This is a genomic window from Clostridium sp. (assembly GCF_036569345.1).
Lineage (GTDB): Bacteria > Bacillota > Clostridia > Clostridiales > Clostridiaceae > Clostridium_AD.
Genome location: NZ_DATCQT010000172.1, coordinates 1 through 57,671, shown reverse-complemented (window position 1 = coordinate 57,671; position 57,671 = coordinate 1). Strand labels below are relative to the sequence as shown.

Sequence of the window (57,671 nt, the reverse complement as noted above, 5' to 3'; positions counted from 1 at the left end):
CCCTTAGTACGAAATGGTGAAATAGTAACGGAAAAATTCATTACTGATGAAGATGAACTTAAAGAATTTATTCTTAAAAAAGTTGAAGATTTTAAAAGCAAGACTTTTGAGAATATTGCTATTATCTGCAAAGATATAAAAGAAACAGAAAAAATCTTTGAGTTAATTAATGAAATTACGGGTGTTAAAATTATAGACAAAGAAAATGCGATATATCATAGCGGAATTGTGGTGCTTCCTTCATATTTTGCCAAAGGCTTAGAGTTTGATGCAGTTATCATGGTATTAAATCAGCCGAGTGATATAGCTGAAGCTAAAGCTAATAGTCTGTTTAGTGAATATAAACAAGAAGATAAACTTAGATATGTTATGGCAACTAGAGCATTACATGAACTTCATGTGGTTCAAAAAAAACTAATGTAGATTTTAAAAACAAAAACAAAAGAAAGATATTATTTCGTTTATAATTAATTTAGAAAATCCATAAAATACTATTGAAATTTATTTTAATTCTGATATAATAAAATTATAAACAGAAATTAAACGTATTCAAAAATTTATAAACTAATGTTTCTGAGATATTCGTGAAGCTCTTATTTTCAACCTACAGTATTAATACGGGAGTTCAAGATCTAGGTGTGGATTTGACCTATAAGACCAATTTCTAATTGGCAAGGACTGTTAAACATCTCTGAGGACACCCACCTATCGAAAAGATAGGTGTAAAAATTGGGGCAACGGTATTTTGGATTATAAATTTAAAGTTTTGATTAATTCATGAAAGAGATAGAGATATCTCTTTTTTTATTTTGATATAAATTATGAATTACATTTCTTATGGTATAATTACTCTATATTAATAAGGCATTTTAGAAACAAAAAGTATGTGGTGCCAAATATAGAGGTGTTATTAGATGAGAGAAGATAAAATACTTAAAATGATAGAGAGTAACCCAATTGTTATAAAAAACATTGAAAACCCCAGTGATGAAATGAAAATCATGGCTATAAAGAAAGATGGAATAATGATACGCTATTTAAGAAAGCCTACAAAAGAAATGCAGGAAATGGCGATAAAAAGCAATTCAAGGGCAATTGAATTTATAGAAAATCCAACTTATGATATGAGCAAATATGTTGTGTCAAATATTTGGAATAATTTGCAATATATTGAAAATCCTAATGAAGAGTTGATAAAAGCAGGTATAGCGCAAAAGGGTTATGCAATAAAATATGCCATAAAGCCAAGTGTGTTACTTCAAAAATTAGCTATAGAAAAAGATTATGACGCTATAAAATACATAGAAGACCCAATTGAAGAAGTACAGCTTTTAGCTATAAAAATAAATTATAATGCTTTAAGATATATAGAAAATGCGACTTTAAGTGCAGAAATATTGGCAATTACTGAAAATGAAGCTGCAATAAAATTCATAGTAAATATAGATGAAAATAAAAAAATATTGTTTTTAAAACATAATGTTTTGGTAATGAAATATTTTATTAACGACTTACCAAGGGATGTTGTTGAACAGGCTTTTAAAGAGGTTTTATCTAAAGAAGAAGTATCAGAAAAATATGTAAGAAATTTTATAAATTGTGAAAGTATAAATGAAAAATATGAAAATATATCTATGGATAAAATTATCTTTATTTATAAATATGGCAGTGAAACTTGTAAAAGAATAGCAGTTGATGAAAAACTTAATACGATATAGAACTGAATATGATTAGAAGGGATAAATTATGAATTTTAAGGATACAATGCAAAGTGTAGATCTTGTTATACAAACGAATGAAGTACCTTTAATTGTAGGTGAAAGTGGTATAGGAAAAACTGCATTAGCGAAAACACTTGCAAATATAAAAGGCTGGAGCCTTGTTACTATAGATGGAAATCTTTTAAAAGAAGGAGAAATAGGTGGCCTACCAACAGTTGAGAATTATAGTTTTAAAGATGCTTACGGTAAGGAAGTACGCTCTAAAAATACTGTTTACGCAGTTCACACAAAGTTACAAGAAATAGATAGTTTAATAAGGGAAGGCAAAGAGGTATTTCTATTTATTGATGAAATAAATCGTTGTGAGCATACGGTTCAACAGGAACTTATGAATCTTATTCTTAATAGAGAGATAAACGGATATAAGCTTAATGAAAAAGTAAAAATTTTAGCTGCGATGAATCCTTCTAGTAAATATGGGGAGGATTTCGATTATCAAGTAGTTGATATGGATGCTGCGCAAGAAAATAGATTTGTTTTATTAAATATGGAATGTGATTCATTAGTATGGCTGACCTGGGCTACAACAAATGACCTAGAACCAAAGGTTATTGAATTTATATCTACTTTCCCAGAATATTTACTTAGTAATCAAAAGGATGAGCAAATAACAGCAACCCCGAGAAGTTATGAACGGGTTTCTAAAATTTATAAAATTTATAAAGAAAATAAAGATACAATTCATAAAAGGATATTTTTGAATATACTAAAAGGAAATTTAGGTAATAATATAGCACATGAATTTATGGCATTTGCACAGGAAGATAATAAACCTCTAATTACCTATGACGATGTATTTGCCGATGAGAAATTATCTTTAGATATAGTATCAAGATTAAAAAAAGAAAGCCATACTAGATTATATCTAATTGCAAAGAATATTTTGAACATTCTAGATAAGAAAGAAATTTTAAATAATCATATAAATAGATTTGTAGAATTCCTGGGGTTTTATCCTGTAGACTTAGGTATAGGGATTATGCAGGATATGAAAGAAAACACTAATAATGTCTATAAGTTATGTCTTAAAAATGATGCTTTTATTGAAATGTATTTTAAGGCTTATAATGAGATAAAAGGCTAGGTGGAATTATGGGGAGAAAATTTGAAAGTCTTAAAAGTAAACTTTATGACGAAATTTCTAATGTAAAAAGTATAAAAGATATGCCAAAGGATTTTACAGAAGATTTCTTAAGACTTGTTACTATAGTTAATTTTATGCTCATAGAAGATAATGAAAACTTTTATGGGTATTTTCTGCTTCAAATGTCTAGAGAGGTAAAATATGATATAACTACGCCTACAGCTGTAAATTTTAAATTATCCAGGTATGTTATTTATTTTAATCCATATATATTTTTAAATCTCTCAGCGGATCAGATGAAGAGCACTATTAAACATGAGATTTATCACGTATTGTCCTTTCATTTAAATCGCGTTAAGGGTCTTAAAACAAAATATAGTTCGCTTGCTATTAATATGGCGATGGATATAGTAGTAAATCAATTTATAGATTATCTGCCACCATTTGCTACAACAATAGACGGGATAAATTTTAAGTATAAATTGAATTTACAACCTTATATGACTATGGAGTCTTATGCAAAGACCATTCAAGGAGCACTAGACCTATTAGAAGAAGAGGATGAGAGTGAAGAGGATGAATCTAAGGAGGAGAGTATAGAAAAAGAATATGATGTCTCTAAAACTCATGATCTATGGGAAGAGTCCATAGAGGGAGATGAGGAGAACCTTGAGAATTTCACTCAAAAATTTGCAGCATTTGCAGAGAAGGGAAAAGTTCCTCTTTATTTAGAGGGTATTCTCAAGGGACTTAAGAGTGAAAAAGGAGAAATTCCTTGGAATTTATTTATAAAAAAAATAATGGGAACATTGGAAAGTGATAAAAAAAAGACTGTATCAAGGAGAAGTAGACGTCAACCTAATAGATTAGATTTAAGAGGAGAACTTAGTGGACATACAGCTAAAATCACACTGGCAATTGACATAAGTGGTAGCATAAGTGACGAGGAATTTCATGGAGCAATAAAGGAGGTTTTTAATATTGTAAAAACCTATAAGCATGAAATAACATTAATAGAATGTGACTCGCAAATAAGGCAAGTATATAAGGTTAAATCCTTTAATAGTATAAGAAAACGCTGTAGTAGTCGCGGTGGTACAAAATTTACACCGGTGTTTAAGTATGTAAACAATACTGATACCAACATATTAATATATTTTACGGATGGAAAAGGGGAAGAAACTCTAGGTGTAATGCCAAAAGGTTACAAGGTATTATGGGTTATATCAGGACGTGGAGATAAACTTTCATTAAGGGAACCAATTGGGACGTTAAAAAGACTAAAACCTGTAGAGATAATAGAGGATAATGAAGAAAGATTAGATATAATGGTTGATGGATTTTCTATGAATAGCCATGAGCCAATATATTAGGTAGATAAAGTATGAAACCAACACGAATTATGTAATAGCTTTATCTCAATAGCAAAGATATAATTAAAGTGTTCATGGAATAAAATTAAATAATAAAATAAGTTAAAGGCGGATATATATGAAAAATTTAAAGATGATATTAGAATATGATGGAAGTAGATATAAAGGATGGCAAAAACAAGGAGATAACGATTTAACAGTTCAAGGTAAAATAGAAAAAACATTATCTGAAATGGCGGGTGAGATTATACAAGTTTCAGGTTGTGAAAGAAGTGATGTAGGGGTACATGCTGAGAATTATATGGCTAACTTTCATACTAATTGTGACTTAAGTATAGAAGCTATGCTGGATTATCTACATGAGTTTTTACCAACGGATATAGAAGTAAAATCAATAGTAGAAGCAAGTGAAAAATTCCATGCGGGGTATAACATAAAATCAATAACTTATGTGTACAAAATAAATAATAATGAATTAAGAGATGTGTTTAATAGAAAATATGTGTATCATTCTGAGGTAAAACTTAATTTAGAACAAATGAGAATTACAGCAGAGTCTTTAGTTGGGACTCATGACTTTCAGTATTTAGCCACAGCAGCTACGAGTAATAAATCTACAATTAAAACTATTAATTATATAAATATATCAGAAAAAAACGGCATTGTTGAAATAGAAATTAATGCAGATGAGTTCTTATGGAATATGGTAAGAATTACTATAGGAAGCCTTCTAGAAGTAGGTAAAGGAAAAATTAAGGCATTGGATATAGAAAAATTGTTAAATGAAGAAACTGCGTCAGAATATATTCCAATGGCTAAGGCAAAAGGATTATCTTTAAGAAATGTTGAATATTAATATTAAATGTCAATAGGTTTATTGTTATAGCATTGGTAGGAAGGTTATGTAAATATTTCATAATATATTGAATTAAATAGAGGATTTTCAAAGTATATGTAGAATTACAATAATTTGTGTAGATATTAAAATTATGTATTTAATTAGAATTTTATAAGTATTATAAAATGAACTGGTGGGCTAATAGTAATTTATAAATGGGGGGATGAAATGTTTAATTCTCAGAAGAAAAAAATACTTGCAACTATTATATTCCTTACATCTTTGTGTACGATAACTTTTGTAATAATATCATACTTTACAGTTCAATCAGCGGTAACAAGTCAAATGAAATACGATGGGACAACCTTAATAGGGACTGTTAGTAGTAAAATAAAGGGATATAGCTTAACCGAAAAAGATAAGATAGCAGCTATAATTTCAGAGGTGAAGAAAGAGGGAAATGGTAACATTAATTATGTGTCTCTAGTTGATACAAATATGAAGATGATTGTTAGCAGTGATGATGTGGCCGCCACTGCTAATAATAATGTAACAAAGAGTAGCTCAAGCACAGATACAGTATCAGCGGCTACCAAGCAGGGAAACGTTTCCACAGTAGTAACAGAAGCAAAGACTGAAGGTTTCATATTTAATGCTCCAGACGGAACTAAGGTTTACAACGTATCAACACCTTTTTATGATAATTCTAAAATAGTGGGAACACTTAATATTGGAATATCTCTTGCGAATATGTACAGTGTAATACGGGCGTCTATTATTTCGACATTAGCTATATCTCTAGGAATTCAGGTATTAGCGTTAGTGATTGGAATTATAATTTCTAAAAGTATATCCATGCCACTAATTAGAATTGTAGATAAACTTGAATATTTCGCGCGCGGTGATTTAACAGTGAGTTTTGAGAGCAAAAATAAAGATGAGATAAAAAAACTTACGGATGGGCTTAATAAAAGCGTGCATATTTTAAAAAACACTATATCACGTATAAAAGATACTGTTTCAGGTCTTAATAATATATCCTTCGATTTAACAGCTTCGGGGCAAGAAGCAGCAGCCTCTAGTGAGGAGGTATCTCAAGCTATAAATGGTGTGTTTAAAGGTATGGCAGAACAAACCACAAATATTAGTGAGATTGCAGTAGTAATAGATAGATTTGGCCAAAGATTAGATGATATTCAGGTTAAAGTAAAATTACTATCTGAAAGTACAGTAGAAATTAAAGGGAGCGCTGATAATGGGGCAATTAAGCTTCATGAATTAGTTGAATCCATACATGATGTACAGAATTCTTTTGGGCTTACAGAAAAAGGAATTAAGTATCTTGGCACTAATGTGGGTAAAATAAGTGAAATAACAAATGTAATAAATAACGTGGCTGAGCAGACTAATCTTCTTGCATTAAATGCTGCAATTGAGGCTGCTAGAGCAGGAGAAGCTGGAAAAGGTTTTGCTGTTGTTGCAGAAGAAATAAGAAAACTTTCAAAGCAGGTACTAGAATCATCAATGAATATAAATGAGCTTATCCAATTAGTAGATAATGGAACGTCCGAGGTCTCAGAATTAACAATAGTTTTATCAGGGAAACTTGGTAATCAAATGAAAATTATTGAAGGTACTGTAGACTCTTTCAAAAGCATTCAAAATGAAGTTAATAGTACGATCCCTCAGATGAATGAGGCATATAAAGCTTTGACCAGTTCAGTAGAAGAACAGGGCATTATTAAAAGTAGAGCTCAAGAATTGGCAGTGGTATCAAGAGAAGTATCAACTTCTACAGAAGAAATTTCTTCTGCTGCTACAAAGCAATCAGAGAATATTACAAAACTTTCGACTACAGCCCAAGATCTAAATACTATGGCGGAAGGTTTAAATAGCGAGGTTGAAAAATTTAAAGTATAAATAAATGTCTCAAAATGATTGAATAAATCATTTTTGATAATTTTTATTCATAAAAAGGAAAACACCAAAGTTTTATAAACTTTGGTGTTTTCCTTTTTCACGATACAGTTTTATTGAACTGTTACTATTTCATACTCATCAGTACCAAAGCCAATAGATTTTGCATGATCTATTCCAACTTTCCAATTTGTATCAGGATGGATGTTTGAAAATTTATCATCACCTTCATGATAATGGTTATCTGAAAGCTCAGTTGCATATAATGCTGTTGCTTTGTTTACCATATCAACGCAGGCTTGATCTAGGGCTACAGGGTCAAAGGATGCTGCTATACCTATATCTGGAACAATTGCCACATCGTTTTCGGGCGAACAGTCACAGTTAGGTGAAACATTCATTATAAAGCTAATATGAAAATTTGGTTTATCTTTAATAACTGCATAAGTATATTCTGCAATTTTTTCATTAGCACTATCAGCAGATTCATTCCACTTTATTGTTGCGGATCCATAGCGACATACGGCAACACATTGGCCACAACCTACGCATTTGTCATAATCTATAATTGCTTTTTTATTTTCATCAAAGGAAATTGCTCCATGTAAACAATTTTGAATACACTTTCCACAGGCTACACATTTATTATGTTTCATAAATGGCTTTGAAGCAGAATGCATTTCAAGTTTTCCTCCAACTGAACCTGATCCCATACCTAAATTCTTTAATGTTCCACCAAAACCGGTCATTTCATGACCTTTAAAATGTGTCATGGAAATAATTACATCAGAATCTGCAATGGCAGAACCTATTTTAGCAGTTTTGCAATGTTTTTGGTGGATTGGAATTTCTCTATAATCTCCACCCTTTAACCCATCGGCTATAATTAAGTTACAGCCAACTGAAATTGGATTAAACCCATTTTCCATAGCAGATTCAATATGGTCTATAGCGTTATGTCTTCTTCCTGAGTATAAAGTATTTGAATCAGTAAGAAAAGGTTTGCCACCAAGCTCTTTAACAAGTTTAACAATTCTCGCAGCGTAGTTTGGTCTAATGTAGGAAAGATTTCCAGGTTCTCCAAAATGAATTTTTATAGCTACAAATTTATCTTTAAAATCAATATTTTTAATACCCGCCACATCTACAAGTTTTTGAAGTTTATCTAATAAATTATATCCTGGTTTTGTTCTTAAGTTTGTAAAGTATACTTTTGATTTTTCCATTAATTTACCTCCTTGATCTTTTAATAATCTTATAAAATTTTAATCACATATTCTATTATTATAACATATTGTAACTTGTTATTTCTTTTTTATTGTATAGCTTATAGTTTAATAATATTTTAGTTTATGAGATTAAATTTTATTTGTTTTCATTATTTCTAAAATAATTTTTGGTTTTAATGACTTGAAATATAAGATATAAAATGCTGTAATAGTTTACATTTTATATCTATAAACCCTTTGAGTAGAATACTTTAACATGTGCCCATTTATTTTTAAAATATGCATTGACATATAATATTTATGGGATTATAATATGATTCGTAAGCTAAATAAACGTACACGAAACATTTGTACGCGAAATACATTTCAAGGTGGTGATAAAGTGGAAACATTAAATGAAAGCATAGAAGTTGCGAAACTTTTTCAAGAGGTTATGCAGTTATTTAAACATAGCATGCACAAAGTGCTTAATGATACAGGTATGTCTGCGCCCCAAGGTATGGTTTTGGGACTTTTAAGTAAAAAAAAGAAGATGAAGATAACTGAACTTAGCAATGCACTTTGCTTATCAAATAGTACAGTATCTGGAATTATAGACAGGCTTGAGAAGCAGGGGATGGTAATAAGGGAAAGAAGCGATGAGGATAAGAGAGTAGTTTATGTAACTGTAGCACCAGAGTTTAAAGATATGCATAAAATTTTCCATGGACAGTTTGAAAAAAACCTTGCTAATGTAATGAGTAAGGGAAATGCAGAGGAAATTCATAAAATATTTGAAGGTTTAGATACACTTAAGAAGCTTTTAAGTTATCAAGAAAAATAAAGCCATAATAAAGCAACAGATATAAGACAATAAAGATTAGTAATAACAATGAATGGGGATGATATTTTTGATTAAATTATTTAGGTTTCTAAAACAGTACACATTACAGATAGTAGCAATAGTTATATTAATTTTTACTCAAGTACTAGCTAACCTTTATTTGCCAACATTAATGGCAGATATAGTTGATAAAGGTATAGTGCAAAAGAATGTAGTTCAAACTATTTCATTTTTGGGATATAGTGGATCTTATAAGGGGACAGATTATATTATTAGAATAGGAATAATTATGCTGATAATTTCAGCAGGTGGTGTTATATGCTCTGTTATATCCGCATTCTTATCGTCAAAAACTTCTGTAGGACTTGGTAGGATTATTCGTAATAAATTGTTTACTAAAGTTGAAGGCTTTTCACTACATGAGTTCGATAAGGTTGGTACTGCCACACTTATAACAAGGACTACAAATGACGTTACTCAGGTTCAAACAGCAACAGTAATGATATTTTCTATTATGCTTTTTGCACCTCTAACTGCTATAGGTGGTATTGTTATGGCTTTAAGAGAAGATACACAACTAACTTGGATTTTCGCAGTTGTAATTCCACTGCTTGGAATTATTATTGGAATAACTCTTAAGTTTGCAATGCCGTTATTTAAATTAATGCAAGTAAAAATAGATAAATTGAATCTTGTGTTACGTGAGTCACTTACTGGTATTAGAGTTGTACGTGCATTTAATCGTATAGATACTGAAAAAGCTAGATTTGATGATGCTAACACTGATCTTATGAATAATGCTGTAAAAGTTAATAAAATTATGGCGTTTTTATTGCCAATAATGATGTTAATTATGAATGTAACAACAGTTGGTATTATATGGTTCGGTGGTAAAAGAATAGATGCCGGAAGTATGGAAGTTGGTTCATTAATAGCATTTATGCAATACGGAATGCAAATTTTATTCGGATTCTTAATGCTTGCTATGGTATTTATAATGATACCAAGAGCACAAGCATCTGCAATAAGAATAAATGAAGTATTAGAAATGGAACCTGAAATCATTGATCCAAAGAAATTTATATCGGCTGATAAACAAAGTGGATTTGTTGAATTTAAGGATGTAACATTTAGCTACCCAGGTGCAGATCAACCAGCTATTAGCAACATATCATTTAGTACAAGACCTGGTGAGACAACAGCTATTATTGGTGGTACAGGTTCTGGTAAATCAACTCTTATAAACTTAATACCTCGTTTTTATGATGCAACTAGTGGACAGGTATTGGTTGATGGGGTGGATGTACGCGAAATGAGCCAGGAAAGTTTACGTTCTAAAATAGGTTTTGTTCCTCAAAATACTGTACTCTTTACAGGAACTATTGCAGAAAACATTAAATATGGTAGGAGTAATGCTACTACTGAGGAAATTCAGCATGCAGCAACGGTAGCACAAGCTACAGACTTTATTAATGAAACGAAAGAAGGATATGACCATCTTATTGCCCAAGGAGGAACGAATGTTTCTGGTGGACAAAAACAGCGTCTATCTATAGCACGTGCATTAGTTAGAAAACCTGAAATATATATTTTTGATGATAGTTTTTCAGCACTTGATTTTAAAACTGATGCAAAACTACGTGCAGCACTTAAAAAAGAAACTGCGGATTCTACAGTAATAATCATTGCCCAAAGAGTTGCAACAGTTATGGACGCAGATAGAATTATAGTAATAGACGATGGTGCTATTTGCGGCATGGGAACTCACAAGGAACTTTTATCTAGTTGTAAGATATATCATGAGATTGTATCTTCGCAGCTTTCAGAGGAGGAATTATCATGAGCGAAAACAATAAGAACAAACAACAACCGCGTAGAGGAGGCATGGGGGGAGGCCCAATGGGATCCTTCGCAGGGCCCAAAGTTAAAGCAAAAGATTTCAAAGGTACATTAAAAAGGCTTTTAAGTTATTTAAAACCTCAAAGAACTAATTTTATTTTAGTTTTTATATTTGCAATAGTTAGTACTGTTTTTACAATAGTTGGACCTAAGGTTTCAGCAAAAGCCATAGATAAATTATTTGAAGGTATAATGAGTAAATTTGGGCTAATTCAACTACATGTGCAGCAAGATAAGATAGCAGCTTTATTAAAAGCTAATCCAGCAGCTGCAAAAAGTCCAAAAGTAATTGATGGCCTCGCCCAAATTAAAGCAGGAATTTCAAAAATTATGGATATTAATGGTGGAATGATAGATTTCACATATATCCGAAATATTATTCTTTTATTACTTGGATTATATGTAGTAAGTACTATTTTTGGTTTCCTCCAACAATATATAATGGCTGGAGTTGCTCAGAAAACTGTTTACAACCTACGTAAAGAAGTTGAAGATAAGCTTTCAAGGCTACCACTTAAATTCTTTGACTCAAAAACTCATGGTGAGATATTAAGTCGTGTTACAAATGATGTTGATAATATATCAACAACGCTTCAACAAAGTCTTACTCAGCTTATTACAGCTATTGTTACAATCGTTGGTATTGTCATTATGATGCTCACAATAAGCCCAATTATGACACTGGTTGTTATTTTAACTTTACCACTATACATCCTTGTGACAGCTTTTGTTGCAAAACGGTCTCAAAAGTTCTTTGCTGCTCAGCAAAAGGAAATTGGAGCACTTAATGGTCATGTTGAGGAAATGTATACTGGTCACAAGATTGTTAAATCCTTTGGACATGAGAAGGATTCTATAGAAGAGTTTAGGAGCATTAATGACAGGTTATATAACGCAGGTTGGAAAGCTCAGTTTATATCAGGAATAATAATGCCTATGATGAGATTTGTTAGTAATATAGGTTATGTAGTAGTTTGCGTTGTTGGTGGATATTTAGCAACACAAGGAAAAATTTCTATAGGTAATATTCAAGCCTTTATCCAATATTCTAGTCAGTTTACTCAACCAATAGTTCAAACTGCAAACATTGCAAATATTATTCAATCAACAGTAGCTTCAGCTGAACGTATTTTTGAATTATTAGATGAAGTCGAAGAGGTTGTTGAAACTAATAATGCTAAAGTTATTGAATTACCTAAGGGTGAAGTTAAGTTTGAACATGTTAACTTTAGTTATAAAGCAGATGAACCACTTATTACAGATATGAACCTTGATGTAAGACGCGGTCATACAATTGCAATTGTTGGACCAACAGGTGCTGGTAAAACTACTCTTGTTAACTTGCTTATGCGGTTCTATGAAATAGATGCAGGTAAAATTACAGTTGATGGAGTGGACATAAGAGACATAAAACGTGGGGAATTACGTAGTATGTTTGGGATGGTACTTCAGGACACGTGGCTCTTTAATGGAACTATAATGGAAAATATCGCTTATGGCAGAGAGGGAGCAACTGAGGATGAAGTTATTAAAGCGGCAAGAGCAGCACATGCTCATCACTTTATTAAGACCCTTCCTGATGGATATAAGACAATACTAAATGAAGAAGCTTCAAATATATCTCAAGGTCAAAAACAGCTTCTTACTATAGCTAGGGCAATACTTGCAAATCCAACTATTATGATACTTGATGAAGCTACAAGCAGCGTTGACTCAAGAACAGAAGTTTATATACAAACTGCCATGACAGAGCTAATGCAAAACAGAACAAGTTTTGTAATTGCACATAGACTTTCTACGATTAGAGACGCCGAGTTAATTCTTGTTATGAATAAGGGAACCATCATTGAGATGGGTAACCATAATGAACTTCTTGCCAAGAATGGCTTCTATGCAGATCTTTATAATAGTCAGTTTAGTGGGGCAAACCTAGATAATGAAGTAATATAAATAAAAAACACTGTAGAAAAAATATCTACAGTGTTTTTTTGTGAAGTTTTCAGTTTTCCCTCTTATGCAATAAAAATTACAGGTTGAGTAAAATCAAACTGTAATTTTTTTGTTAAATAATATGAAAGATTTTAAGTATTATAAGTATAACAACAATTCCACCTATTAATGACAACATATATTATAGACTCCTTTTTACTTTTAAATTAAAATTTATTTTTATATATAAAATAAATTTTCACAATATGTATTTTATAACTATTGTGTGCAATTCAATATAAATAATACATATGATTATAATAAAAATTTAAGTTTTTTGATATAATGTTTATAATACAACTATCTATCTAAACTGGTAAATATAAAAAAGAGGTTGAATTTTATGAGCGTTTGGCTGAAGAACATTAATTAATTCGATCATATCTATAGTTTGAAAATTGATTTCCAAACTTACCTTATCATAATGCACTTTTATTATACATATTAATAATATAAAGAATAAATGAGGTGATACTTTGGAAATTTACAATGTTAGAAGTGGTGATAGTATATTTTCTATAGCTCAAAAATATGTCGTATCTAGTCAATCTATCGTAAATATAAATGGCTTAACAGAGCCCCAAAAATTAGTAATAGGAATGAATTTAGTTATTCCTACACAATCTCTTTATGACATGCAACAGTCAAAAACAACTATAGAAACTTTAGGATATTATACTCCGCCTTCTTATAAAGATGCAATTTCTCTGATAGATAATCTAGGACAATCATTCACTTACTTAGGGATTTATTACTTCCACGTTATTGCAACAGGCGATATAGTAGAAGATATAGATATAGATATATTAACAATTTCTTACGAGAAGAAAATATCTTTTCTTCCTGTGGTAACAAACATGAGTGAAAACAATTTTAGTAGCGAATTGGCTAGGACTATTATATCAAATCCAGTTGTTACAAATAATTTTGTAAATGGTATCCTTGAATTGCTTAAAAAATATGATTTACAAGGCATAAATATAGACTTTGAAAACTTATATCCTGTAGATAGAAATTTATTTACTGAATTTATTCGCATACTTTCGCAGGCACTTCATAAAAACAATAAAATACTTGTTTTAAATATTGCACCTAAATGGCAAGACTGGCCAGAAAAAGAGTGGGCTGGTTTTTTTGATTATAATGCTCTCGGACCATATATTGATATTGCTGCCATCATGACTTACGAGTGGGGTTGGCGTGAAGGGTCACCTAGACCAACTGCACCAATTAATTATATAAAACAGTCTTTGGATTATGCAATAGCTAATAACATACCTGCTAATAAAATTCTTATGGGGATGACTCTTTATGGCTATGATTGGAATACATCTAATGGTATAAAAAATATAGCAACTACTGTTACCCTTTCACAAGTATGGGATTTAGCAAGATTGCATAATGGAAGCATATATTTTGATGTAGAAACAAAACAACCTTATATGAATTATATTGATTTCAATAGAGAATATCATGTAGTATGGTTTGAGGATGCACTAAGTCATTACTGGAAATACCAGCTATTAAAAGACTTTAATTTAAGAGGTGCTTTCTATTGGACAATTAATCTACCTTTTCCATCAACTTGGTATATATTATCTAATATGTTTAACATAACAAAGTAAACAAAAGAGACACTGTAGAAAAAAATTCTATAGTGTCTCTTTTGAAACTTCTTCTTTTAATTTTGTATTTACTGTCCTATTCTAAAATAACCTTATATTCCCTAAGCCAAATATCTACTTGGACTAGATAAGCAAGAAGTTGTGGCCCCGTCATAAGTTGACCATACCAAGGTTTACCATATGATTTGCCACCTGAATCAACTATTTCCTGAACATATTTTTTGTCTATGAGTTGTAGAATAGGTGAGGATTTATCATTTATTATGCCATTCATTAGCTTTTGAACTGCTATAGTATAGCCTGGGTTATGGGTTTTTGGATACGGACTCTTTTTCCGCCAAAGCACATCATCTGGAAGCAGTCCTGTAAGAGCTTGACGTAGAACTCCTTTTTCACGATCTTTATAATATTTCATATCCATAGGAATATTATAGGCATATTCTACAAGTCTTTGGTCTGCAAAAGGAACTCTTACCTCAAGGCCGCTAGCCATACTCATTCTATCTTTTCTTGTAAGCAAGGTTATCATGAACCATTTTATATTTAAATAGAATAATTCTCTCATTCTATGCTCTCTGGGACTTTCACCAGGAAGTCCTGGAACATTACGAAGACTTTCATCATATTTTTCTTGAACATATTCCTCTAACGGAAGATTTTGAAGGTCTGGAGATAATATACTTTTTCTATCACTTACAAATTTAGACCAAGGAAAGGTGGTTGCATTTATATCTTCTTCACGTCTAAACCATGGGTAGCCACCGAAGAGCTCATCTGCGCACTCACCAGATAATGCAACTGTAGACTTTTTTCTTACCTCTTTGCAAAATAGATATAATGAGGAATCTACGTCAGCCATACCTGGCAAATCGGTAGCAACAACTGCATCTTTAAGATATGATGTTAGCTCAGGTGTATCAATTAGTATATCGTGATGATCTGATCCAATATAGTCTACCATTTTATAAATCCAGTCTGCATCTGTGTTTGGTTGAAATTCCGTAGGTTTAAAAAACTTTCTATTATCAACATAATCTATAGAATAAGTGTTTAAGTTTGGTAAATTATTCTTTTTAAAGTATGAAGAAGCTACGGCTGAAATTATACTAGAGTCAAGGCCACCGGATAAAAAGGTACACACTGGAACATCAGCAACAAGCTGCCTTTCTATTGAATCTACTAGCAAGGAACGCAAGTGTTCCGCAGTTGTAGCTAAATTCTCATCATGAGCTTTAGCGGTAAGTTTCCAATATTCCTTAGTTTTAAGGCCATCTTTACTATAAATCAAGCTAAATGAAGGTGGTAATTCTTTTATATTTTTAAAGATTCCACTACCAAGAGGTCTTGCAGGCCCAAAGCCAAAGAGTTCAGTAAGCCCTTGTTTATCAAGAATTGGATCTACCAATGGATGAGCTAAAAGAGTTTTTATTTCAGATCCAAAGATTAAGGAATTATCTTTTATTGTATAAAATAGAGGTTTAACTCCTAGGGGGTCTCTTGCTAGAAATAATGTTTGATGTTGCTCATTCCAAACCCCAAAGGCATAAATGCCATTTATATGTTTAACGCATTCGACCCCCCAAAAGATATAGGCTATTAAAAGCACTTCAGTATCGGAATAGGAGGAAAAACTAAATCCATTTTCTTTTAATATTTTCCTTACTTCTTCGGTATTATATAACTCACCATTATAAACAATGGTATAGGTATTATTTCCTATTTTTTTTGTCATTGGTTGTGCTCCACCTTCAGGGTCAACAACCACAAGACGTCTATGGCCTAAAATAGCATGTTTTGAAAAATGAAAACCACTAGCATCAGGTCCTCTTTTTTTTAAGGTATCAGTCATTTTAAAAAGTATTCTATCATCTTTTTCAATACTTGCATATAAATTTACCCATCCTGCAATGCCACACATTTTATCATCTCCTAAAATTAAATAACAGTGTCATATATATGTTATGTAAATCAAATTAAATGGTGTATAAAAAAATGTATTAACACTGTTCTTTATGTATATAGTGTAGTAAGAATATGCTAGGTTAGTCCTAGGCAGAGGAATTAGTAGCGAAATATATAAATAGTATATATATATTTTAAAAAAGCTCTATAATTAATACTTGTGATTATAAACATACTGTGATAAACTAATAAACAATTAAATAAATAAACTACCTAGGGTAGAGGTGCTGTATCTATTAGTACTTATTCGGAGCAGGCATGCTAAGATGGATAAGAAAAGGAGCTATGGCCGAAGAAAATATATTTGGTAAAGTTATTTTCTGGTTTTATACATAATATGTGTAAAGTTGTCACTGATTTGTCAGTGGAGAGCTACAAGGTACACGAAGTTTGTATGAAAAAATATTTTATGCAGCAAGGGTGTTCCTTTGCTGCATAATTTTTTTTTGGAGTTATGTATTAACAGTGCAAAAGAAAATCTTAAAATATTATTACATAATAAGGGATACGAAAAGTTGTAAATTTATTAGCTGTTAATAGGCAGCGACCCAGGAGATGATTTGATTATGGCAGTAGTTGTTCAAAAATATGGAGGTTCATCTGTAGGTACTACAGAGAAAATTAAAGGAATTGCACAAAGCATAATAAAGAGAAAAAACAAGGATACAGAATTAGTTATAGTAGTATCTGCTATGGGAGATACTACAGATGAATTATTGGCTCTATCTAAAGGGATAGGAGAAGAACCGGATAAAAGAGAATTAGATGCATTACTCTCAACAGGAGAAATAATTTCAAGCGCATTATTAGCTATGGCAATTAAAGACCTTGGGTATGATGCCATAAGTTATACTGCATATCAAATTGGAATTAAGACTAGTGGACAATATGGTAAAGCATTAATTGAAGATATACACGGTAACAAGGTTAAAAAAAGCTTAAAAGAGGGTAAAATTGTAATAGTTGCAGGCTTCCAAGGAATAAATGGAGAAGGTGACATTACAACTTTAGGTAGGGGCGGATCAGATACTACAGCCGTTGCACTGGCTGTAAAGCTTAATGGCAGGTGTGAAATATATACTGATGTTTCTGGAATTTATAGTGTAGATCCTAGGGCATACAGTGAAGCTAAAAAATTAGATGAAATAGAATATGAAGAGATGCTTGAACTAGCAAGTCTAGGAGCTCAAATAATGCACTCAAGGTCAATAGAGCTTGCTCAAAAATACAGTATACCTATATATGTAGGTCTAAGTGATAGTGATATTAAAGGAACTGTAATTAAGGAGGTAAAAAACATGAATATGGAAAGTAAACCAGTAACAGGTATAGCAACTAATGATGATGATGTGGAAGTAACTCTTAAGAATATACCCAAAGGTGTGAATATATTGTCCACAATATTTGAAGCTATAGGAAGTAAAAGAGTTAATATAGATATGATAAGTCAATCATCACCAGTAGATGGAATGGTAAGTGTATCATTTACAATTCCTAAAGAAAGTTTAAAGGAAAGTCTTGAAATTATAGATAAATTAACACCAGTAGATAATAAAGTAATAGTTGATGAGGACATAACCAAATTTTCCATGGTGGGTCTTGGCATGAAAACAACCTCTGGAGTAGCAGCTAGAATGTTTAGGGTTTTTAATAAAAATGATATTGAAATTAAAATGATAACCACATCAGAAATAAGAATTACCTGTGCTATTAAAACTTCAGACAAACTAAAGGCTATCAAGGTTGTTGCAAAGGAATTTGATTTATAAACAAGGTTTTATGGAAGGAGGGATTTATGTGAGATTTTTTGGTAATATAAAGAATGAAAATAATATATTAAGTATTGCAGGTGTTAGTGCTCAGGTTCTTGCTAAGGAATACGGTACCCCTCTTTATATAATGGATGAACAACTAATACGAGATAATTGTAGAAGGTTCTATAAATCTTTTAAAGCAGAAGGGGAACATAACAAAGTAGCTTATGCTGGAAAAGCATTTTTAACTATTGCTATGTGTGAAATTATAAAAAATGAAGGTTTATATTTAGATGTAGTTTCAGGAGGAGAATTGTATACTGCGTGTAAGGCCGATTTTCCACTTGAAAAGGTATATTTTCATGGTAATAATAAAACAATAGATGAAATTGAAATGGCAATAAGGCTTGGAGTAGGTACTTTTGTGGTAGATAATCTTCACGAAATGGAAATAATAGATGAAAAAGCAAAGAAAAAAGGCATTATACAACGGGTTATTCTTAGGGTAACTCCAGGAATAGAGGCTCATACTCATGATTATATAAAAACTGGACAAATTGATTCAAAGTTTGGATTTACAATATTAAATAATGAGTTAGAACAAGTTATAAGGACTGCTTTGAGTCTAACAAATATAAAACTTTCAGGACTTCATTGCCATATAGGGTCTCAAATTTTTGAATTAGAACCTTATAGAGAGGCTGTGCACATAATGACATCTTTAATTAAAAATATCAAAGAAAAATTTAATTATGATATAGAAGAATTAGATTTAGGTGGGGGTTTTGGTGTTTATTATGACATAGGTGATGAGCCTAAGGAAATAGAGGATTTTTGCTCTGCAATAATTGAGGAAGCTAAAATTAAGTGCAAAGAATTTGGAATAAACTATCCTATTCTTGTTATAGAGCCAGGCAGGTCTATTGTAGCTAATGCAGGAATAACATTATACACTGTAGGAGCTATAAAGGATATACCAGAGGTTAGAAAATATGTGGCAGTGGATGGCGGAATGACAGATAATATAAGACCGGCCTTATATAATGCACAATATCAATGCGTACTGGCAAATAAAATAAGTGGTCCATGTACAGAAGTAGTCACAATAGCAGGTAAGTGTTGCGAAAGTGGAGATATATTACTCGAAGGTGTAAAACTACCAATGGTTAATAGTGGAGACCTTATGGCTGTACTTTCAACTGGGGCTTATGGATACTCAATGAGCAGTAATTATAATAAGATACCTAAGGCACCGGTGGTTTTGGTAAATGAAGGTAGCCATAAACTTATATGTAAAAGACAAACTTATCAAGACATGATTAGCAATGAAGTATGTCTATAGGTAATGAAAGTATCTAAATTCCGGCGTGCCTTGCAATATGAGCTCAAAACGTGAAATTTCATTAAGAAATTCTAATCTTTTGCTACAATAAAATTCTCTACCTCTGGGTGGTTCGCTGGGGGACATAACAATTATTAATTGTTATGTGCTCACACTCGACGTCCTGTCTCGGGTTCGCTAGCCTGACTTCCTGTCAGGCTTACGAGAATTTTATTTGCGCAAAAGAAGAATTGCTAAATGAAATTTCAATGTTTCTTCGCTTCTTATTGCAAGCCACTTCGGTAAATATTATACTTTATATTATTTGAGAGGGATGGCAAACAAAAACATGAGAAATCTTAATAACTCTTACCCAAAAGTCTTTATTTGGAGCTACTATCGAGAAATTTATGCTTGTTATTAATCTATCATTATAAACAGTGGAAAGGGAGTATTATATGAGACCATCATCAAAAAATAGACTGATTGTAGTGTCTATAATACTTGTTTTGTTATTGATATTATCGGCAATGGCGTCTATTCATTTTTGGTAATCCTATAACAATATGAGCTGATATATGAAATCACATAAGAGGTTTATTTATATTTTAATTATTTATACTGATTTAAGATTATATTTAGTTTTTCTTTTACGCATGTTATTAACTCTAAAGGTTTTTGGATAATTGCATAAGCGATGATATCTCAATAACTAAACAGTTTTACGAGAAATTGAAGGAAAATGGTAAAATAATTGTTGAACTTAGTGAAATTTACTTTAGCCCCTCATATGGCATAGTGACCGATAAGTTTGGGGTTACTTTTCAAATTTTTACTATTAGAAAATAAATAATGTAGGACTAAAAGAAACACATAGTGGAAAATTTTCTATGAGTTTTCTTATATGTTGTACGCACAAAAAAAGTATATATTACGTATAATGCATTGAATCAAGCATTACGAGTAATATATACTTTTTTAATTTTACTGGACACCTAAATAATCTCTATCTAGTGTCATCACGACATTGTAACTAGGGCAACATTTTTTAAGCTCTATACTGATTTCGGTTTCTAGTTTAATTTCATCATCTTTTGTAAAAGTTGAATTAAAATCAATTACAGCATCAAAAATTAAATTTTTATATTCGCCTTCTCCTACAATTCTAAAGTCATGAATTGATTTTATTATAGAAAAATATTTTAGTACATTTAAAAGTTCTGCGTGAGAGGCATTAACCTCCTCATCATCTGTATTTATAGGGTCCATGTGAATAACTAGATATATGCTAAATTCCTCGGAAATTTCTTTTTCAGCCTTGTCGATAATTTCATGAATTTTAACTACAGAAATATCACAGGGGACTTCTGCGTGAATAGAAGCCATGCATCTACCGGGACCATAGTTATGAATAACTAAATCATGTGCTCCGGTAATATAATTATAAGATAGTAATTTTGTTTCAAGCCCCTCAACGAGGCCTTTATCTGGAGCTTCACCAAGTAAGGGATTTATGGTTTTTTTAATAAGTGTATAACCTGCATATATTATTATAAGAGATACAAGTATTCCAATGTACCCATCTAGGGGAAAATCAATCCAAATAGATAGGAGTAATGATAATGCAACGCAGCTTGAACTAAATACATCACTTAATGCATCAGTGGAAGAAGCTTCTAATGCAGAAGATTTTATAGCTTTACCTATTGTCTTATTAAATCCACTAATCCAAATTTTAAATATTATAGAAATTAATATTAATATGAAGGGTATAAGGCTGAAAATCACTTTTGAGGGATGAATTATTCTGCCGAAAGAGGTTTTAATGAACTCAATACCTACAAGCATTACTAAAAAGGAAACTATAAGTCCAGAAATATATTCAAGCCTCCCGTGACCAAAAGGATGTTCTTTATCTGGGGGTTTACTAGCTAGTTTAAAACCTAGAATTGTAATAACAGACGAAGCTACATCTGAAAGATTATTAAAAGCATCTGCAGTAACTGCTATACTATTTGATATTATTCCTATAATTAGTTTTACAGTAAAAAGAATTAAATTTACTACAATACCAACTAATCCTCCTAGGTAACCATAGGAATCTCTTACCTTTTTATCGTGAACGTCTTTATAATTTTTTACGAATTTTGAAATTAAGAATTTTGATAACATATTTACACCTCTGAATATATAGTATAATTTAAACAATTAATTCTAAACATATATTTTAGGTTCAATTATATCATTAATTAAGATTATATAGAAATATTATGAAAATTTTTGATATAATGGTGAAAGGAATAAGAAAAGTATTTATTTAAAGCACATTCATTGGAGGAATATATATGAACAAAGAATTAGAATTTGCCCAAAATCTTATTGATTTTATTTATGATAGTCCAACCGCTTTTCATGTTGTAGAAAAGGTAAAAGAAGACTTATGTAAAGCAAAATTCATAGAAATTAAAGAAGATGAAAAGTGGGACCTTAAAAAAGGCGGGAAATACTTTGTGACTAAAAATAACTCTGCACTAATAGCGTTTGTAGTTGGAGAGGGAAAAATTCAGGAAAATGGATTCAAGATTATTGCAGCACATACGGATTCTCCTAGTTTTAGAATTAAGCCAAATCCGGAAATGGTAGTAGATAATATATATGTAAGATTAAACACAGAAGTTTATGGCGGACCTATATTAAATACTTGGATGGATAGACCTCTAGCTGTAGCTGGTAGGGTAACTTTGCGAGGCGAAAATACTTTATATCCAGAAACTAAGTTAGTGAATATTAATAAGCCTATAATGATAATTCCTAATTTAGCTATTCATATGAATAGAGAAATAAACACTGGATTTGAACTAAATAAACAAAAGGATACATTGCCACTTTTATCAATGGTAAATGAAGAATTAGAAAAAAATAATTATCTTATGAATGCCATTGCAAAAGAATTATCTGTAGAACTTAAACAAATCATAGACTTTGATTTATTCCTTTATGAATACGAAAAGGGATCAATTATCGGTTTAAACAATGAATTTATTTCAAGCTCAAGATTAGATGATTTAGCTATGGTACATGCAGGAATAAGGGCGTTATCTAAAACATCTGCCGTAGAGGCAACAAATGTAATGGTTTGTTTTGATAACGAAGAGGTTGGAAGTGCAACTAAGCAAGGCGCGGACTCAAATATGCTACTTAATATATTAGAGCGAATTACAATATCTTTAGACAAAAATAGAGAGGATTTTTTAAGAGCTATTTCTAAATCCTTTATAATATCTGCTGATAATGCACATGCGCTTCATCCTAATAGTCCAGAAAAAAATGATCCAACAAATAAGCCTTACATGAATAAGGGCCCAGTTATAAAAATAAGTGCCAATCAAAGTTACACCACTGACAGTAACTCTGATGCGGTTTATGAATTAGTTTGCGAAAAAGCAGGAGTTCCTGTGCAAAAATTTGTTAATCGCTCTGATGCACGTGGTGGATCAACTATAGGACCAATATCTTCAACTCATCTAAACATACGCTCAGTAGATATGGGAAGCCCAACTCTAGCTATGCATTCTATTAGGGAATTAGGGGGAGTAATGGACCATTTTTATGTTATAAAATCCTTTGAAGAATTTTATAAAATTTAATACTAATAGAACTAAGCCATAAATAAACAAAAACCTCACAATATTTAGTTGTGAGGTTTTTGTTATTTTTACTAATAATTAAGCAGTTAGTTGGAGATAATAATTTCATCTAGTCCTAAAAACTTACAAATATTATTAACAAAAAGTGTTAAAGGGGTGTTTATAATGTCATATGTTACATTAGGGGCAATAGTCGTGATAGGTATTTTAATTTACATAGTAGTGAGAAAAAATCTAAATCATTACGAAGAAGAAAATTTATTAAAAGATGTGCCATCCATAAATGTGAATAAAGAAGATTTAGAAAAACATGCCTTTGAAATAGCACGCCATTACTCTGATGTCAAAAATACTAATTGCAAGAAAAAGCTTATTAGTAATTTGGATAGAAGTTATGAAATAATTTTAAACGGTTACGAGAATATAGATAAAGAGGGTAAAGATAAAAAAGAGGTATTACCTGCTGCAGAATGGCTTATTGATAATCTCTACTTGATAGAGAAAGAGTATAAGAGCATAAAATATAATATGCCACAAACATATTATAAAGACTTACCTGTAATATGCAAAGGAGTAATGAAGGGATATCCAAGAGTTTATCATATTGTAATTGAAATAGTCTCTCACACCGATGGGAGAATGGATGAAGCAATTATATCAAACTTTATTAGTGCGTACCAAAAGAACACCATACTGACGTCTGGTGAACTTTGGGCAATTCCTATAATGCTGAAAATAGCATTAATTCAAAATATTAGTAAGATAACAGAAAAAGTTATTAAAGCGGAGCTGGATAAAAAAGAAGCAGAATTAGTTGCTGAACGGTTAATTAATGCTTATTCTGAAGGCAGGATTAGTACAGAGATATCATTATTAAATAGTCAAAAGTATACTTTTAATTTTCATTTTACAGAAAAATTATTAAAATTATTAAGAGATAATGGTATTGATTCTAAAGAAATATATGATTTTATAGATGAAAAGCTTGTAGCACAGGAAACAAGTTCTGAAAAAATTATAGCTCTAGAACATCAAATAGAAGCTAATTTTGAAATATCTATGGCAAATTCTATTAATAGTATAAGAGTCATCGAAGGTTTAAATTGGAAAAGATATTATGAGAAATTGAGTCCTGTAGAGAATATTTTGAGAGATGATCCATCATGTATTTATGGAGAAATGGATTTTAAATCTAGAGATAAATATAGACATATAATAGAAAAAATATCTAAACATACAAGACTTCCAGAGTCCTATATAGCAAAAAAAGCTATTGAATGTTGTAGTGAAAGTAAGGACTTAGAAAATAAGACCTATAAAAAGCATGTTGGATATTATTTGATAGATGATGGTCAACAGGAACTAAAAGAAAAAATAGGTTATAAAAACACTGGTATACAAGACATTAAAAGTAACTTGAAGAAAAATATAGAAAATTATTATATAGGTACTATTATTACGTTTACCATGTTAATAGTATATCTAATTATTTCTAGTAGTCTATTAAATGATAATGATAAAGATCTATGGAGATATGTTCTAGCCGTAATTGTTATATTAGTGCCTTGTAGCGAAATAGTAATATCAATTTTCAACTGGAGTGTAAGTGTTCTGACTGCGAACTCGTTTATACCTAAAATGGAGTTTAAAGAAGTAATACCAGAAGAATATAGTACGGTTGTAGTAATTCCAACTTTATTAAATAATACTAGTAGGGTAGTGGAATTAATAAATGACTTAGAAGTATATTATTTAGCTAATGCTCAAAAAAATTTGTATTTTGCATTACTCGGAGATTTTAAGGATAGTGATACGCAGGAGGAGCAAGAAGATAGAGTTATAGTTGATGTTGGGCTTTTAGAAATAGAAAAATTAAATAAAAAGTATTGTAGTTCTGAAAAAAAGATATTTTTCTTTTTAAATAGAGTAAGGCTGTACAATAAAAAAGAAAACAAGTGGATTGGTTTCGAGAGAAAACGTGGAAAACTTATGGAGTTTAATGATTTTTTAAGAGGTAACGATAATACTAGTTACAATACAATAAGCAGCAATGCTAAGCAACTAAGAAAGGTCAAATATGTTATTACGTTAGATGCAGACACAAAACTTCCGAGGGACTCTGCCAAAAAATTAATTGGTTCTATGGCACATCCATTAAATAATGCTGTTATAAATAATAGTAAAAAGAAAGTGGATAGAGGTTATGGGTTAATGCAACCTAGAATAGGAGTGTCTATTCTTAGCGCAAACAAAACACTATTTTCAAAAATATTTTCTGGTGAAACAGGTATAGACATTTATACTACTGCAGTGTCTGATGTATATCAGGATTTATTTGGAGAAGGAATTTTTACTGGAAAAGGGATTTATAATGTAGATGTTTTTAATTATATGTTAAAAGGAGAAATACCTGAAAATACTGTGTTAAGTCATGATTTGTTAGAGGGGTCATATGTTAGGACCGCATTAGTTACGGATGTGGAATTTATAGATGGATACCCAGCTTATTACAATTCTAGTTCAATGAGATTACACAGGTGGACTAGGGGAGATTGGCAATTGTTGCCTTGGATTATGAAGGCTTCACCAATAAATAAAATATCTAGATGGAAAATATTTGATAATTTAAGAAGGAGCCTATTATCACCTTCAATTACAATATTGATAATACTTGCCTTAGGTGGAATATTGCCTGACGGTACAGATAAATGGGTTATTGCAGCCTTTGTTGCAATTTTAGCACCTATACTATTTGATGTATCAGAAGCTGTAGTTTCTCCGTCTATTGGAATAAGTTTATCAGGTAAGATTCAAAATGGTAAAATGGCTATAGAACAAGTATTTTTGATTATTTGCTTTATACCTTACCAAGCATATATGATGCTTGATGCTATAATTAGAACCCTATATAGGGTAATAGTAAGTAAAAAAAATTTACTAGAGTGGCAGACAGCAGCAGATGTTGAGGTAAAGCTAGGGAAAAGACTTAAAGATTTTATAGCTTCTATGTGGATTGGTAGTGCAGTTTCACTATTAATTTTGTTTCTAGCATTTAATTCAAGTATGAGTATTGGATTTCTTAGTATTCCTTCTTGTATACTTTGGTTTTTAAGTCCCTTAATTGCATATGGTATAAGTCGAGATAGAAGCTTAGAAACATTTGAAATAAAGGAAGAAGAAAAGATTTTTTTAAGGAAGTTAAGCAGGAAAACCTGGGCCTATTTTGAGGATTTTGTAAATGATGAAAATAATTGGCTTGGTCCAGATAATTACCAAGAAGACCCGCCTAATGGATTAGCTCACAGAACTTCACCAACCAATATGGGCATGGAATTGACCTCCAATATTGTTGCTTACGATTTGGGATATATAGGGATCATAGAGGTGACACGCAGAATACAGAAGATTATAACATCAATGGAAGATATGGATACATACAATGGTCATTTTTATAATTGGTATGATACTAAAACTAAGACTCCACTTTATCCTAGATATGTATCTACTGTAGATAGTGGAAATTTAGTTGGTTACCTTTGGGTAGTCTCCCAAGCATTAGATGAGTATTTAAGTTATCCAATATTTAGCCTTTCTAAAGCCAAGGGTTTGCAAGATGTATTAAGGCTGGCTAGTGAAGAAACGGAAAATTATAAAGAAGTAAAAGAATTATATTCTGGAGTTATGCGTGGCATTGACAATATAACAGATTTTAACTCTTGGAAAACTATGATAATAGGTTTATCATCAATAGTTACTAAAGTGGAGAAAATCGGATTAGATAAGGAACTTTATTGGAATAAAAAACTCAAAGGTGATGTGAGTAGATTCTTAGAGGAAATAAATGAATTTTTTCCTTGGTCTGATAAAGCCTATGAAAAAAACTTTAATTTGGAAATTAATAATTCATTACGAAGCCTACAGGAAACTACAGCAATAAGTCGTATTCCAGAGAAAATAAATGAAATATTAAATATGGTGAAAAATGATTTAAAAAGTGATGAAGCTTTAGCAAAATTGAAAATTTTATTGAAACATACAAAAGAAAAATCTCAAATGATCATTAAGACCATAGAGTGTTTAAAAGAAAGAATAAACGTTATGGCAGAAGCTACTGATTTTAAAATGTTATATGATGAAGACAGAGAACTTCTTAAAATTGGATATGACGTTGAGAGTGATAGTCTAGGTAGGAGTTATTATGATTTATTAGCCTCTGAGTCAAGGCAGGCTAGCTTTGTGGCCATAGCAAAAGGAGATGTTCCTAAAAAACATTGGTTTAAGCTTGGTAGGTCTATGACTCTTATGGGAAAAAGTAAGGGACTAGTATCTTGGAGTGGAACCATGTTTGAATATATGATGCCCTTACTCATAATGAGAAATTATCCGGGGACAATGTTTGATGAAACTTACAAAGCAGTAATTGGTGCTCAAAAAAAATATTGTTATGAGCGAGGGGTACCTTTTGGAATCTCTGAATCTGCATTTTATAATTTTGATTTAAATTCAAATTACCAATACAAGGCATTTGGAGTAGCTGGAGTAGGGTTAAAGTCAGGACTTGAAAATGAATTGGTTATTGCACCATATTCTACTGTTATGGCACTTCAAACTGATTTTAGAGGAGCTTATGATAATCTACTAAAACTTACTGCTGAAGGACTTGGTGGAACTTACGGTTTTTATGAGGCTGTAGATTATACTAAAAGCAGAATGTCTAAAGATGAGCCTAAGGCCATTATTAAATGTTTTATGATTCATCATGAAGGAATGAGTTTAATGGCTTTAGATAATGTATTGTTAAATAATATTCTTCAAAAAAGATTTCATGCTTTGCCAAAGGTCAAAGCTACGGAGCTATTACTTCAAGAGAAAATTTCTAAGAGAGTTGTATATGATAGAAAATATAATTTTAATTTACCAGGTACTACTACAGGAAAACAAAAGATTATAGTTAGAAAATACACTACGGCGAAAACTGAAACACCAGAAACACATTTAATTTCTAATGGAAGTTATTCGTTAATGATTTCAAACAGTGGAGCAGGGTATGCTCTGCGAGATAAAACTATGATTTATAGATGGAAGGAAGATGTCACAAAAGACAATACGGGCATGTTCGTGTATATCAAGGATGTGGACGAAAATGAATACTTTAGTGCGGCTTATGAACCTTGTGAAAAAGTAGCTGACAGATATGAAGTAACCTTTTCATTAGACAAAGCAGAATTTACAAGGAGTGATAATAATATTTCTACTCGCATGGAAATTACTGTGTCAACAGAAGATGATTCAGAGGTAAGAAGATTATCAATTACAAATAATACTACCGTGAGTAAATATTTAGAGATAACAAGCTATTTAGAAGTAACATTAGCTCACTATGATGCGGATATAGTTCATCCTGCATTTGGCAATCTGTTTGTAAAAACAGAATATGTGGATAATCCTAGCTGCATCCTGGCTACTAGAAGACCTAGATCTAAGGGAGGAAAACAACCTTGGATTATGCAGACTGTTGCAATAGAAGGAATTACCATGGGAACTATTCAATATGAGACTAGCAGAGCTAATTTTATAGGGCGTGGAGAAAACACAACACATCCTATAAGTATGAAACCTGGCTCAACTTTATCTAATACTGTTGGAGCGGTGCTCGATCCTATAGTGAGTGTGAGAAGAAAGGTTAAGATAAAACCTGGTGAAACCTGTATTATAGCATTCACCACTTCAATAGCTAATAGTAAGGAAGAAGTAATAAGTTTAGCTAAAAAATATAGTGAGTTTCATAATATAAACAGGGTATTTGAATTAGCGTGGAGTCAAACTCAGGTAGATATGAAATATTTAGGTATAAAATCCACACAAGCGAATTTATATCAGGTTATGGCTTCTAAAATTTTATTCCTAAATTCCACGTTTAAACAAAGAGGAGAATATATAGTAAATGTTAAAAAGAGTCAATTTACACTTTGGGGATATGGTATTTCAGGAGATTTGCCTATAATTCTTCTTATAGTACGCGAGAGTAAAGATAAAGACCTAGTTCGCCAACTTTTAAACGCCCATGAGTATTTAAGTCTTAAAGGGCTAATAATTGACTTGGTTATAATAAATCTTCAAAAGACATCATATGATCAACCGCTACAAACTGATATTAAGGATTTAGTAGGCAGTAGCCACTTAAGAGATAAAGAAAATAAACCTGGGGGATTCTTCATACTTAATAAGGCAACTATTAATGATGAAGATATAGAACTTATGATAGCCATAGCTAGATTAGTCATAGATTCCTCCAAAGGACTGCTCGTATCTCAAATTCAGAATAAGAACAACAAAGTAGAAAAACAACCATTATTAAAAACTATAGAAAATAAATTAAAATTTAAAGGTCACAAGTTCAAATTGGAGCCATTAGAATACTTTAATGATTTAGGAGGCTTTAATGTAGAAGGTGAGAACTATACTATTCTACTAAAAGATTTTAATAATACTCCAGCACCTTGGATAAATGTAATTTCTAATGGTGATTTTGGATTCCATGTATCAGAATGCGGAGCGGCTTATACTTGGTACCAAAACAGCCGTGAAAACAAAATTACTACTTGGTCCAATGATTGGGTAAGCGATGAATGCTCAGAAGCTATATACTTGCGAGATGAAACTTTCGGTAATGTGTGGAGTATTACTCCTAAACCTATAAGAGATGGTGGAGAATACTTAATTGAGCATGGATTTGGATATTCAAGCTTTAAACATGAGGCTTGTGGAATTATGGGTGAAGTAACAATGTTTGTGCCTATGGGGCATAATGTGAAGTTATGTAAAATAAAATTGAAAAATAACAGTGATATAGCTCGAGATTTGAGTATAACTTATTATGCAGAAATTGTAATGGGAGTTGTACGAGAGCACACTGCGCAGCACATTGTTACTTACTTGAATGAAGAAAATGAATATATATATGCTACAAATTCTTATAACCATAGTTTTGGTAAACTCAATGCTTTCTTGAAATTAGTTGGAGGCGAAGATCAAAGTTTTACTGGCAACAGAAGCGAATTTTTAGGCAGAGGAGGAAGCGTTGAGGACCCTGAGGTTCTAAAGAGAATAAGACTTTCAAATAGTGTAGGAGCTGGATTAGATCCATGTCTTGCAGTTACTTCAAAAATTCATATAGATTCTAACACAGAAATCGAATTAATAGCAATGCTCGGTGAAGATGAAAATATAGATGAAATTTCTAACATTATAAAGGAATTTTCAGAATATGACAGAGTGGAGCTTGAATTAGAGAATGTGAAAAAATACTGGAACAAGTTACTTCATACGGTGCAAGTCAAGACCCCAGATAAGAGTATGGATTTAATGCTTAATGGGTGGCTTATGTACCAAACTGTAGCATGTAGATTATGGTCCAGAACTGCTTTTTATCAATCTGGTGGAGCTTATGGCTTTAGAGATCAGCTTCAAGATGTAATGTCACTAAGTTTGATTGAGCCTATTATGACTAGAAAACAAATTATATATAGTGCATCAAGACAATTTGTTGAAGGTGATGTGCAACATTGGTGGCATCCAGTTGTAGACAGTGGAATAAGAACCAGATTCTCTGATGACTTATTATGGTTACCCTATGTTACTATGGATTATATAAAAAATACTGGAGATTTCGATATTCTTAATGAAGAGGCTAAGTATTTAATGGATACGCCACTAGCTGAAGGCGAAGACGAAAGATATAGTATTTCAGGAAAGTCAGATTTCACAGGGAGTATATATGAACACTGCATAAAAGCAATAGATAAAAGCCTTAAATTCGGTTCTCATAACATTCCACTAATGGGAAGTGGAGATTGGAATGATGGAATGAGTACCGTAGGTAATAAAGGCATGGGTGAGAGTGTATGGCTTGGATGGTTCTTGTATGATATACTTGGAAATTTCATTGAAGCTTGCTCATATAAAAAAGATGATGAAAGACTTAAAAAATACAAGGATAAACAAGAATATATAAGGGTAAACTTAGAGGAAAATGCATGGGATGGCAATTGGTATAGGAGAGCTTATTTTGATGATGGCACACCACTTGGTTCCTCTCAAAACGAAGAGTGTAAAATTGATTCCTTATCTCAATCTTGGGCAGTTATTTCAGGAGCTGCAAATAAAGAAAGAGCACAAGAGGCAATGGAGTCATTAGAACGCTACTTAATAAAAGAAGATAATGGAATGATCTTACTTTTAACACCACCTTTTAACAAATCTACTTTGGAGCCAGGTTATATCAAAGGTTATGTACCTGGAGTTAGAGAAAATGGTGGTCAATATACGCATGCTGCAACTTGGGTAATTCTTGCCTTTGCTAAACTTCATAAAGAAGATATGGCAGCAAAGCTCTATAATATGATAAACCCAATTAATCATACAAAAACCCTACCTGAGTGCGAGAGATATAAAACGGAACCTTATGTAATGACTGCTGATGTTTATGGAAAAGAACCTCATGTAGGAAGAGGAGGGTGGAGTTGGTATACCGGAACCTCAGGATGGATGTATAGAACTGGAATAGAAGCTATTCTAGGATTTAAACTAAAGGAGGGTAAAGGGTTCACCATAGAGCCTTGTGTACCAGAAGAATGGGGTCACTATGAGATAATTTATAAAAAAGAAAAATTTGAATATATTATTGAGGTTAAACGCCAGGGAGACAAAGGAATTTGGCTGGATGGCAAATTATGCGCCAATGGATTTGTTCCATTTAGTGATGGAGTGCATAAGGTAGAGGTTATAATTTAAAAGATGGGATGACTTCTAAGTAGAAGTCATCCCATCTTTTTTGTAAAAATTTATTTAAAACCACAATTAATCATCTGTATCCGGAATTTCTTGTCCGCCGTCATAAGTATAGTCAAACTCAACGTTAGATATATTCATAGAAACTATAGGGTCAGTTACAGGGTTTGGAAGTATAGTCGAATCCGTTTCGGAATAAGAGCGTATTTCTGTTTCGTCGTCTAATTCATAAAAATCCCTTTGGTGTGGCACATATACTTTAGTTTGATCTTCAGACATATTATTACCTCCCTTTATAAATTATAATATATATTTATAACATTTAGTGTTCCACAGAAGAGAAAAAAAATGAAGGTAATATTAGTTAAAAAATTATGATTGCATACGATGCAGTGAATTAGCATAAAGTATATAAGTAATTAATAATTTGTCTAAAAAAGAGGAATTTTTAAAAAGATGTAGAATATATATAATTACTATCAATAAATAACTGTTATAGATTAAAAGATAATAATAAGTATTTATTGAGCTCTAAATTTAAAGGAGGAATATAAATGACAGAATTAAGACAGATCTACAAATGCGAAATATGTGGTAACATAGTTGAGGTTGTTCATAATTCAGGTGGGACTTTAGTCTGTTGTGGACAAAATATGACACTTAAATTAGAGAATACCCAGGACGCTGCAGTTGAAAAACATGTTCCTGTAGTTGAGAAAATAGAAGGTGGAATAAAAGTTAAGGTTGGAGCAGTTGAGCACCCAATGCTTGAAGCACATCATATTGAATTTATTGAAGTACACACAGCAAATAAAGTGTATAGAAAATTCTTAAAAGTAGGCGAGAAACCAGAAGCAGAATTTAAAATAGAAGAAGAAGTGTTATATGTAAGAGAATATTGCAATTTACATGGTCTTTGGAAAGCATAAAATTTGAATTTTATGTTGACAATTTAACTAAATAGGCATAAAATATTTATAAGACATTTTAAATGTCTTATAAATATTTTAGTCTTTGATGAGAAGTAAGTAAATTTGAAAACAAATTCACAGAGAGTCGTAGTGGGGTATTTACTTTAATGTCCTAAGGTGGAATTACGATAATTATGTTTAAATTGAATGGGTCTCTGAGATTCGGGATGAAATGCAGTAGTCCTTGACGTAAGCCTTACGTTACAAAGGTAGGATATGAATGTATCTGTTTGAGTAGAAGCTTTATTGTAGCGTCTAAGTATTAGGTGGTACCGTGTAAATACGCCCTATGGATTTATCCATAGGGCTTTTTTTATATTTTAGGAGATGATTATTTTGGAAAATAATAAAAAAGTAATATTTAGTGGAATTCAACCCTCGGGTGAATTAACATTGGGAAATTATTTAGGAGCTATAAAAAACTGGGTTAAATTACAAGAAGAATATGAATGTTATTTCTGTGTGGTGGATTTACACGCCATAACAGTAAAGCAAGAACCAAAGGATTTGAGAAAAAGAACCTTAGAAGTATTAGCTATTTACTTAGCTTCAGGGATTGATCCTGAGAAAAATACTATGTTTATTCAATCACATGTGTCCGCACATAGTGAAGCCGCTTGGCTTTTAACTTGTTCTACTTACATGGGGGAATTAAGCAGAATGACCCAATTTAAAGAGAAATCTAAAAATAGTGAAAGTGTAGGAGCAGGATTATTGACATATCCAGTCCTAATGGCAGCAGATATTTTATTATATCAAACTAATTTAGTGCCTGTAGGAAAAGATCAAACTCAACATCTTGAAATTGCAAGAGATATAGCTGAAAGATTTAATAAAACGTATAGTGATACGTTCGTAATACCTGAACCATATATAGGTAAATCAGGAGCTAAGGTAATGGACTTACAAGAACCAACTAAGAAAATGTCTAAATCAGGAGAAAATATAAATGGATTCATTTTAATAATGGACCCACCTGAAGTTATAAGAAAAAAAGTGAATAGGGCAGTTACAGATAGCTTAGGAGTTGTTAAGTATAATGATGAACAATTAGGCGTTAAGAATTTAATGACCATACTAATGGCTATAACCAATATGTCTGTAGAAGAAATAGAAGAAAAATATGAAGGATTAGGTTATTCTCAATTTAAAAAAGATGTAGCAGAGGCAATAGTTGCAGAACTTGAACCTATACAGATTAAGATTAACGAATACACGGGGAAAAAAGCTTATTTAGAGGAAATTTATAAAAAAGGCTCGGAGAAAGCTAATTATGTTGCTAATAAAACGTTAAGGAAAATGCAAAAGAAAATAGGATTTATACCAAGGTAAAGTATAAGATTCCCCTGCGTGATTTGCAAACGAGCTTGAAACAGAAAATTCCATTAAGAAATTCTAATCTTTTGCTCCAATAAAATTCTCTACCGTTCACACTCGACGTCCTGTCTCGGGTTCACTAGCTTCCACGTCCTGTGGAAGCTCACGAGAATTTTATTTACGCAAAAGAAGAATTTCTAAATGGAATTTCAATGTTTCTTCGCTTCTTATTGCAAAGCACTCCGGGGAAATTACATACTGTTATTAATGGATCCCTACGGGTAGTGCAAGTGCAAGGCCAATTGAAGGTAAAATATAGAATTCGATGGCATTCACATTGGTTGACGGGTAACTATGGGTGCTTCTTGAGGGCACATAACAATTATTAATAGTTGTTATGTGCCCTAAGAAGTTGTAAGGGTTATTCATTATATATAATATTTGTGATGTATGGTTGTTTAAGGATAAAGGGTATAGGAATTAACTTATAGTACAACCTTAGTTGACAGATATGGTGATAAAAGCTAAAATTGATAGGTAGAGAAATGATAAGTGAAATTTTAGAATCACTAGAAGCTTTGAGAGTGGTTGCTTAAATATATATAAATGTACATAACAAAAAAAGAAAAAAGGAGCGCGATGATCTTGGCGGATTACATAAAAGAGATTCAAAAGAGAAGAACATTTGCTATAATTTCCCATCCTGATGCTGGTAAAACTACGCTTACAGAAAAGTTATTATTATATGGAGGCGCAATTAGGCTTGCAGGTTCAGTTAAAGCTAGAAAAACAACTAAACATGCGGTTTCTGATTGGATGGAGATAGAAAAACAAAGAGGTATTTCCGTTACGTCTTCAGTTATGCAATTTAATTATAATGATTTTTGTATAAATATACTTGATACACCAGGGCATCAAGATTTTAGTGAAGATACTTATAGAACCCTTATGGCGGCAGATAGTGCAGTAATGATTATTGATGGTGCAAAAGGAGTAGAGGCACAAACAAGAAAACTATTCCATGTATGTAGCATTAGAGAAATACCTATCTTTACCTTTATTAACAAGATGGATAGAGAAACTAGAGATATCTTTGAACTTATGGAAGAAATCGAGAATGAGTTTGGAATTAGATCTTATCCAATGAATTGGCCTATAGGTTGTGGCGTAGATTTTAAAGGTGTTTACGATAGACGTACAAAGGAAATCATTGTTTTTGATGATGGTAAACATGGCCAAATTGAAGCTAAAGAAACAAAAATAAATGTTAATGATGAAAAGGCAATTGAACTTATTGGAGATGATCTATATAAAAAGCTTATGGAAGATATGGAGCTTTTAGATGTAGCGGGAGATGATTTTGATCTAGTAAAAGTAGCTAATGGGGAGCTTACACCAGTATTTTTTGGAAGCGCTTCAACTAATTTTGGGGTTGAACCATTTTTAGATAACTTTTTAAAGTTAACATCATCTCCACTACCAAGAAATTCAAGCATAGGAAAAATTGATGTTTTTAGTAAAGACTTTTCTGCTTTCGTATTTAAAATTCAGGCTAATATGAATAAAGCTCACAGGGATAGAATTGCTTTTATGAGGATTTGTTCTGGTGAGTTTGAAAAAGGCATGGATGTTTATCATGTGCAAGGTGGTAATAAAATAAAATTAGCGCAACCTCAACAATTTTTAGCACAAGAGAGGGAAATAGTGGATAAGGCTTATGCGGGCGATATTATTGGAGTATTTGATCCAGGTATATTTAGCATAGGAGATACGATATGTTCTTCTTCTAATAAATTTCAGTTTGAGGGAATACCAACTTTTGCTCCAGAACATTTTGCAAGAGTGAGAACTGTTGATACTATGAAGAGAAAGCAATTTATTAAGGGAGTAACCCAAATAGCTCAAGAAGGTGCAATCCAAGTATTTAAGGAACTTCATATAGGGATTGAACAAATTATAGTGGGAGTTGTAGGGGTATTACAGTTTGAAGTACTAGAATTCAGACTTAAAAATGAATATGGTGTAGATATTAAAATTGAAAGGTTAGCGTTTAATCATATAAGGTGGATTGAAAATAGTAAATTAGATAAAGAAAAACTTAACTTGACTAGTGATGCTAGATTAGTTAAAGATTTTAAGGATAGAGACCTATTATTATTCCAAAATGATTGGGGTATTAGTTGGGCGTTAGAGCATAATAAAGGCTTGATTTTATCAGATGTAAGTAAAAATAACGACTAATATGAAAATAAAAGAAAAATCTCTTGAAATAATTTCAAGAGATTTTTCTGCGTTTAATATTTTTTATTACATGGTTTTTCTTTTGTTAGATAATACGTCAATTACAAATACAATTGTAGCAATTACAAGTAGAATATTAATTAAACTTCCACCTTTACTAAAAAGTACTCCCATCAACCAAAATAACACTACAAATCCACCTAACCAACGTAAAAAAGGCATATTTTAACCTCCATTTATCAAAATAACAATTTAATGAAATTCTAAAATTTATTAAGGTAGATTCTTCTACTAGAGTAGGACTCGTCTACTAGAGTAGAGCTCTTCTACTAGAGTAGCTTATCTACTTGAGCAGATTAATTCATTAAAATGGTTTGAATTGAATTATATCTATGTTTAATGATTAAACTATATAAATATCATATATAGTATGTATTACTTAAGCAATGTATATGCAAAAAGAAATATGAAATTAAATTTAAAAATAGTGTATGCATACATTTGATAAATTATAGTTATTGTATATAATAGTAATAGAGTAAAGCTTAAAAATATTGAAAATTAAATTGTATTTAAATTAAAAGCGTAGGGGGAGAAAATGGAAAATAGAGTATCAGCAATAAAAACAATTGACATAGTACAAATTGGAATTATGTCCGCTATTATATACATTGCAACATATCTAATAAAAATACCCGTTGGAAACAGCGCTGTATTCCATGTAGGAGATAGTATGGTATATCTAGCTGCCATATTACTAGGAAAGAAAAAGGGCGTTATAGCTGCTGCACTTGGCATGACTATATTTGATTTAACAACACCTTGGTTCTACTGGGCACCGTTTACACTGATTGTAAAAGGTGGAATGGCATATATTACAGCTGTGATAGCATACAGAACTGGGTATAAAGGAGATAATTTGTGGAACAATCTATTAGCATTTGTAGTTGCGGGTGCATGGATGGTTTTGGGGTATTTACTTTCAGGTTTTATAGTATACAAACTAATTTCAAACAATGCACTACTAGCGCTTGCAGACATTCCTGCAAATATAGGTCAAATTATTGTTGGCATTGCCCTTGCATTGCCATTATCCATGACTTTGGTTAAATATAATAAAAAACATGGATTTATAAATTAGTAAAAAATGGCTGTCTCAAAATAGAAATTTCTATTGCGAGATGGCTCTTTTTTTAATCATATTTAAAACAATTAATCAGTATGATACTCTATTTTTTAGGATATGCTTTAGAAGCATTTTTTGTTTTAATATAGAATACACTAAAAATTATTGTTGGTATCAATATGAAACTCACTACAGAAAAATAGACGTATATATTTAAAAATTTATATAATATTAATACTTTAGCAGAAATGAAATAGGAAATTATGAATACAAATAAAGTAATCATATATATCCAGTATTTATTGAAGAAAGAAAGTTTTTTAGATAATAGTAGTATAGCATTTAGCGCTAATACATATTTTATAAACCATCCACCTACCATTTGAAGCATTACATAAAACTCTCCTCCCTCTATAATGCTGAAATAATCTACTAACTGGGTTTGTATGAGCTTGGGATAATTAAGGGACAAAACTCTAGCTATGGAGAAGGTACTTAAAAGACCTATACTTGCGAAAATCTCCATTTGTATTACAATCAATATTGCAATAATGCAATGTTTTGTAATTTTTGATTTATTATATACTTTAGAGAAAAATGGAATGCAAATAGCTATACTACCATAACATCCTAGTGCCTTTATTATAGATAAAACAAAAGATTTGCTTACTCCATTCGCCATTATAGGAAGTAAGTAACTATATTTTTTATATTTAGCTGTAAGAATTGCTAGGTTTATACCTGCAAACATAATAAGGGATATACCAATAATAGTAACTATAATTATTGCCCTCGTACCCTTTTTTGTAATATATATGGCAGGTATTAATATAAACAAGAGTAAAAACCAAGGCGGAGTAGCTGAAAGTATATTTAAGTGCATGGCATTTGCCTCTACTGAGGAACTTTCTATTAGGCTTACAATCAAAGTTATAATAAATAAAATTAAAAAAATGTCTCCAGTAGTTTTACCTAAAGCTTTATGGTATATTTTATCCATATCATAGCAATTAGTCTTTTTACAAACGAAAAGTAAATAAATGAAATAAATAAATAAGAAAATAGAGGCAATAATAACAGCAATCCAGGAATCTCTACCTCCATTTACAATGAATACATTTGGGTAAGTTTTCATCGCTACGATAGAGGTTCCCCATATTATGAACATCAAATGTTTTGTATTTAACTTATCCATTTTATCTTCGTGCCCCCTTTCTGTTTTTGATTTTACACAGTATAATTAAAATTTGTATCTTATTAGTAGTATTTCCCTATTTCAGAATATTAGACTTAAATATTAAAAAATTCTAGAATATTAAACTTGAACATTACAAACAATAAATTGGGTGATTAAAATGGAAAAGATAAATATTGATTATATTAAAGAAAAATTAAAGAATAGTTATGATGTAAAGTACAGAGAGATAAAATGTTCTGTAGGAATAATATACGGTGTATTTATTGATGATTTGTGTGATTCTAAATTTATTAGTGAGTATATATTTAATCCTCTAATAAGGCATAAAATTGAAACTATAGATTTAGAGTATATAAAGAAAGAGGTACTACCAGCTAACAGTATTGGAGATGTTAATAGTAATGAAGATGCTGTATACCATATATTATCTGGAGATTTGGTTCTAATATTTTCTTTTACTGATAAATCATTTTATTGTGAGGCTAAAGGGTATGTGAGGCGGTCTGTGGCAGTACCCCCTACAGAAAATGTAATTAAAGGGCCGAGAGAAGGATTTACGGAGGCTTTTGTAGATAATGTATCGCTAATAAGACGAAAAATAAAAAATCCAGGGTTGAAATTCGAGACCATAATTTTAGGCGATAAATCTAATACAGTAACTATAATATGCTACATAGAAGGTGTGGCACCTAAGAAGCTTGTTGATTATATAAGAAAAAAGGTGACTAATATAAAATTAGAGTTTATATTAGACACGAATTATATTGAAGAGGAATTAAAAAATAAGCACACAGCTTTTGACACAATAGGAAGTACCGAAAAACCAGATGTTGCAGCAGCAAAGTTGTTAGAAGGTAAAATAGCAATAATTGTAGATGGAACTCCTTTTGTAATTACTGCACCATATTTTTTTATAGATAATTTTCAAACACCAGATGATTATTATTCAAATATGTATTTTTCTAATATTTCAAGAATTATGAGAGTGGTTAGTTTCTGCATTGCTAGCCTTTTGTCGGGGCTATATTTGGCCTTTTCTACTTATCATTTTTCGCTTATCCCAACGGCAATCACTTTAAAACTCGCAAATTCTAGAGCTGACATACCCCTTCCTACTATTTTAGAGTTATTATTAATGACTTTTTTCTTTCAATTACTTAGAGAGGCAGGAATAAGATTACCTCAATCAATAGGTCAGGCAATGAGTATTGTTGGGGCCTTAGTTTTAGGGGATGCTGCAGTTGGAGCAGGTTTAGCATCACAAAGTACTATAGTAATTGTGGCACTATCGTCTATAGCTTCATTTTTAGTGCCTAAGCTTTACGGAGCACTATCCATATGGAATATAATTATTATTATATTTTCTGCAGTTCTAGGACTCCCAGGATTTTACATTGCATTTTTTATTTTTATTTCACATATGGCGGGACTTGAAAGTTGCGGATATCCATATTTATTTCCATTAGGTACATTAGAAAGTTTTAAATTTAAGGATTTATTATATAGAAAAGATCTTAGTAAAATATCTAATAGTATTTTTGATAGGGATGACTATAATGAATAAGTGTAAAAAAATATTAGTTATGACTTGTATAATAATGAATTGTTTTATTATGTCATCATGTTTTAGTTATAAGGATATTAATAGGGTTTTATTTGTTACTGCCGTGATGATAGATGTGGATCATAATGGAAATCCTATCTTGTATGCTGAAGTCTTTAAGGGAGTTAGAGGATCAGCATCAGCGGGTGCAGGGATGGACAAAAGAATCTTATTTAAAGGAAATGGTAAAACAATGTTTGAAGCCGTTAGAGATATGAATGCTATTGCTAGTTATAAATTAAATTGGACACAAAATAAAGCCATAATATTTACTCAAGCGGCTGCGGAATATGGCGTTGAAGATTTTATAGATTTTTTAGACCGTGATGAAGAATTACTTTTAAGGCCGTATATTGCAGTATATGTAGGGGATCCAGAGAAACTCATGAAGATTGATATTGTTCAAGAAAAATATATTGGATTACTTTTAGTGCAAATTATAGAAAATATTAAAACAACTTCAAGAGCTATCACATTAACCTTTAATGATTTTTACAATCAAAGAACATTTGGCGATAAAGCAAATGTAGTACCTATAATAGATATTAAAAAAGATGCTATAGATGCAAAATTAGAAATAAACGGTGGAGCAGTAATTAAAAATGATAGGATGATTAGTATATTAGAAAGAGGTGAAGGTGAAGGTTTTAGTTTCTTAATAAATGATATTTCAGGTGGTACCTTAGAAGTAACTAACCCTCTTGATATTAACAAATTTGTAACTTTAGAAATTTTAAAAAGTAAAACTAAGACAGAAGTTAGCTATGATGGTAAGATTGTTCATTTAAAAAAGCAGATTAAAGTTAAGGTGGATTTTGGGGAGGCTCAAAAAAGTATTGTATTTACAAAGGAGAATATCAATAAAATTCAAGAACAAGCAGAAAAAAATATTGAAGATGCATGTAACTCTATATTTGCAAAATATAAGGGATTAGGAGTGGATATTTTTGATATACAGGAACAATTTGATGAAAAGTACCCCAAAATAAAAATTCAAGGTGATATTATTAATAAAACTGAGTTAAAGATGGAAGTAAAAGTACAAATAATGAACATTGGGGATACTAAAAATTTTCAATAGTTTGTTTTGAATATATGATTTCTTTTATACAACAAAAGGCGATGGTATTCCATCGTCTTTTGTTGTAAACTATAATTATATTTGAACATTGTATAACTTTAAACATAATATATTATTATAGCGCGTTTGGGGTGAAATATATGGATACCAAAAGAATTAGTTTGTTGTTAAAGAGGGATGAGGGTACAAAATTAGATTATAAGTTGAAAATTGATATATTAATGGAAAGTGGTAAAAAGGAATTAGCTAAGGACGTATGTGCTATAGCAAACTCCCGTGGAGGAAGAGGATACATTATTATTGGAGTGGAAGATAAAACAAAAATAATTATAGGCATTAATGATTATGAGTTTAAAGAAGAACAAATACAACAAATTATTAGTTCAAGATGTGAACCACCTATTCCAGTATCTATAGAGTTTGTAGTACATCAAAGTAAAAATTTAGCTATCATAACCATATATGATGGTGGTCAGAAACCATATCAATTAAGAGAAAATGGGGCTTTTTACATTAGGCGAGGTTCTACAACAGATACCATGCGCAAAGAAGAATTGATTTCCTGTTTACAAGAAAATTTCAGCCTCAATATCGAAACTATGCCTATTATAAATAGTGATACTAATAGTTTGGATTTTAACATAATAAATAAGTTTTTTTTAAGTAAGGGCATTTTAGTAAATGACAGCAACAAGTTAGAATTTATGGACAATGCAGGAATAGCCTTTGTTGAAAGAGATTATAACAAAAGGGTAGTGACCCTGGGAGGGTTATTAGTATTTTCTTCAGTTAATAGTATTTATTTACCTCATAATATGATAAAGATTGTAAATAAGGTAAATGATAACTTTGATGAGGTTACAATTGTACAGGGGAACTTATTAGACATGTTAGATAGGGTAGAAGAATTTTTTAAAAAGATATTCCCATTAAATTATCCTATAGGTGCAGTCCATGAGGCCGTAAAAAATGCGATCCTTTATAGGGATTATACTATATTTTATAAGGAAATCGAAATATTAGTAAGCTACAACAGTGTAAGTGTAGTTAGTCCTGGAAATTTATTTTTTTCAACTGAAATTAATCGTCATAATTATTTAAAAAGGAATATGTGGATATATGATAAGTTAATAGCATTAGATGATAGAAAAAGGTTTGCTAAATCTGGAAGAGGTTTTGCGAGGATGAAAAAAGCTTTTATTAAATATGGTAAAATTATATTTGTAGATTCAAAGGATGATAATACTTTTAAAGTTATTTTTCCAGGAATTAAAAATTTTATTTAAATTTGATTTAGTGTTAGATAGGTTTTTAACGATATATTTATAGGTTAGGGAGAATATGATTGCAAATTAGCGTAATAAGCAGATAGATGTGTATAAACACAGAAAATGAGTGGTTAGGGTACTTGATATACTTTAAGTATATATATATAGTTAATAACATAAAAAATTATATCTAAAAGGCTATGAAAGAAAAAAGTAACTGTAAAAATTATTTAGAGAGCTAGTGGTAGGTGTGAACTAGTTAAGGAATACAGTGAAATACATTCTGGAGCTTTAAGCTGAAACAGCATCCAAGATGATGAGTAGGTAGCATCGAAGATGAAACAGCATCGAAGATGATGAGTAGGCTGAGACGGGTAGACCTTACGTTATAAGGGAAAAGCGGATTGTTAAATCAATTTGGGTGGTACCACGGAATTATTTCGTCCCTTTCATAGGGGCGTTTTTTTTATTTAAAAAAATAAATGATAATTATAATAAGGAGGAGGAATAAATTATGGAAAATGTATATGATACTCTTATTGAGCGAGGATATATAAAACAACTTACTCACGAGCAGGAAATAAAAAATATATTAGCAAAAGAAAAGGTTACATTTTATATAGGTTTTGACCCAACAGCAGATAGCTTACATATTGGTCACTTTATTGCTATGATGTTTATGGCACATATGCAAAGGGCAGGACATAGACCAATAGCATTAGTTGGCGGTGGAACTGCAATGATAGGTGATCCTTCAGGTAAAACAGATATGAGGAAAATGCTTTCAAAAGATGAGATTGATTACAATATATCCTGCATAAAATTACAACTTTCAAGGCTTATAGATTTTAAGGACGATAAAGCAATACTCGAAAATAATGCAAATTGGCTATTAAACTTAAATTATGTAGATTTTATAAGAGATATAGGGGTGCATTTTTCAGTTAACAGGATGTTAACTGCTGATTGTTTTAAGCAGAGATTAGAAAAAGGGTTATCTTTTCTTGAGTTTAATTACATGCTAATGCAAGGATATGACTTTTTAATGCTAAATCAAAAATATGGATGTACTATGCAATTAGGTGGAGATGATCAATGGTCTAACATAATTGCAGGAATGGAACTAATAAGAAAAAAAGAAAGCAAATCTTCTTATGGGATGACTTGTGCATTACTTACTAATAGTGAAGGCAAGAAGATGGGGAAAACGGAAAACGGTGCTTTATGGCTTGACGCAAATAAAACATCCCCTTATGATTTTTATCAATACTGGAGAAATATTGCAGATTCAGATGTAGAAAAATGTCTATCACTACTTACTTTTGTATCAATGGATGAGGTGCGACGATTAGGTGCTTTAAAGGATGAAAAAATCAATGAGGCAAAAAAAGTTTTAGCTTATGAGGTTACAAAACTTATCCATGGAGAAGCAGAAGCTATTAAGGCTGAGACAGCAGCAGAGGCTTTATTTGGTGGTGGAAGTAATATGAGTAGCATACCTACGATTTCTATACCAATAGACATGAAGGGTGCAGGGATAATGGATATATTAGTCTACACTAAAGTAGTGCCTTCTAAAGCAGAAGCTAGAAGACTAATTGAACAGGGTGGTTTAACTATTAATGAAACAAAAATAGAAGATAAAAATGCAACACTTTTAGACGTTGATTTTGAAGCGGATAGTATACTTATTAAAAAAGGAAAGAAAAAATATTTTTCTCTGATTATAGAATAGAAAAATTTTGTGAAAGCAAGGTTAAAATTTATATTTTAACTTTGTTTTTTATTTTTGTATTTTTGTTAGGACAGTTAATAACTAAAATATAATTATTAACTGTACCCTTTAAAAAAAAATGTTTTAGACGATAATAAAACAATGATACTTTTATGAATATTGTTATGATAAAAAAATGGGAGGTGACTTATGTCGATAATTAGCAATATTTCAATTTTGCAGAATCCAGAAGCTAAAAAAGCCTTTAGTAAACTATCTTTTGAAGCTGGTGAAAGGTTCAATGCAAAAATAGTAAGTAGTGGGCAGCAAGATGGAGAAGTTAATTTAAAATTATTAGATGGATGGCAATTTCCAGCGAAACTGGATAAAGCACTTGATCAAACTATGGATGGCAGTGTGTTAAAATTTGAAGTAGAAGGTTTTGAAGATGGCAAGCTTAAGATTAAATTAGTAAATGGAGATAAAGATGGCAAAATTGTAGAAAATGACATTTTAGAAACCACCCCTAATGGGAAACCTCTAAGTGATAACAAAACAGATGCCTTGATTTTTGAGAAAATGATAAAACATGATATACCTTTAACTAAAGAGAATGTAAGTGATATAAAAAATTTAATTGATTTTAGAGAAAAAATATCTTTAAATCCTAGCAAAGAGGATATTTTTATTGACAAATATCTTAATAGTAGAAATATTGACGTTAATAGTGAAAAGGCTATTGAAATAACAAAACAATTAAAAAATTTTTTTAATGCTCTAAAGAATTTAGATATTGATGAGATATTATTATTTAAAGAAAATAACATTGAACTTACTAAAGGAAATTTTGAGAGTTTTATAAAGTTATTTAAAGGAGAGTCTGCAGTATATAATAATCTGAAAGATATAAACGACTATCTTTTAAATAGTGATACAACTAAAAATACAATAAAAAATATTGAGACCCCTTCAATTAAACAGTATCAAAATAGTTCTGAACTTAAGGGTTTTCAAGAAGACGATTTCATAAATTTTAAATTTACAAATAATAATAAAGAAATGAAACCAGATAAAATATTTAATAATAATGAACAAATTGTGGATAAAACTAAAAATTCAAATAATCCTGTTGACATAAAAAACTCAAAACAAATAATTACCCTAATAAATGAAGAGTTAAAAAGCTTAAATATAAATAACAAAATTTTAAATATTGATAATAAAGTTTTGAATTCTATAATTAATAATTTAAAATGGGATGAAAATATAAATTCAAATGATAATTTTAAATTACAAAATGGAAGTAGTTTTAATAATGACACAATAAAGACACTAGTGGATAAAATTATTAAGACAGAGCAAATAGTATTGAGTCCAGAGAATCATCTTAAATTAATAGGAAATTTAGAGGAGAAATTAAACATAAATCAAAATGCCTCTACCAGTAAGAATTTAGAAACTATAAATTCAAAAGAGAATATCCCTCAAAATAAATTACAAAAGGAAACTGTTAGTGAAATAGGGTTAGATAATAAAAATGCTATAAACACTAAGGTTAATGGTTATGGTAAAAACAATTCACTTAATGAAATTATAAATATGATAAAAAAGGAATTAAATATTTCTAGCACAGACAGTATTATAAATAATCCTAAAATTGATATACAAAATTCAAATACGGATACACTAATTAAAGAGCAAATCAAAATAAAGACTGACGAGATTAAGAATATAGTTAAATTGATCATTGAAAATAAGCTTAATCTAAAACCGGAAACATATGAGAAGGTTATGCAGGTATTTGATCAAAAACTTAATGATATAAAAATATTTAATTCTATCTCGGAACAATATTATTACTTGGATTTGCCTATAAATGTTAAAGAAAATGAATACCAATTAAAATTAATTATTAAGGATGATAGAAAAAAAGGTAAAAAGATAGATAGTAAGAATGTACAAATTGCTACTAGCGTAAAGACAATAAACATGGGAACAGTGGATGCATATATTAAAATTAATAATAATAATATGAATATTGATATTAAGTGTAATGAATTCTTTGTTAAAGTTTTGGACCTTAGTAAAGAAAAATTAAATAAAGAGTTATCTAATCTTAATTATAAAGTTAGTATTAAAGTGAATAATAAGACTAACGAGTTTACATTAGCAAATTGCGGAAAATTCTTTGACGATAGAAGTTTTAATAAAATCAATATAAAGGTATAATAGTATGAAGGCACTTTAAAAATAGTTAATAAGTGCGAATATATTTTATTTCATATGTCTAAGGCTATAACTTAAAGCATTAATGAGGTGTATTAAGATGAAAAAAATAAAAAAGGCCACTGCAATAAAATATGAACAAGGATATGATGTTCCCATAGTAACTGCAGCAGGAATAGGGTATATTGCAGATAGAATTTTGCAAAAGGCTGAGGAGAGCAATGTGACTATAGTTCAAAATGATGAATTAGCCAATTTGCTTTCAAATGTTGATATAGGGTCAGAAATACCCGTAGAGTTATATGATGCAATAGCAAAGGTTATTGCTTATGTGATGGATATAGATTCACAAATGAAAAAAAATAAGTTTTAATAAAGGAGGTATATTATGGCGTTATGGGCAATATCTGATCTTCATTTAGCTATAAATTCAGATAAACCCATGGATATATTTGGAGAAAAATGGAGCAATCACCATGAGAAAATAAAAGAAAATTGGCTTAGAAAAGTTTCCTGCGAGGATACTGTATTAATTGCAGGGGATATATCGTGGTCCATGAATATTGATGAGGGCATGTCGGATTTAGAATGGATTCATAAGCTTCCAGGTAGAAAAATACTTATTAAAGGAAATCACGACTATTGGTGGAGTAGTATTACAAAGCTGAATTTGCTCTACGCGGATATGGACTTTATACAAAACAACTTTTTTAATTATGAAGATTTTGCTATATGTGGAACCCGGGGATGGAATTGTCCTGGGAGTGCAAGGTTTACGGCTCATGATGAAAAAATATTTGATAGAGAATTAATAAGGCTCCGAATTTCACTGGATGAAGCAGTTAAGAATGGATATAAGGAAATCATTGTAATGCTTCATTATCCACCAACTAACGATAAGTTCGAACAAACAGGACTTATAGCTCTAGTAAAAGAATACAATGTGAAGAAGGTTATATATGGCCATTTACATGGACCATCTTTAAATAGGTTATATGAAGGAAATAAAGAAGGCACAGAGTATATAGTCACTTCCTGTGATTATTTGGACTTTGATCCTTTGAAAATATTAGATTAGAATATAAATTCGTTTATATGGATAACTAATTTAATAATCATAGGTATATGAAAATAAATAACAAATCCAGTATGTGAGTATCAAAGATACTATTATATTGACTTGTTATTTATTTTCGTTCGCCTTAATGACTATTTGAATATTTTGGAAAAAAAACTGGTTTTTTTTGTTGTTTCTTCTGCCTCAAAGTTCTCTGTAGAAGATTTATTTAGATTGTCAGTATAAACTAACAATGCAGTCTCTTCTTCTTTAATCAAGACCTTCATGTCCCTTGCAAGTTCCTTTAAATTCTGTTTAACATTAGGAGTTGTTATTAGATTGCTAAACCAAACTAAAGAATCTTCTGTATGGCCAATGCGTCTATTTAACTCTCCAATAAGATACATAGCATTGTATTTATCCATGCCGTATATGGGAAATGATTCGGTATAATATGCATCGCTAAGTCCTTCTAGAGCCTGTTTTAAAAATATAAGTTCCATTTCTCTAGAATCATCGGTATCTATTAGCCTATACATCCAGGCGAGTTTTAAACAATTGATTGCTTTCTTACTTGATTTTGCATTAGTGAGTACATAATTTAAAAGGGAGAGTTTATACCTTTCAATAGCAATATGAACATCATAAATTTCCGGATACATTCTTCCGTGCCATTTGGGGGTAATAGACTTTTGTACTTCCTTTATTTCTATACTTCTTATGGTATGGAAATCTGTTTTCATAGCGGAGTATCCACAAGAATTACAAAGCCAAACATCATAGAAATAAGGATTAATGGAAGAATACCTAATAAAAAAATCACTATCTTTTTTTACCATTCTGTAAGCAGAGGATTTTACAGTTGTAGCGTTGAAAACGTGATCACATACAGGACAGGTAACTTCTTTATTATATAGAAGAGATTTCTCCTTGCTCTCCTCCTTTTTCTCTTTTAAACTTTCTATTTCTTTATTATAGATTTTAATATTATCAGTGTTATCAAAACCCATATTTTCTAGACCGGAAAATATTTTTTTATCCATTTAATCACCTCAAAAATAGATTTAATGTGGTATGATTAGTATATGTAATTTGGTATATTTTACTTAATAAATTGCTTTTATACCAATTTAGTAGTAAATTAATTATAACAGAAAATTAATAAAAATATAATAAAAATCAGCCTTCAGGTTTCAAGATGTTAATTATAACACTCAAATGATATGAAATTTTATGTAAAGGACTGAGTATATGGCAATAAGAGAGTGGAAAAGATTTTTAATTCCGTATGAACAGGGTGTAGAAGAGTTAAAGGTAAAATTCAGAAGTATAAGAAGAGAATATAGACGTAAAAATGATTATTCCCCTATAGAATTTGTTACAGGAAGGGTAAAAGAAATATCAAGTATTCTTGAGAAAGCTAATAAATTCAGTATTCCTCTGGAAAGAATTGAATTTGAAATGGAGGATATCGCTGGAATAAGAATAATGTGTCAATTTGTAGATGACATTGATAAGGTAGTAAATCTAATTCGTGAAAGACGTGATATGCAAATAGTTTATGAAAAAGATTATGTTGCTAATGTAAAAGGTAGTGGCTATAGAAGTTATCATATGATTATAAAATATCCTGTAAACTTAGCTGGTGGCCAAACAGAAATACTAGCAGAATTTCAAATAAGAACATTAGCAATGAATTTTTGGGCAACAGTAGAACATTCTCTAAATTATAAATATAAACATGATATACCAGAGTATATAAGGGAAAAGCTTAAAAATGCTGCAGATGCTGCTTTTCAGTTAGATGAACAAATGTTAGAAATAAAAGACGAAATTAAGGATGCACAAAAACTATTTGAGGTAAAATCTAACTTGGTATCAGATATAATGAACAATATAATGATGATTTCTTCTCTTGGAAAATTAATAGATGCAACTAGGTATAGAGAGCAATTAAATAAGTTACTGGAAGAAGGAGAAGTTTTTGAGCTAAGTAGTTTACTTCGCGCAACTCAAAAAACTTTAGATATGTATAAAGCGTAAGCACCATTTTTGCAGCTCTTATATTTATAACAAGTATTTTATACACAAAAAAAAGTATATATTACGCATAATGCATTGAATGCATTAATAGTAATATATACTTTTTTTCTTTTTTATTATATAGGAAACAGCTTGCGGAAAATCTTGTTTTAAGAATACTAAATGCAAAGCATATGTACCACATCTGCAGCCTAACGGCTAAAAGATTTTTTTGGGGGGGGTTATTAATATTTATTATTTCCTTATATGGATACATCTTAACATAAATGTAATATAGTATCAAGTTTCTCCGGGAGTGGCACCAAATAAGAAGAGCAGAAACATTGAAATTCCATTTAAAATTCTTCTTTTGACAATATAAAATTCTCGTGGGCCTGACTGGAAGGAAGGCTAGCGAACCGGCTCACGCCGAATGTGAGTGGTAGAGAATTTTATATTAGCAAAAGATTAGAATTTCTTAATGGAATTTCACGTTTCAAGCTCTTATTTGGTGCCACGCAGGAGAAACTTCATTCTGATTGCACTTTTTTTTATTAAGAAGCCACTATATTAACTAGTCTCCCTTTAATTACAATAACCTTGCGCACAGTTTTGCCTTCTAGTGCAGCAATTACAAATTCATCCTTTAGAGAAATTTCTTTTATTCTGTCTTCTAATAAACCAGAGGCTACATTTATTCTAGATTTGATTTTACCATTTATTTGAATAGCTATCTCTACTTCATCTTTAATAAGAGCACTCGCATCAAATTTAGGCCAGCTTTGATTAAATATAGAGTAACCCATACCTAAAGTTTCCCATTTCTCTTCCGCAAAGTGAGGAGCAAAGGGGGCTAAAAGCTTAAGGAAATCCACTAGTACTTCTTTTAAGAAATTACTGTTCTTATCTTCTCCATTAATATATTTTGTTATAGCATTAGTAAGCTCCATAAGTCTTGCAATAGCTGTATTAAATTGAAGTTTTTCTGCATCTTCAGTAACTCCGTTTATTGCAAAATTCCTCCAGTAATTTAATTCTTTTTCATCCAAGCCTAGGGAGTCCATACTACTTTCTTTTGCCACAACAAGGCTTCCAGTGTCGATTGCTCTTTCAATTCTATCAATGAATTTCCCCATGGCTTTTATACCATCATCACTCCAAGCGCCACCTTCAGTATAACCAAAACCAAACATTAGGTACATTCTAAATACATCTGCTCCAAACTCTTTTATATACGCGTCTGGTGAAATAGTGTTTCCTTTGGATTTACTCATTTTTAATCCATCTTCGCCTAAAATTAAACCTTGGTGAGTAAGGGATAGGAAAGGCTCATCAAAGTTTAGGTATCCCATATCGCGAAGAGCCTTTGTTATAAATCTTGCATATAATAAGTGCATACATGCATGTTCAGGACCACCTACGTATTTGTCTACAGGTAGCATTTTGTTTATTAAGTCTGTATCGAAAGCTTTTTCACTATTTTTATTATCTACATATCTTAAATAGTAGAAAGAAGAACAAACGAAGGTATCTAATGTATCAGCCTCACGACGAGCTGGTCCGCCACAAACAGGACAAGTGACATTAATAAACTCCTCACATTTAGCTAAGGGTGATTCCCCATCGGGCGTAAATTCTACATCATAAGGTAATTCTACTGGTAGCTGCTCCTCAGGAACAGGAACAGTTCCACATTTATCACAGTGTATTATTGGAATAGGCGAGCCCCAATATCTTTGCCTTGAGACTAACCAGTCACGAAGTCTAAAGTTTACCTTGCCGGAACCTAAGTTCATGCCTTCCAATTTTTTAACTATTGCTTCTTTTGCGTCATTAGTAGATAAACCATTAAATTCTTCACTATTTATAATTTTTCCATGTTCAGTATAAGGAAGGTCTTCATCGTCGTCATTCTTGCTTTTAAAACCAATGATTACTCTTTCTATAGGTAAATTATATTTAGTTGCGAAGGCAAAATCTCTATCATCATGAGCTGGAACAGCCATTACACATCCAGTTCCATAAGTGTTTAGAACATAGTCAGCAATCCAAATTGGAACCTTTCGTCCGTTTATAGGATTTATAGCATAGGAACCCGTAAATACACCAGTTTTATCCCTTGTAATAGACTGTCTTTCTATATCAGTTTGTCTCCCTGCATCATATTTATAAGACTCAACATCAGCTTTATATTCATCTTTAGTAAGGATGTCAACAAGATCATTCTCAGGGGCTATAACTACATAGGAAACGCCGTATAGAGTGTCTACTCTTGTTGTGAATACACTAAAGTCTACATCTGAATCTGACACTTTAAAAGTAACATCAGCACCAGTAGATTTACCTATCCAATGTCTTTGCATTGCTTTAGTTTTTTCAGGCCAATCTAAAGTATCAAGCATTGTTAGTAGTTCCTCAGCGTAGTCAGTAATTTTTAAAAACCATTGGGTTAAATTCTTTTTAGTAACTTCAGTGCCACATCTCTCGCAAGAACCATCTGCTAAGACTTGTTCATTTGCAAGTACTGTATTACAGCTAGGGCACCAATTTACAGGGGCTTTTTTTCTGTAAGCAAGACCCTTTTCAAATAATTTTAAGAATAACCATTGAGTCCATTTATAATAATCAGGTCTACAGGTTACAACTTCATGATCCCAATTAAACATCGCTCCCATAGCTTTTAATTGTTTTTTCATATTAATAATATTTTGCTCAGTAGAATCCTTTGGGTGAACACCTGTTTTTATTGCGTAATTTTCGGCAGGTAGCCCAAAAGCGTCAAAGCCCATTGGTTGAAATACATTATATCCCTGCATTCTTTTCATTCTAGCCCAAGAATCTACAGGACCATAGTTAAACCAATGCCCAGCATGTAATTGGCTTCCAGACGGATAAGAGAACATTTCAAGTACGTATAGTTTTTTATCAATTTTATTCTCATCAAATTTATATAGGTTAGTATCTTCCCATTTTTGTTGCCATTTTTCATCGATAGTTGTATTATATTTTGCCATTAATATTCCTCCTTGTAATGCTTTAATGTTAAAAATAATTATCAATCTTTTATCCTTGATTTTAATGTTTATGTAAAAATATTCTAGTTTTGAAAATAAAAAAAACCTCCATCTCAAGAAAGAGACGAAAGTATATTCCGCGGTACCACTCTAGTTAGGTTAAAAACCTCACTTACAAATATAACGGTTTTAACCGTACTTGTTTTTACAAGTAAGCTCATAGGAAAGTTCATATTATATCATTACTGCTTTTCACCAAAGGGACAAATAAATAATAAGATAGTATGGCTTTTACTAGCCGGACCATTTATTGGCATATTCCTTACAGCAGCTCTCTTTAAAATGATATGAATACTACTACCCCTAATCAAAGCAGTTTATTATAGTAGTCTTTGTTTATTATAGTATTTTTATCCATTATAATTTAAATAAAATTTTGTGTCAAGACCATGCATCAGGGCATATTAAATAAATAGAAATCAGAACTTAAATTTCTTAAGAAGATTTTTTTTAGCATAAGATATAAAGGCTGTAACTGCATAATCATATGCTACGAAAGCAAGCTCTACTATTATTATTAGTAAATATATATTTAAATTAATATTAGGGATGTTTAAAAGTAATAATTTATATATAAATATAATTATAGCGGAGCTCAAATTAAAATATAACAATTTTAATATAATTTCTAGGGGCATGTTCCTCAATTTTTCTACAAAGTATTTTACAAAACCATAAGAACCAAAAATTAAGATATAGGCTATACTTATAAGTTTTGATGGTATAATAAATAAGCTAAGCAAGGAAACGGCTCCATATACTACAATAGTATTTTTTACTCCAGTAACCATAATGGATAGGGGAATAATGCAAGACGCTAAAACTAATATAGATAATTTATTTGTAGGGAAAACAGATGAAATATATAGTAATATCAAACTAAGTGCTGTAAATATACCACCCTTAGCAATATGATTAGATTTCATAAATATCATCTCCTAAATTAATAGACTTAGCAACAGGAAATAAGGTCTCCACCAAAACATTCACAAATTGTATCCGCACACCATAAGTTAAGACACATATTGCCCATTCCATTATCGTTGCCACGTCTACTATAATAGTTATCTCTATAATTTGAGTTACGCGAATTTAGTTCATTAAAACTCCGTCTGTATTCAATATTATTAGGTTCCTGAGAGCAAGCGCGGCTTATAAAAGTATAAGCACTATCTTGCCAACCTTTTTTGAGGTGAACCATTCCCATTAAGTAATTCCACTCAGCAGTTTTTGTATTCATAGAACTCAATTTTTGCTCAGCTGAAGAAGTATTTCCACTATTAATATCCATTCTTATAGATTGATATATGTTATTGCTAGTATAGTCATTATTTGAAGTAGAACCAGAATTATTTTGAGAACTATAACCGCTTGACGAGCTGTGGCTACTTGAAGAACCATTATTTTTCATAAGTGAATCATAAGCTTCATTTAGTTCTCTCATTTTAATTTCAGCTAAATCTTTTAAAGGGTTATCACCATACTGATCAGGGTGATATTTTTTCGCAAGTTCTCTATAGGCTTTTTTAATATCTTCTTTAGATGTGCCTTCTTTTACACCAAGTACTTCATATGGATTTGTCATCTTTATATTCCACTCCTTTTAAATTATCAATATTTTCTTTGTTAAAAACCTTATCCATTTTTTCCATTAATCCGAGTTCTAGTATATTATATAAGATATCTTCATTTTTTATTAAGGGTAAATCATTTAAATATTTTAAACATTGCTCAGCGCTTGTAGCTAATATAAAATCAATTCTTGGCTTTATTAATGTAGAAAAACTTTTAAAATCTAAATTATCTAGATTAAGCAATGAATTTATAGCATTAAAAGAATTCATTTTCATATCTTTTTCTAAATCATCATAAGCATCTATAATGTATATCCATTTGCCTAAATTATAACCAAGCCAATACAAGTCATCTTTAAATGAGGATTCTTTATAATAAAAGGATATTATAAAGCCCGTAAGGTCAGCAAAAACATGGGATATTTCATCTATGCCCATATCTTTATGGTTAACCTCTATAGTATTTAGTAATTGAAGTTTTTCCTTTGTATATATCATTATATCATTATATGCTTTATCTGATTTTGGCAAATAATTTTTTAAAAATATAGAAAAAACTTTGCTTTTCATTGTTTTATTATCGTAAGCATCATCCATTAGCTTATAATAAGCTAATGTAATATTACAAAATGCTGCATAATCTAAGGCCTCATTATTGTTAATCATAAGCCTTTTTTTAAGCGGATGAATCATACACTTAAACTCATTAAAGTTATATTTATCTTCTGATAAGGAGTCTAAAAGTATTGCTAAAAAAGTCATATCATAATTTAATGTTAGCCGTGGCAGGTTCCCAAAATTATTTTTAATAGAGTTACACAAGCCACAATAATAAGCTTTGAATTTTTCGTAGTCTTTTATCTTCATTTCCATTTTACATGGAGTTACATATCCAAACATTATTGCCCTTTCATTACTTTTTTTGATTTTAATATTTCATAAATACTTTTAGAGGTAGTATCCTCTAAGTTGTAACCCAGTAGGTTTACAACTTCTTCAATTTCTTCTTCATAAACGCTTTCAATTTCTATATAGGGAAAAGGACAAAATTCCTTTTCATTTATATCTATTTCTATAAGGGTATTTTTATATTTATAGCTTTCTCTATACTTTTTAATAGATTGTATAAGATTAAGACCTAAGGATTCAAATATTCCTTTAGCAGCTATTTCATCTTTGATTTCTGATTCATGTTCATCCATAATCTTGTATTTTTCTTGGCTTATAAGTTTTTTTGTTGTTATGTAATGAACCGTAGAATTTGTTAGTTCATCTTGAACGGTACGTATTCTTGCATAGCCTTTACCCTTTATTAGTCTTTTATCCGAGAAATCATAAATATTATTTATTTGGTTTTCTTGTTTTACTTTTATTGCATTTATATTCAATAGTTTTCTACGAATTTCCTGTACATCAATATCTATAATTCTAGTTTCTATTTCTTTCAAAGTGATCCTCCTTATAGAACCCTTAGGTAGATAATTGTTACTTGCTGAATTACTTATTAAGTGTGATTATATCATAACTTAAATAAAGTAACATTAATAATTGATTAAAATTGTGAAGTTAAATCTAGGTAAATAGGTTGGCTTTATAATATTACTTTAAATACTAAGTAAAATATCAATTTATAACTTTGTTATAATTACAAATACATAGTATAATAGTTAGGCACATTAGATAAATATTAAGGTGGTGTTTTTTTTGGAATACATAAAGGAAATTAATATAAATGAGGCTATTATTCATGTTTTAGATAACAATGCAGATGAACCTATCTTGAATGAATACGCATTAGACTTAGATGAAGAAAAATATAATTTTTTGCTTAGACATATACAAAAGTGTTTAAGAGATGAAGATTTAAAATATGGAATATTTAATGAAGATAAAAACATAGTAAAAGAAATATCTGCGGAATATTTAAATGGTGAAAATAATTTATTGGATGTATCTAAGGAATTAGCAAGACAGATGTTTATTTTAATGAGGTCTAAGGGGAGCATTCCTTCTTGTGATTTGATAATGGTATCTTTTACTACAGAATTTGGACCAATACTTGGTATATTTAAAATGGATTATATTAAGAATTATGTTCACACTATAGAGTTTGTGGATGAAAAATTAGGTATTGATATAGTACCTCAGTTTACGGGATTACCTGGGAGTTCTCAAAGGATACAAAAATGCGCTTTTTTGAAACCAATTAGAGAGGAAAACAATTTTGATTTAATGGTTATTGATAAAAAAAGCAAGAATAAAGAAAAAGATAATGAAACTGAGGGATATGGTTCAAACTATTTTATTAACGATTACTTAGGTTGCACTATTTTTGAGAATGAAAGAGATGTAACTAAAAACTTTGTACGAGCTGCTGAAAAATTCACCCAAAACACCTTTTCGAAAAATGCAGATGAAGCAGAAGTTGTTAGAAGTACAATAAAAAGAAAACTTAGAGAAGAAGATAATATTGATGTTAAAGAATTATCTGAGCAAATCTTTCCTGAAAACAATGAAACTAAAGAAAAATTTGTTGAGTTTATAGCTGAGCAAGGGATTTCTCCAAATATTACTCTTGATAAAGAATGGATAGATAAAAAATTAAAAAGAGTAAGACTCAAAATTGATAAAGATATAGATTTATATGTTGATGCAGAAACATATCATGATAACAGTAGATTTGAAATACAAAGAAATGGTGATGGAACTATTAACATGGTTATTAAACATGTTAGCAATTACATAGAAAAATAAAAGTGAAAAAGTATATATTACTACTAATGCTTTCATTTCGCTAAGAACTACTAATTATATTTTTAATTAAGTTGCTAAAAAGCATAAACTCGCTTCGCTCAGACATATGCTTTTCTTAACGCAGCTTAATTAAAAATATAATAAGAAGTTCTAAAGCTTATTCAAATGCATTATACGTAATATATACTTTTTTTTGCGTATAAAACATTTCTTTGTTTCCTATATAATAAAAAATAAAATTAAAATACCCACAGTATAATATACTGTGGGTATTTTTCAGACTGTTGACAAACATAAAATGTAAAACACTCTAATAAATTGGAGTGTTTTTTTTGTAGGCAAAAAGGATTTTGGACCATCAATGTCGAATATATAGAGTATACAAACTTTGTAACTCGGAGGTCTTAATTATG

Annotated in this window: 39 protein-coding genes, 1 other RNA gene, 1 riboswitch and 2 other annotated features (1 of these 43 running past the window's edge); of the genes, 28 read left to right on the top strand and 12 right to left on the bottom strand. The window is 30.8% G+C overall.

Features of this window, described 5'->3' with window-relative positions; genetic code table 11:
* From VIM70_RS17545 to VIM70_RS17515, 7 genes are all read left to right on the top strand, one after another.
* A protein-coding gene (locus tag VIM70_RS17545; RefSeq protein WP_414648725.1) for a HelD family protein crosses the window boundary here: on the top strand, nt 1-423 show its final stretch. Its footprint begins 1,779 nt before the window's first position; 423 of the gene's 2,202 nt are visible here — the last part of the coding sequence; its start codon lies beyond the left edge, outside the window; it ends in the stop codon at nt 421-423.
* 144 nt (nt 424-567) lie between these two features.
* A non-coding RNA gene (gene ssrS / locus VIM70_RS17540) (6S RNA) lies at nt 568-756 on the top strand.
* A 158-nt stretch (nt 757-914) separates the two neighbouring features.
* Nucleotides 915-1,718: a hypothetical protein gene (locus tag VIM70_RS17535; protein WP_331947074.1), complete on the top strand. Its 804-nt coding sequence runs from the start codon at nt 915-917 to the stop codon at nt 1,716-1,718.
* 28 nt (nt 1,719-1,746) lie between these two features.
* Nucleotides 1,747-2,865, top strand: a complete 1,119-nt coding sequence (locus VIM70_RS17530) for an ATP-binding protein (RefSeq protein ID WP_331947073.1) — start codon at nt 1,747-1,749, stop codon at nt 2,863-2,865.
* An 8-nt stretch (nt 2,866-2,873) separates the two neighbouring features.
* Nucleotides 2,874-4,238 (top strand): VWA-like domain-containing protein, encoded by a 1,365-nt coding sequence (locus tag VIM70_RS17525; RefSeq protein ID WP_331947072.1) that lies wholly within the window; start codon nt 2,874-2,876, stop codon nt 4,236-4,238.
* A 118-nt stretch (nt 4,239-4,356) separates the two neighbouring features.
* On the top strand, nt 4,357-5,094 hold the full coding sequence (gene truA / locus VIM70_RS17520; protein WP_331947071.1) for a tRNA pseudouridine(38-40) synthase TruA: 738 nt from the start codon (nt 4,357-4,359) through the stop codon (nt 5,092-5,094).
* A gap of 210 nt (nt 5,095-5,304) precedes the next feature.
* Nucleotides 5,305-6,996: a methyl-accepting chemotaxis protein gene (locus VIM70_RS17515; RefSeq protein ID WP_331947070.1), complete on the top strand. Its 1,692-nt coding sequence runs from the start codon at nt 5,305-5,307 to the stop codon at nt 6,994-6,996.
* A 110-nt stretch (nt 6,997-7,106) separates the two neighbouring features.
* Here VIM70_RS17515 and VIM70_RS17510 read toward each other — a convergent pair whose 3' ends face one another.
* On the bottom strand, nt 7,107-8,219 hold the full coding sequence (locus tag VIM70_RS17510) for a DUF362 domain-containing protein (RefSeq protein ID WP_331947069.1): 1,113 nt from the start codon (nt 8,217-8,219) through the stop codon (nt 7,107-7,109).
* Nucleotides 8,220-8,604: 385 nt separating this feature from the next.
* Between VIM70_RS17510 and VIM70_RS17505 the strand changes: the two genes are divergently transcribed.
* The 4 genes from VIM70_RS17505 to VIM70_RS17490 all read left to right on the top strand — a co-directional run bounded on the left by VIM70_RS17505 (nt 8,605) and on the right by VIM70_RS17490 (nt 14,558).
* Nucleotides 8,605-9,045 (top strand): MarR family transcriptional regulator, encoded by a 441-nt coding sequence (locus tag VIM70_RS17505; RefSeq protein WP_331947068.1) that lies wholly within the window; start codon nt 8,605-8,607, stop codon nt 9,043-9,045.
* Nucleotides 9,046-9,112: 67 nt separating this feature from the next.
* Nucleotides 9,113-10,888 (top strand): ABC transporter ATP-binding protein, encoded by a 1,776-nt coding sequence (locus VIM70_RS17500; RefSeq protein ID WP_331947067.1) that lies wholly within the window; start codon nt 9,113-9,115, stop codon nt 10,886-10,888.
* Entirely contained in the window at nt 10,885-12,894 is a 2,010-nt protein-coding gene (locus tag VIM70_RS17495; protein ID WP_331947066.1) for an ABC transporter ATP-binding protein, read from the top strand. Before VIM70_RS17500 ends, VIM70_RS17495 begins: the two co-directional genes overlap by 4 nt.
* A 515-nt stretch (nt 12,895-13,409) precedes the next feature.
* Nucleotides 13,410-14,558 (top strand): glycosyl hydrolase family 18 protein, encoded by a 1,149-nt coding sequence (locus VIM70_RS17490; RefSeq protein ID WP_331947065.1) that lies wholly within the window; start codon nt 13,410-13,412, stop codon nt 14,556-14,558.
* 76 nt (nt 14,559-14,634) lie between these two features.
* Here VIM70_RS17490 and asnB read toward each other — a convergent pair whose 3' ends face one another.
* Nucleotides 14,635-16,476, bottom strand: coding sequence for an asparagine synthase (glutamine-hydrolyzing) (gene asnB / locus VIM70_RS17485; protein WP_331947064.1), 1,842 nt, complete (start codon nt 16,474-16,476; stop codon nt 14,635-14,637).
* Between the two features lie 255 nt (nt 16,477-16,731).
* Nucleotides 16,732-16,903, top strand: a riboswitch (Lysine riboswitch).
* A gap of 183 nt (nt 16,904-17,086) precedes the next feature.
* On the opposite strand from asnB, the gene VIM70_RS17480 reads away from it, so the two are divergent.
* Both VIM70_RS17480 and lysA read left to right on the top strand, forming a co-directional pair.
* The gene (locus tag VIM70_RS17480) at nt 17,087-18,289 is read left to right on the top strand and encodes an aspartate kinase (RefSeq protein ID WP_331947063.1); all 1,203 of its coding nucleotides are present in this window, start codon (nt 17,087-17,089) and stop codon (nt 18,287-18,289) included.
* Nucleotides 18,290-18,317: 28 nt separating this feature from the next.
* Nucleotides 18,318-19,616: a diaminopimelate decarboxylase gene (gene lysA, locus VIM70_RS17475; protein WP_331947062.1), complete on the top strand. Its 1,299-nt coding sequence runs from the start codon at nt 18,318-18,320 to the stop codon at nt 19,614-19,616.
* A gap of 963 nt (nt 19,617-20,579) precedes the next feature.
* On the opposite strand, the gene VIM70_RS17470 is transcribed toward lysA, so the two are convergent.
* Nucleotides 20,580-21,767: a cation diffusion facilitator family transporter gene (locus VIM70_RS17470; protein ID WP_331947061.1), complete on the bottom strand. Its 1,188-nt coding sequence runs from the start codon at nt 21,765-21,767 to the stop codon at nt 20,580-20,582.
* A gap of 173 nt (nt 21,768-21,940) precedes the next feature.
* On the opposite strand from VIM70_RS17470, the gene VIM70_RS17465 reads away from it, so the two are divergent.
* Both VIM70_RS17465 and VIM70_RS17460 read left to right on the top strand, forming a co-directional pair.
* A complete protein-coding gene (locus VIM70_RS17465) occupies nt 21,941-23,242 on the top strand; it encodes a M18 family aminopeptidase (protein WP_331947060.1) in 1,302 nt (433 codons plus the stop codon).
* Between the two features lie 165 nt (nt 23,243-23,407).
* Nucleotides 23,408-32,035 carry a GH36-type glycosyl hydrolase domain-containing protein gene (locus tag VIM70_RS17460; RefSeq protein WP_331947059.1) on the top strand — a complete coding sequence of 2,876 codons (8,628 nt, stop codon included), beginning with the start codon at nt 23,408-23,410 and terminating at the stop codon, nt 32,033-32,035.
* Between the two features lie 66 nt (nt 32,036-32,101).
* Here VIM70_RS17460 and VIM70_RS17455 read toward each other — a convergent pair whose 3' ends face one another.
* On the bottom strand, nt 32,102-32,311 hold the full coding sequence (locus VIM70_RS17455) for a hypothetical protein (protein ID WP_331947058.1): 210 nt from the start codon (nt 32,309-32,311) through the stop codon (nt 32,102-32,104).
* A gap of 275 nt (nt 32,312-32,586) precedes the next feature.
* Between VIM70_RS17455 and VIM70_RS17450 the strand changes: the two genes are divergently transcribed.
* From VIM70_RS17450 to VIM70_RS17440, 3 genes are all read left to right on the top strand, one after another.
* Nucleotides 32,587-32,961, top strand: coding sequence for a desulfoferrodoxin (locus VIM70_RS17450; protein WP_331947057.1), 375 nt, complete (start codon nt 32,587-32,589; stop codon nt 32,959-32,961).
* A 378-nt stretch (nt 32,962-33,339) separates the two neighbouring features.
* Complete coding sequence (trpS, locus tag VIM70_RS17445; protein WP_331947056.1) at nt 33,340-34,335, top strand: tryptophan--tRNA ligase; 996 nt, start codon at nt 33,340-33,342, stop codon at nt 34,333-34,335.
* A 630-nt stretch (nt 34,336-34,965) separates the two neighbouring features.
* The gene (locus VIM70_RS17440; RefSeq protein WP_331947055.1) at nt 34,966-36,561 is read left to right on the top strand and encodes a peptide chain release factor 3; all 1,596 of its coding nucleotides are present in this window, start codon (nt 34,966-34,968) and stop codon (nt 36,559-36,561) included.
* A 66-nt stretch (nt 36,562-36,627) separates the two neighbouring features.
* Here VIM70_RS17440 and VIM70_RS17435 read toward each other — a convergent pair whose 3' ends face one another.
* Complete coding sequence (locus tag VIM70_RS17435; RefSeq protein WP_331947054.1) at nt 36,628-36,783, bottom strand: lmo0937 family membrane protein; 156 nt, start codon at nt 36,781-36,783, stop codon at nt 36,628-36,630.
* A 376-nt stretch (nt 36,784-37,159) separates the two neighbouring features.
* On the opposite strand from VIM70_RS17435, the gene VIM70_RS17430 reads away from it, so the two are divergent.
* On the top strand, nt 37,160-37,702 hold the full coding sequence (locus VIM70_RS17430; RefSeq protein WP_331947053.1) for an ECF transporter S component: 543 nt from the start codon (nt 37,160-37,162) through the stop codon (nt 37,700-37,702).
* A gap of 88 nt (nt 37,703-37,790) precedes the next feature.
* Here VIM70_RS17430 and VIM70_RS17425 read toward each other — a convergent pair whose 3' ends face one another.
* Nucleotides 37,791-38,882, bottom strand: a complete 1,092-nt coding sequence (locus tag VIM70_RS17425; protein ID WP_331947052.1) for an endospore germination permease — start codon at nt 38,880-38,882, stop codon at nt 37,791-37,793.
* Between the two features lie 160 nt (nt 38,883-39,042).
* On the opposite strand from VIM70_RS17425, the gene VIM70_RS17420 reads away from it, so the two are divergent.
* The 7 genes from VIM70_RS17420 to VIM70_RS17390 all read left to right on the top strand — a co-directional run bounded on the left by VIM70_RS17420 (nt 39,043) and on the right by VIM70_RS17390 (nt 47,855).
* Nucleotides 39,043-40,449, top strand: a complete 1,407-nt coding sequence (locus VIM70_RS17420) for a spore germination protein (protein ID WP_331947051.1) — start codon at nt 39,043-39,045, stop codon at nt 40,447-40,449.
* Nucleotides 40,442-41,569: a Ger(x)C family spore germination protein gene (locus VIM70_RS17415; protein ID WP_331947050.1), complete on the top strand. Its 1,128-nt coding sequence runs from the start codon at nt 40,442-40,444 to the stop codon at nt 41,567-41,569. The genes VIM70_RS17420 and VIM70_RS17415 overlap by 8 nt, the downstream gene beginning before the upstream one ends.
* A 140-nt stretch (nt 41,570-41,709) precedes the next feature.
* Entirely contained in the window at nt 41,710-42,855 is a 1,146-nt protein-coding gene (locus VIM70_RS17410; protein ID WP_331947049.1) for a helix-turn-helix domain-containing protein, read from the top strand.
* A 173-nt stretch (nt 42,856-43,028) separates the two neighbouring features.
* Nucleotides 43,029-43,288, top strand: a binding site (T-box leader).
* 63 nt (nt 43,289-43,351) lie between these two features.
* The gene (tyrS, locus tag VIM70_RS17405; protein WP_331947048.1) at nt 43,352-44,572 is read left to right on the top strand and encodes a tyrosine--tRNA ligase; all 1,221 of its coding nucleotides are present in this window, start codon (nt 43,352-43,354) and stop codon (nt 44,570-44,572) included.
* Between the two features lie 189 nt (nt 44,573-44,761).
* On the top strand, nt 44,762-46,780 hold the full coding sequence (locus tag VIM70_RS17400; protein WP_331947047.1) for a hypothetical protein: 2,019 nt from the start codon (nt 44,762-44,764) through the stop codon (nt 46,778-46,780).
* 97 nt (nt 46,781-46,877) lie between these two features.
* A complete protein-coding gene (locus tag VIM70_RS17395) occupies nt 46,878-47,150 on the top strand; it encodes an EscU/YscU/HrcU family type III secretion system export apparatus switch protein (RefSeq protein WP_331947046.1) in 273 nt (90 codons plus the stop codon).
* Nucleotides 47,151-47,165: 15 nt separating this feature from the next.
* Complete coding sequence (locus VIM70_RS17390; protein ID WP_331947045.1) at nt 47,166-47,855, top strand: metallophosphoesterase; 690 nt, start codon at nt 47,166-47,168, stop codon at nt 47,853-47,855.
* Between the two features lie 131 nt (nt 47,856-47,986).
* Here the strand turns inward: VIM70_RS17390 and VIM70_RS17385 are convergent, their stop codons facing one another.
* Complete coding sequence (locus tag VIM70_RS17385; protein ID WP_414648726.1) at nt 47,987-48,844, bottom strand: DUF2225 domain-containing protein; 858 nt, start codon at nt 48,842-48,844, stop codon at nt 47,987-47,989.
* A gap of 241 nt (nt 48,845-49,085) precedes the next feature.
* Between VIM70_RS17385 and VIM70_RS17380 the strand changes: the two genes are divergently transcribed.
* Complete coding sequence (locus tag VIM70_RS17380) at nt 49,086-49,877, top strand: GTP pyrophosphokinase family protein (RefSeq protein WP_331947043.1); 792 nt, start codon at nt 49,086-49,088, stop codon at nt 49,875-49,877.
* Nucleotides 49,878-50,410: 533 nt separating this feature from the next.
* Here the strand turns inward: VIM70_RS17380 and leuS are convergent.
* From leuS to VIM70_RS17355, 5 genes are all read right to left on the bottom strand, one after another.
* A complete protein-coding gene (leuS, locus tag VIM70_RS17375; protein ID WP_331947042.1) occupies nt 50,411-52,870 on the bottom strand; it encodes a leucine--tRNA ligase in 2,460 nt (819 codons plus the stop codon).
* A 117-nt stretch (nt 52,871-52,987) separates the two neighbouring features.
* Nucleotides 52,988-53,250: a binding site (T-box leader), on the bottom strand.
* A gap of 99 nt (nt 53,251-53,349) precedes the next feature.
* Nucleotides 53,350-53,856: a hypothetical protein gene (locus VIM70_RS17370; protein ID WP_331947041.1), complete on the bottom strand. Its 507-nt coding sequence runs from the start codon at nt 53,854-53,856 to the stop codon at nt 53,350-53,352.
* A gap of 26 nt (nt 53,857-53,882) precedes the next feature.
* On the bottom strand, nt 53,883-54,515 hold the full coding sequence (locus VIM70_RS17365; RefSeq protein WP_331947040.1) for a J domain-containing protein: 633 nt from the start codon (nt 54,513-54,515) through the stop codon (nt 53,883-53,885).
* Nucleotides 54,499-55,404, bottom strand: a complete 906-nt coding sequence (locus VIM70_RS17360; RefSeq protein WP_331947039.1) for a DUF5685 family protein — start codon at nt 55,402-55,404, stop codon at nt 54,499-54,501. The genes VIM70_RS17365 and VIM70_RS17360 overlap by 17 nt, the downstream gene beginning before the upstream one ends.
* Nucleotides 55,404-55,952 carry a class IV adenylate cyclase gene (locus tag VIM70_RS17355; protein WP_331947038.1) on the bottom strand — a complete coding sequence of 183 codons (549 nt, stop codon included), beginning with the start codon at nt 55,950-55,952 and terminating at the stop codon, nt 55,404-55,406. Before VIM70_RS17355 ends, VIM70_RS17360 begins: the two co-directional genes overlap by 1 nt.
* Before the next feature lie 256 nt (nt 55,953-56,208).
* Here VIM70_RS17355 and VIM70_RS17350 point away from each other — a divergent pair, with 256 nt between their 5' ends.
* On the top strand, nt 56,209-57,258 hold the full coding sequence (locus tag VIM70_RS17350; RefSeq protein ID WP_331947037.1) for a nucleoid-associated protein: 1,050 nt from the start codon (nt 56,209-56,211) through the stop codon (nt 57,256-57,258).
* Nucleotides 57,259-57,671 lie beyond the last annotated feature (413 nt).

Coding starts and splice junctions, on each gene's coding strand:
- VIM70_RS17535 (WP_331947074.1), top strand. CDS start 915: ATGAGAGAAGATAAAATACTTAAAATGATAGAGAGTAACCCAATTGTT.
- VIM70_RS17530 (WP_331947073.1), top strand. CDS start 1,747: ATGAATTTTAAGGATACAATGCAAAGTGTAGATCTTGTTATACAAACG.
- VIM70_RS17525 (WP_331947072.1), top strand. CDS start 2,874: ATGGGGAGAAAATTTGAAAGTCTTAAAAGTAAACTTTATGACGAAATT.
- truA (WP_331947071.1), top strand. CDS start 4,357: ATGAAAAATTTAAAGATGATATTAGAATATGATGGAAGTAGATATAAA.
- VIM70_RS17515 (WP_331947070.1), top strand. CDS start 5,305: ATGTTTAATTCTCAGAAGAAAAAAATACTTGCAACTATTATATTCCTT.
- VIM70_RS17510 (WP_331947069.1), bottom strand. CDS start 8,219: ATGGAAAAATCAAAAGTATACTTTACAAACTTAAGAACAAAACCAGGA.
- VIM70_RS17495 (WP_331947066.1), top strand. CDS start 10,885: ATGAGCGAAAACAATAAGAACAAACAACAACCGCGTAGAGGAGGCATG.
- asnB (WP_331947064.1), bottom strand. CDS start 16,476: ATGTGTGGCATTGCAGGATGGGTAAATTTATATGCAAGTATTGAAAAA.
- VIM70_RS17480 (WP_331947063.1), top strand. CDS start 17,087: ATGGCAGTAGTTGTTCAAAAATATGGAGGTTCATCTGTAGGTACTACA.
- VIM70_RS17470 (WP_331947061.1), bottom strand. CDS start 21,767: ATGTTATCAAAATTCTTAATTTCAAAATTCGTAAAAAATTATAAAGAC.
- VIM70_RS17465 (WP_331947060.1), top strand. CDS start 21,941: ATGAACAAAGAATTAGAATTTGCCCAAAATCTTATTGATTTTATTTAT.
- VIM70_RS17460 (WP_331947059.1), top strand. CDS start 23,408: ATGTCATATGTTACATTAGGGGCAATAGTCGTGATAGGTATTTTAATT.
- VIM70_RS17455 (WP_331947058.1), bottom strand. CDS start 32,311: ATGTCTGAAGATCAAACTAAAGTATATGTGCCACACCAAAGGGATTTT.
- VIM70_RS17450 (WP_331947057.1), top strand. CDS start 32,587: ATGACAGAATTAAGACAGATCTACAAATGCGAAATATGTGGTAACATA.
- VIM70_RS17435 (WP_331947054.1), bottom strand. CDS start 36,783: ATGCCTTTTTTACGTTGGTTAGGTGGATTTGTAGTGTTATTTTGGTTG.
- VIM70_RS17430 (WP_331947053.1), top strand. CDS start 37,160: ATGGAAAATAGAGTATCAGCAATAAAAACAATTGACATAGTACAAATT.
- VIM70_RS17425 (WP_331947052.1), bottom strand. CDS start 38,882: ATGGATAAGTTAAATACAAAACATTTGATGTTCATAATATGGGGAACC.
- VIM70_RS17420 (WP_331947051.1), top strand. CDS start 39,043: ATGGAAAAGATAAATATTGATTATATTAAAGAAAAATTAAAGAATAGT.
- VIM70_RS17415 (WP_331947050.1), top strand. CDS start 40,442: ATGAATAAGTGTAAAAAAATATTAGTTATGACTTGTATAATAATGAAT.
- VIM70_RS17410 (WP_331947049.1), top strand. CDS start 41,710: ATGGATACCAAAAGAATTAGTTTGTTGTTAAAGAGGGATGAGGGTACA.
- tyrS (WP_331947048.1), top strand. CDS start 43,352: ATGGAAAATGTATATGATACTCTTATTGAGCGAGGATATATAAAACAA.
- VIM70_RS17400 (WP_331947047.1), top strand. CDS start 44,762: ATGTCGATAATTAGCAATATTTCAATTTTGCAGAATCCAGAAGCTAAA.
- VIM70_RS17395 (WP_331947046.1), top strand. CDS start 46,878: ATGAAAAAAATAAAAAAGGCCACTGCAATAAAATATGAACAAGGATAT.
- VIM70_RS17390 (WP_331947045.1), top strand. CDS start 47,166: ATGGCGTTATGGGCAATATCTGATCTTCATTTAGCTATAAATTCAGAT.
- VIM70_RS17385 (WP_414648726.1), bottom strand. CDS start 48,844: ATGGGTTTTGATAACACTGATAATATTAAAATCTATAATAAAGAAATA.
- VIM70_RS17380 (WP_331947043.1), top strand. CDS start 49,086: ATGGCAATAAGAGAGTGGAAAAGATTTTTAATTCCGTATGAACAGGGT.
- leuS (WP_331947042.1), bottom strand. CDS start 52,870: ATGGCAAAATATAATACAACTATCGATGAAAAATGGCAACAAAAATGG.
- VIM70_RS17370 (WP_331947041.1), bottom strand. CDS start 53,856: ATGAAATCTAATCATATTGCTAAGGGTGGTATATTTACAGCACTTAGT.
- VIM70_RS17365 (WP_331947040.1), bottom strand. CDS start 54,515: ATGACAAATCCATATGAAGTACTTGGTGTAAAAGAAGGCACATCTAAA.
- VIM70_RS17360 (WP_331947039.1), bottom strand. CDS start 55,404: ATGTTTGGATATGTAACTCCATGTAAAATGGAAATGAAGATAAAAGAC.